Consider the following 55,601-nt stretch of genomic DNA (forward strand, 5'->3'; position numbering starts at 1 on the left):
CCGTCACGCTCATGAGGGAGCACCTCGACGTGTGGGACCCGGGCGAGCACAACGGCACCTTCCGCGGCTACGCGCCGGCGTTCGTCACCGCCACCGCGGCGCTGGACCTGTTCTGGCGCGACGACCAGTTCACCAAGGCCGTCGAAATCAAGGCCGAGTGGCTCGACGGCGAGCTGCGGAAGATCGTCGAGGCCCACCCCGAGCTGGGCCTGTCGACCCGCGGCCAGGGGCTGGCCCGCGGCCTGGTCTTCGAAGAGCCCGAGCTCGCGGGGCAGACGTGCCGCGAGTGCTTCGAGAACGGCCTGCTGATGGAGACTTCGGGCGCCGAGGACGAGGTGGTCAAGTTCCTGCCGCCGCTGAACACGTCCTACGAGGAGTTCGAGCAGGGCGTCGCGATCCTCCGCGACGCGGTCAAGACCATTGCGAAGGAGCACGCATGATCGTCCGTCGTCTCTCCGACCTGGTGGGCACCGAAAACGACGTCGAAGGCAACGACCGGGACCGGGCCAAGGGCACCTGGCGCTCCAGGCGCCTGCTCTTGGCCCGGGACCGGGTCGGGTTCTCAATGCATGACACGGTCCTGTTCGCGGGTACCTCGACGACGATGCAGTACGCGAACCACACCGAGGCCGTCTACGTGATCGAGGGCAGCGGGAAGCTCCACGACCGCGAGACCGGCGACGTCCACGAGCTGTCGCCGGGGACGATGTATCTCCTCAACGGCGGCGAAAAACACACCCTGGTCGCCGAAACCGACGTACGGTGCGTGTGTGTGTTCAATCCACCGGTGACTGGAAGGGAGGTCCACGACGAGAACGGCGTTTACCCATTGTTGACCGAAGACGACTGATGAAGGAGTGAGGAACCATGTCACCCCGCGACAGTTATCCGACGCGGGTCGCCAAGGAGCCGCAGCTTATCTACCGCAACGACGACCCGGCCGTGTGGGGCAAGCCCGACGACGGTCCGCTCGATGCGGAGCAGCTCGACGCTCACGAGGCGAACGGATTCACCGACATCGCCCAGCTTCTCGAGCCCGACGAGCTCGAGGCTGCGCAGGGGGAGCTGCACCGGCTGCTGCAGGACTCCTCCCTTGACGGGGATGAACGGGTGATCCGGGAGAAAGACTCCAAAGAAGTCCGTTCGGTGTTCGAAGTCCACAAGATCTCGGAATACTTCGCCGAGCTGCTCCGCGACGAGCGGATCGCCGGCACGGCCCGACAGATCCTGGGATCGGACGTCTATATCCACCAGAGCCGAGTGAACTACAAACCCGGCTTCGGTGGCAATCCTTTCTACTGGCACTCAGATTTCGAGACCTGGCACGCAGAAGACGGCATGCCCAGGCCGCGCGCGGTCAGCCTCTCGCTGGCGCTGACCGATAACTACCATCACAACGGCTCGCTGATGATCATGCCCGGATCGCACAAGACCTTCGTGTCATGTGTGGGCGAGACTCCAGACGACTACTACAAGTCGTCGCTCAAACAGCAGAAGATCGGGACGCCCGACGAGACCTCCCTGCGTCTGCTCGCCGACAAGCACGGCATCAAACAATTCACCGGCGACGCCGGCTCGGCCATCTGGTTCGACAGCAACTGCATGCACGGTTCGAACGGCAATATCACGCCGTTCCCGCGCTCGAACCTGTTCATCGTGTTCAACAGCGTCGACAACGCGCTGGCCGAGCCCTTCGCCGCGAAGTCGCCGAGACCGGAGTTCCTCGGTTCTCGCGACTGGAAGGTCCTGCGCTAACGCGCCGAGACCCCTACGCCGCGGCCCCGACTCGCAGAGTCGGGGCCGCGGCGTTTTCGGCCGCCGGAGGGCGCATCCGCCCGATACATTGACTCGCTTCGATATTATGGGTGACAATGGGCGTCTCGGCCATCGCGTCGGCGCCGGTGCGCGCCGTAGGCGAGGGAGCGGGTCGGGGGCGGCGCCCGAGCAGTACGGGCGACCGTTCGTTCCGGGCCGGGACGAACCTTCCATACCCCTCGAGAACCCTCGGATTGGAGTCCCCCATGCCCGACCTCGCCGGTCGCAGCACGAAGACCCTCCTGGCCGCCGTCGCCGGACTCCTGTCGTCGCTGTTCATCGCCGCGCCGACCGGAGCCGACCACCCCGAGCCCGAACCCCGCAACTACACCGTTTCCTTCCCCGGCGGGCACCCGTGCACCATCTTCGACATCAGCGGCGACATCCGGTGGGCGGCCACACACCCGCCCGAGCAGTCGACCGTCGCCGTCACCGGCACGCCGGGCGTCAGCGTGATCGATCCGCACCCGGACAACCCCTGCGACTCGAGCCCGGTGCCCGACTTCCAGGTCGAGTACACCTTCTCCGGCTCGGGCGACGAGCTGGGAGAGCACATCGAGCCGGCCGGCTGGGACCACATGGAGCCCTTCGAGTTCACCTTCGCCTCCGACACCGCGATCGACACCGTCGAGATCGCCGCCTGCCTGCCGCCGAGCCCGGAAGGCCCGACCGGCCCCGACCGCTGCGGCGAATCCGAGACGGTCGGCATCGACGACGTCCCCCGCCCTCCGCACTGCGAATACACCTACACCGTCGACCGGTGGGACGGCGGCTTCAACGCCGAGATAGCGGTGACCCCGCTGGTCAGGGACTCCACCGGGTGGAGCATCTACGTCCCCCTCGCCGACGACTTCACGGTCATCACCGCCTGGAACGCCGAATGGAGCGTGGGCGGCCTGTACCTGATGATGGAAGACGCCCACTGGAACGGCGAGATACCGGTCGGCGAGGCCGCGCAGGTCGGCTTCATGGGCACCGGTGAGGCGCCGCCGCCCTCGGAGATAGAGGTCTACATGCACGGCTACACCTGCGCCGACTCGGAGACGGTCTGAGGCGCCGAACCCACTCGAGACCGACGCCGACGGCCCCTCCTCGATCGGTCGGGACGGGCCGGTTGCGGAGAAGGTCCGGAACCGGCCCGGCACGTCCGGATACGCGGGGACGGCGACGGGGTTGCCCGGGCGGCGCTGAAATCCGGGGGTCGGTCGAGGCCTGCGCCACCGGCGCCGACCCGCGAGGCGTCCGGTGACGAACCGATGGCCCCTGTCATCCCCAAGGCGCGCCCAGGACCAGGCAGGATCGCGCTGAGAAGACCGCCCCTTCGCCGTCCGGTCGCCTCAGCGGCCGCGTGGCCGCGATCACGGGAGCCCGTTTGCAGCGGCATGAGCGGATCCGGTACTCTAGGTCCGCGTCGGACGGCGGATTTCCTTCGTCCGAACACCATTGGGGTATGGTGTAATTGGCAACACAGCGGTTTCTGGTACCGTCGTTCTTGGTTCGAGTCCAGGTACCCCAGCCACTGACTTGTGAAGGGCCGCGTACCGCGGCCCTTTTTGTTCTTATAGGCAGTCGAGCTTCGGCGCAGCGCACGTGTAGAAGTCAGCCGTTCGCGTCACCGTCTGTCAGGGCCTGGGCCAGTTTTGTGAAGTATTGCTCGGCAACCTCGGGAGAGTTGAACAAGCATCCCGCGATGTCGCTGTAGCCGTCTCTGAGCATGTCGAGCCATTCCTTGAGGTCCCACAGGTGTTCGCACGCCGGGTGGGTGGTGTCGGGCCGGTCGTCGAAGCTGAGGTAGTGATCGGCAGAGAGCAGTTCGGCCATCCGAGTCGCGGCAGACGTGAAGCGAAGCGCCCCTGAGAGATAGGCGCTGGCGGCTTCGCGAGCCCGAGTGAACACCGCCTCGGGAAGGTCCGATAGATCGACTTCCAACTCCTCGATGACCGACGGTACGAGTTCGCGGACTTCGCATGTCGCGTCGCTTGCCTGTCCAGCCAACTCCCTCAGCGCTTGCGAGTCGAGCCCGCGAGCCAACGCGTGGGCGGCCTCCAACGGCAGGTCAAGATCGGAGTCAAGGTCGTAGAGGTAGTCCTCCAGGGCACGTTTCAGTTGTTCCACCTGACCATTGTTCCGCACGTCCATGCTGGGACCCCAGTGCAAGGCCCTCTCCGGCTCACTCCCGCGGACAGCTCTCCGCCAGCGCCTCGGCGGTCAGCTCGATCGATCGGACCCGGTCGGCGACCCGCTCAGCGTGGTGCGCGGTGATCAGCTCGTCGGCCCCGATCGAGGCGCCGAACTCCTCCAGGAGCGCGCGGACCTCGTCCCCGGTGCCGACGGCGGTGTACTTGGCCATCGCCGACAACTGAGCGCCGTTCGGGGAGGCGAGGAACGCGTCGATCTCGGCGTCGGTGTAGTCCCGCCCGCCCCGGCCCCGCGAGATGAACGCGCGCGCCCGGTTCCGGTAGGCGACCCGCCGCTGCGCTTCGGCCTCGTCGCGATCCTCGGCCGCGAACACGTTGACCCCCGCGATCACGTACGGCTCGGCCAACTGCTCGGACGGCTCGAAGTACTCCCGGTACGCGGCCACCGCCTCGTGCAGGGCGTCGGGCGCGAAGTGGGACGCGAACGCGTACGGCAGGCCGAACCGCGCGGCGAGCCGGGCCCCGAACAGCGACGAGCCCAGCAGATACAGCGGCACCTCGCCCTCGGGCCGCGGCACGGCCCGCACCCCCGCCACCCGGGACTCGCCGCGCAGGTACCCCTGCAATTCCAGCACGTCCTCGGGGAACGAGTCCGCCGACGTCCCGTCCCGCCGGATGGCGCGCATGGTGGCGCGGTCGGTGCCGGGCGCCCGGCCCAGTCCGAGGTCGATCCGTCCGGGGAACAGCGTCTCCAGGGTCCCGAACTGCTCGGCGATCACCAGCGGCGAGTGGTTGGGCAGCATGATCCCTCCCGCTCCGAGCCTGATGGTGTCGGTGTGCTCGGCGACGTGGCCGATGACGAGGCTCGTCGCGCTGGAGGCGATGGACGGCATGTTGTGGTGCTCGGCGTACCAGACCCGCCGGTAGCCGTTTCGCTCGGCAGCACGGGCGAGCTCCACGCTCGCGGCGAAGCTCTCGCGCGCGGGGCGCCCCGGCGCGATCGGTGCCAGATCGAGGATCGACAGGGCCACGGGCATGATCGACTGCCTTTCGGTTCGACTGGAGGGCGCTACCGTTGGGGCCGACTCGCGCCCCGTCGGCATTCCGCTGACGTCCGAAACTATCCCGCTTTCCGAGGCGGCGGCACCATGACGCTCACCACCGGTACTTCCGGGGCCGTCTGGTGTAATGGTCGGGCCGTCCGTCCGCGCAACCGGAGAGCCCCGTCGTGTCCCCGAAACGCCCGCGCCGCCGCAGCCCCTTCTGGCGGAGGAAACTCGATGCCGAACTGGCGGCCGCCGCCCCCTGGGAGGCCCGCCTCGACCTGCGCCGGGAGATCCTGATCGCCCTCGTCGCCATACCGGCGGGCGCCGCGTGCATCGGGCTCCTCATCTGGCACCGGGCCTTCGTCGAGCCCTTGGGGGCGAGCCCGGTCTCGGTGCTGCTCATCCTGCTCACCGCCGCCGTGGCCATCGGATGGTTCTGGTGGTTCGTCCTCCGCGAGCCCGGTCGGCTCTGGAAGACGCTGGCCCTGCTGATCCATCTTCCATTGGCGTTCGCACCGATCAGCGCCATCGACGACACCGAGGCGATGGCCCTCGACGAGCGCGGCGTCACCGAGGAGTGCACGGTGGAGTCGGCCGAGGAATACGTGCCCCGGTCCCGCTGGAACAACGACATGCGCGTGCGCCACGGGATGCGGTGCTCGACCGGAACGCACGACCACGTCACCTCGACCGAGCACCGTCACGACATCGGGACCCGGCTGCAGGTGGTCTACGACCCCGAGGAAATGGTCGAGGCCCGCGTCGGCGAGCCGGAGGAGGCGGACCTCGGCGGGGCGCTGGCGGTCTCGGCCGGAATCCTGCTGCTCGGGCTCGCGGGCCGCATCGCCTACGTCTGGTGGAGGGTCCGCCGCTCCCGGCGGCGCGGGACCGCGCGCGACCGGGGCCGCTAGGCGCTCCGTCCGGAATGCGGAGTTCGGCGGCAATGGGGACGTCCGGCGGAGTTTTCGGCGTATTCGACGGTCGCATCTTGATTGTTCATCCGGGTCGCATTTAAACTGGCGAGTAACATCGAAGGTGGCCGATATCCCCCGGCCTCCCTCGGTGCGCCCCATGTGTCCCCACACCAAGAGGAACAACATGAACGCCAAGAGAATCGTCATGGTCGCCATCGCGGCCGCCGCACTCATGCTCCCCGGAACCCAGGCCGCCTTCGCCGAGGGCCCCGACGCCGCCGCACTCGAGCGCATCGCCGAACTCAACCCCGGCCTCGATCCGCACACCGTCAAAGTCGAACTCAAGCAGACCGCCGCCAGGACCAAGACCGACTACGACGACCTCCTGGCCGAGGTCCTCGCCGAAGCCGAGCGGTCCGCCGCGAGCGCGGACGGGGGCTCCGGGTTCACCACCATGAAGGAGGGCGACGGTACCGTCAGCCTCGGTTCGGCTCAGCGCAAGGGGGACCTGTTCGTCTCACCGTCCTCGACCCTGTTCGTGCAGCACGGCCACATCGGCGTGTACTACTCGACCACCACCATCGTGGAGGCCCCCGGCAACTGCTGCCTCAGCCGGAGCATCTCCGCCGGCACCCGCATGGTCGGGGAGGGCACCGTGAAGCAGTACGTGAGCACCTCGCAGTCCAATCGCGACGCCGCCGCGAACTACGCCCGGGGCAACTTCCTGGGGCGCTCCTACGACAACGCCTTCTGGAACAACCGCAGCAACGGAGACGGCAGCCTGAACTGCTCCGAGCTGGTCTGGCTCGCCTACCTCCGCACCACTTCGATCGATCTCGACCGCAACGGCGGCTGGGGCGTGTACCCCTACGACATCAGGGACAGCGGCCACACCGTCACCTACGCGAGCCTCTAGCACCACCGGCTCTCCCGAAGGGAACCACATGCTCAAGCGGATCACCGCCGCCGCGGCGCTGGTCGTCCTGGCGGCCTGCGACCCGGCCGACGCGACCCTGGACGGGCGTGTGGTTCCCCCGGACGAGCTGTCCCTGGAACAGGCGACCGCGGCGCTGTTCCTCAGCCCCCAGACCGGTTCGGCCACCGACGGGGCCGGGACCGGCTACGTGCTCCTGGCCGGCGCCGACGGCCGCTGGCGCGCGGTCGAACACGCCATGATGGACCAGGGGTCGGTCGTCTGGACCGGCGACGGCCTCTTCTATTCGGACACCGAGTTCGACTACCGGCTCGACCGGGACCTGACCAAGGTCGCCAGCCCCAAGACCAACCTCCAGGACGGCTTCTACGTCCTCGACGACGGCACGATCGTCTCGATCCTCAACGAGGGCTTCACCGACAGCCCTTCGGCCGGTTACCGCAGCCAGGTGGTGGTCACCGGCGACGGCTCCGCGGACTCGCACCGCGTCGAAGGCTGGCACGCCTCGAACGCCCGATGCGGCGACGAGATCTTCGGCATCGGGCCGCAGTCCGGCCCGTACTTCGACGGCACCCGCGACGACCCGGCGATGGTCTCGACCGCGGACCCGACCCTGCAACCGCAGATGCTGACGCGGCTCTACCCGCTGGAGGAGGGCGCCGAGACCCTCGTGGGCCACCGCGCCGCGTTCGACTTCAGTGAGAACCAGCGCGACCTGCCCTGCACCGACCGGACGGTGACGTTCCTGTCCTCCTACGCCGACCGCGAAGGCGACCGGAGCGCCGCCGTCGTCCGGTGGGACGTCGACACCGGCGAGCACACCGAGCGCGAACTCACCGGCGACTTCGACGCCGACGACATCGCTCTGGCACGCTACGACTCGGAGTCGGTGGCCGACGGGAGGCTGCAGTGGCTCCACCGCGACGGGCACCTCATGTCCACCGACGTCGGCACCGGCGTGACCGAGCGCGTCTTCGACACCGGAGCCCGCTCGGTCGGCACCGAGTCCAGCGTCGCGACCTTCACTCAGGACGAGGTCGTCACCGCCACCGTCACCGGCGGTTCGGGCCCGGTCGTCGTGGCGGGCTTCGACCGCGGGACCGGAGCCGAATCCCGGCGGCTCGAACTCGACGGCGTCGCGGGCGAACTCGGGACCGGCATGGTGCTGCGCAGCATCGCCGTCGCTCCCGGCGGGTGAACAGGTCGCCGAAGCGATCGGCGCCGCCCCCCGGCACGGCCGCAATCGGGTCGCCGTGTCGATGGCAGCCCATTCGGCGTGGGCCGGTGGTACGTCGGGAATCGTCAGCGGCTGCGGATGTCGATCCCGGAGTCGTCATGGAATCGGATGCGTACATAAGCGGCCCCGCGGGAGCCCCGATGCACGCTCCCCTCATGGTCGAAATCGGTCGAGGGCACGTCGATGAGCTTGTCGAGCAACACGTACTTTCCGCCCGACCGCCGCAGGGCGCGCGGGTGCGGCCCGGTCTCGTCCGACTCGATGCGGACGGCGGCGAACCCGAACCGCTCATGCGAGAGCACCCAGATGCCGGCCCGTCGCGGGCCGGTGCCGAGCACGCTCGCGGCCCGGCATGCTTTACCTTTCCCGAACGCCACCAGGGGAGGAGGCTCGCCCTCGAACCGCCGGATCTCGTTCCAGTACGGAGCGCCGGAGAGGAGCCCCACCGGGCTGAGGACCTTGATCGCCGACCAGCCCACGGCGGTCGCGGCCTTCCATGCCGGAGCGGGGTGTCCGCGGATCTCGGACCGGTAGTTCCCGCGGCCGGACGGCGCGAACGCCCGCAGGCGCTCGCCGTCCCGGAGCCACTGGCCCGCCACCAGGCTTCGCGCGTCTTCGCGCAGGTCGTATTCGCGGCCCGACATAAGCCGGTCACAGCTCCTCCATCAGTTTGTTCAGCGCGTCGGCTTCCTCCTGGTCGCAGGCGGCGTGGCCGTCGCGGCAGGCGCCGATGCGGATCGCCTGGCCGTCGAGCGCCGCCGCGACCTCGCCGATGGCCTCGCCGAGGCCCTCGCAGGTGGAGGTGTATTTGCCCTCCAGCCCCAGCATGCCGGGCACGCCCCATGCCATTTCGTCGGCGATGGTCTCGGACGCTTGGGATTGGATGGGTTCGGTCTGGCCCTTCAGTCCTTCGAGGGCGGACTGCAATCCGTCCAACTCGTCGAGGTCGACATTGATCGCGCCGGTGCCGCCGCCCGAGCCGCCCGACGACGGACCGGACGAGACCAGGTCGTCTATGGCCGAAGGCGCGTTCCCCGCCAGGCTCAGGCCCGCGCCCACCCCGGCTTTGACCAGGACTCCTTTCCACAGCGCGTAATCCAGGCCGTCGCGGACGCCGAAGATCTGGCCTGGGGTGCTGTGGAACGCGCCCTTGCGGTTGAACACCTGCGTGACCAGCACGCGCCCGATCCTGCCGAAGATGCCCGACGCCTTCTCGAACTTGTTCATCACCCGCAGGAACATCGAGGTCGACTTGTACACCGCGGAAGTGACGTAGGCGGCGAAGGTCGCGCCGAACGTCCAGGGACCGGCGGCCAGCGCGGCCAGCCCTCGGGTGATCAGCCAGGAGACCAGTTCGGCGAGGATCGATTCGATCAGCGCCTTGACGGCTTCGGCCAGCATCTTGCACCAGCCGACCATCTGCTGCACATTGGACGCCTCGTGTCCGGCGGCGGCGATCGCCGCCGCCAGCGCCTCCAACTGCTCGGTCGCCGCGTCGGCGTCGGTGCCCTGCCATTGGTTCAGGTTGCCGCCCACGGCGGAGGCGGTATCCGACGACAGGGACTCGAGCGAGCTCGCCACCTCGCCCCAGGCGGTCTCGGCGCGCTCCATGTCGTCGGGGGAGCCGGAGACCGCCTCGATCGCGTCGTTGAACGGCTCGATCAGTTCCAGGAGGATGCTCAGTCCGGCCGATGACAGCGCGAAGATCGGATCCTTCATCGCGAACAGCGCTTCGGTCCCGAGGCCGGCGATGTCGGCGGGGATCGAAGCGGCCGAGGACAGCCGGTCGTCTCCGGCGATCGAGCCGTAGATGTTCTGGGCCAGACTGGTCCCGGTACTCACCACTGGAATGCTGGACATGGTCGCTCCATCGAGGGTCATCGGCATACCGATGGTGATCATATCCGGACACCGCAACGTTTCCGTTTCAGCGACCCCTCGGGCGGCGGGCGGTCTCGGACCGCAACGGCGACGCCGTCGGGGTTGACTCCTGGCAAAAACATTGGCAAACTTCAATGTATTGAGTGGGAGCGTTTCCCCAACCAGGCGGGCCCACCGATCGATCCGGCGCCGACGCGACCCGACCGATCCCCGTCCGGGCAGTCGCCGAAGCGGCTGGAACCGAAGCAGACCGAAAAGGATACCGACGAATGCAAGTTACGCGAAGGCGCAAGCGAGCGGCGGTCATCGGTGCCGCCGTCGCCGCCCTCGGCGCGAGCGCCCTCACGGTCGTCGCGGCCAACCACGCCGGCGCCGAGCCCGGTTGCGAGGTCGACTACAACGTCGTCAACGACTGGGGCTCGGGCTTCCAGGCGAACATCAGCGTCACCGCCGGCGACCCGATCGACGGCTGGACCATCGAATGGGACTTCACCGGCGCTGTCTCCGGCATGAGCGCCTGGAACGTCTCGGACCAGTCGCTGAACGGCTCGCACTTCACCGGCAGCGACACCGGATGGAACGGCTCCATCGCCTCCGGCGAGACCCGCGAGCTCTTCGGCTTCACCGCCGACGGCACCGCCGGCGACATCACCGACGTCACCATCAACGGCGCTCCCTGCAATGGCGAAGGCGACCCGGACCCGACCGAGCCCGAGCCCACCGATCCGGAACCCACTGACCCGGAACCGACCGAACCGGAACCGACCGACCCCGCCCCCACGGGCACCCCGGTCGAGCAGCACGGCCAACTGCACGTCTGCGGCACCGCCATGTGCAACGAGCACGACGACCAGGTCCAGCTCAAGGGCATCTCCAGCATGTGGCTGCACTGGCAGACCCAGCCCTATGCCCAGAACCCGTCCGCCCTGGAGTGGATGCGCGACAACTGGAACATCGACGTCTTCCGGGCCGCCATGGGCGTGGAGCCGGACGGTGCCTACCTGTCCGACCCGGACTGGTCGCGTCAGCAGGTCGAGACCATCATCCAGAACGCGGTGGACGCCGGCGTCTACGTCATCGTGGACTTCCACGCCCACGAGGCGCACCACCACGAGTCGGCGGCGGTCGACTTCTTCAGCGACCTGGCCGGACGCTACGGCCACCTGCCGAACGTGATCTGGGAGCCCTACAACGAACCCGAGCAGGCCTCCTGGAGCAACGACGTCAAGCCGTACCACGAGTCGGTGCTCTCGGCGATCCGGTCGCAGGACCCCGACAACATCGTGGTGCTCGGCTCGCCGACCTGGTCGCAGGACGTCGACGTCGCCGCCGGCGACCCGGTGTCCGGCACCAACCTCATGTACACGCTGCACTTCTACTCGTGCACCCACGATCAGTTCCTGCGCGACAAGGCCGACACCGCCATCAATGCGGGGCTGGCCCTGTTCGTCACCGAATGGGGCGCCAGCCACGCCGACGGCGGTCTCGACGGCGTCGCCTGCCTCGACGAGGCCCAGGTCTGGATCGACTGGATGAACGCCAACGGCGTCTCCTGGACGGCCTGGAAGCTCGACGTCGGGTCCGACACCACCAACCTGCTGTCCGAGGGTGCGCCCGTCACCGGCGGCTGGGACGACTACCTCCACGGCCACGCGCCATTCGTCGTGGACAACCTGCGGTGACGACCGCGGGTCGGCCGCGGCGCAGCCGCGGCCGACCCGGACGTTCACTTCCCCGGCAGGCTCCCGGCGTACGCCAGACCCCGGTTCACCCAGCGTTCGAGCTCCGAGTGGTCGTCGAGCAGCGCCGCCTCGAGGCGGATCCAGCCTCGCATCGTCCTACCGCGCATCTCCATCTCCTGGGCACCGGGCTCGGTCAGCAGCGCCTCGTATTCGGCCGGATCGACCCGGACCATGACGCCGCCCCCGCTCAGGGCGGCGACGGCCATGTTGTCCCGCACCATCCACGCGAGCCCGCCGAACATCCGCTTCTCGTGCAGCTCGGTTCGGGCGACCACGATGTCGCGCACGCGGTCGGCCAGGTCCTCGTCATACGCCATCGAATGATGGTGGCACGGGGCTCCGACGAATCGGGTCAGCTCAGTGAGAAGAATTTCTCGACGTGCCCGGTGGCCTCGCGGCCGAAGTCGGCGTAGAACGCCTCCCGCTCGGCGCCCTCCAGCGGCTCGCCCACGATCAGGGTGCCCTGCTCGTCGACGGTCTGGGGCTGGGCCTCGGAGCCGAAGAGTACCTCGACGCCGGCCTCGGCGATGCCGCAGAAGTAGGAGACGCCGTCGCGCAACTGCTCCTCGATCGCCTGGTGCATCTTGGGGGACATCGGGTCCTCGGCCGAGGTCCCGGCCAGCCCCAGCCAGAGCATCCGCTTGCCCGCCAGCCGGGGCTGGCTGCGCCCGTATGCGAACCCGTAGCCCCACACCCGGTCGATCCATCCCTTGAGGATGGCCGGAACGCTGAACCAGTAGACCGGGAAGACCGGGACGATCACGTCGGCGGCCAGGAGCCGGTCCTGGTGGGAGCGGGTCAGCTCGGAGTACACCTTGTCGCGGTCGGACCAGTCGGGCTGGTCCTCCACGTTCATGCGGGGGTCGAAGTGCTCGCGGTGGAGATCGAGCACGTCCACCTCGAAGCCGGCCTCCGCGAGACGCGAAGCGACCCGCTCGCCGATGTGTACGGTCAGCGAGTCGGGGCGGTGGTGGGCGACCACGACCAGCGCGGTTCCTGCGGTCTGCATCTTGTCCTCCTTGTCGGGTGGTGCCTCAAGTACACCGCCGATCCGGTGGACGAACTATGGCTGCGAAGCTCGGCCGCATAGGCGATCGTCTACGCTTGGGGCATGGACCCCCTGAGTGAACTCCTCGGCGGCATCCGGGCCGAAGGCGCGGTCATCAGCGAGGCGCTGCTGGAGGCGCCGTGGACCATCCGCTTCGAGGACGAGGCGCCCCTGACCATGCTCACCTTCGCCCGCGGCGGCGCCACGCTGCTCACCGCCGACGGCACCGAGACCGAGGTCTCCGCCGGCCAGACCGCCGTGGTGCGGGGGCCGAAGCCGTTCCTGCTGGCAGACGCCCCCGATTCGGCCGACCGGCCCCACACCGAATACCGCGTGTCCTGCTTCGAGCCCGGTGCGGACGAGCAGTGCGCGGCGTTCGACTTCGGCGAGGGCCGGTGGGGCAACGCCGAGGCCGGCGCCACGGCCGTGTTCGTCGGCGCCTACCGGGCGATCGGGCGCCGCCACGAGCGCCTGCTGCGGGCCCTGCCGCCGACCCTGGTCATCGACGATCCGTCGGAGGTGTGCGGGTGGCTCGAGGAGGCCGTGACCGAGGCCGGCGACCGCAGGCCCGGCTCCCAGGCGCTGGTCGACCGGCTCTTCGACTGGGGCCTGGTCTGCACCATCCGCTCCTGGTTCGACCGGGAGGGGCCCCAGGCCCCGGCCTGGTACCGCGGCTTCGCCGACGAGGTGGTCGGCCCGGCGCTGCGGGCGATCCACGCCGAGCCGTCACGGCCGTGGACCGTCGCGGCCCTGGCCGCGGAGTCCCGCGTGTCGCGGGCGCTGTTCGCCAGGCGGTTCACCGAGGTGATGGGCGAGGCGCCCATGAGCTATCTGACCGTATGGCGCATGGACCTGGCCCAGGAACTGCTCACCGACACCGAGCGGACGATCGCGCAGGTGGCCAAGGCGGTCGGCTACGCCGACGCCTTCGGCTTCAGCGCCGCGTTCAAACGCCGCCTGGGCATGCGCCCCAGCGACTTCCGCGCCGAACTCGCGGGCGCCGCTTAAACGGCGCCCGGGTCGCGGTTCCAGGTCCAGGCGTAGTCGGTGTCCTCGCAGTCGAGCGCCGCCTCGCACAGTTCGAGCGGCCGGAACGTGTCGACCATGACCGCCAGCTCGTCGAAGTACTCGGCGCCGATGCTGCGCTCCGGCGCCCCCGGCTGCGGGCCGTGCGTGAACCCCGACGGGTGCAGCGAGATCGAGCCCTGCTCGATGCCCGAACCGCGCCTGGCCGTGTAGTCCCCGCCGCAGTAGAACATCACCTCGTCGCTGTCGACGTTGTGGTGGTTGTACGGCACCGGGATCGCGTCCGGGTGGTAGTCCACCTTCCGCGGCACGAAGTTGCAGATCACGAAGTTCGGTCCCTGGAACACCTGGTGCGCCGGCGGCGGCTGGTGGATGCGCCCGGTGATCGGCTCGAAGTCGTGGATCGAAAACACCCACGGGTACAGGCAGCCGTCCCAGCCGACGACGTCGAACGGGTGCTGCGCGTAGGTGAACCGAGTCCAGACCGTCGCCGGGCCGCGGCCGCGGTGCTGGACGTACACGTCCACGTCCTCGCCGTCGACCAGCAGCGGTTCGGCCGGCGACCGCAGGTCCCGCTCGCAGTAGGGGGCGTGCTCCAGGAACTGGCCCCGCACCGACAGGTAGCGCTTCGGCGGCGTGATGTGGCCGGTCGACTCGACCACCAGGGTCCGCAGGGGTTCGTCCCCTGTGGGCACGATCCGGTGGATCGTCGACATCGGCACGATCAGGTAGTCGCCCTGGGCGATGTCGATGGCCCCGAACGAGGTCTCGACGTGCGCCGAGCCGTCCTCGACGTAGACGCACTCGTCGCCGACGGCGTTCCGGTACAGCGGCGAGGGCCTGGTCGCGACCGCGTACGAGATCCGGCAGTCGGCGTTCGACAGCAGGTGTTCGCGGCCGAGGACCGCATCGCCGGCGCCGTCGAGCTTGTGGGTGCGCACGTGGCGGGGTTTGAGCGGGTGGTTCGGCACCGGATCGGCCCGCTCGGGCCGGTGCTCGGTGCTGGCGTTGATCGCGGTGGGCCGGTAGCGGTGGTACAGCAGCGAGGAGTCCGAGGAGAACCCCTCCTGGCCCATCAGCTCCTCGGAGTACAGGCCCCCGTCGGGCCCGCGGAACTGCGTGTGTCGCTTGTCGGGGATCTGCCCGACCGATCGGTAGAACGGCACGGCGACTCCTTTGTCGATGAGCGGGACGGCGGTGACCGCCCGCTGCGGGTGGCTCTGCCCTCAGCCTAGCGTTCCTCGTGTGCCTTATCGACATCTCCGGGTGACGGCCGTACGCTCGTGGGCATGTCCGAACCGATGCCCGCGATGCTGCGGGGCCTGATCGACGACGCGGCGGTGTTCCCGCCCGGGAATGCGGCCCTCGAAGACGCCGTCCCGGCCCACCGGGGCCACCGGGACTCCTGGTATTCGGACATGGTCGGGCCGCTGCTGGTGCCGGTCAGCCGCCTGGCCGATCTGGAACCGGGCGGCTCCGGGCTGCGCATCGGGGTCATCGTCGACTGCGAACCCGAGTACGTCCGCGAGGCGCTCGGCGACCTCGACCCGCGGGTGGAGGTCGTCCAGTACGAGTCCCGCGCCGCCCTGCACCACCTGGCCAAGGCCGCCGAGGACTGGGAGGCGCCGGTGTTCGCCGAGCTCCCCTTCGGCGAGGAGCCGCTCGAGGCCGTCGTCGGGACCGGATTCACCCCCAAGTTCCGCACCGGCGGCCCCTCCGAGGAGTTCTTCCCGCCGCCGGGGGTCCTGGCCGGGTCCATCGTCGGCTGCGCGCGCCGCTCCCTGCCGTTCAAACTCACCGCCGGCCTGCACCGGGCCGTGCGCCACCGCGACTCCGAGACCGGCTTCGTCCACCACGGCTTCCTCAACGTGCTCGTCGCCTCGGCCGAGGCCGCCGCCGGCGCCGACACCGACCGGGTCGCCGAGCTGCTCGACTCCACCGACGCCGCCGACCTCGCCGCGCGGTCCCGTGCGATGATCGACCGCCCCAGGCCCCTGTGGGCCGGGTTCGGCTCGTGCAGCGTCGACGAGCCGCTGGAGGATCTGCTGTCGTTCTCGCTGCTGACCGAAGGAGGGGACCGTTGAGCTGGGTCGAGGGAGCCGCCGGAGGGCCGTTCGGGATCCACCACCTGCCCTACGGGGTGTTCTCCACCGCGGCCGACCCGCATCCGCGCCCGGCCGTGCGCATCGGCGACTTCGCGCTGGACCTGCGCGAGCTGGCCGCCGGGCCGTTCCTCCTGCCGTGGATCCGGCCCGCCTTCGGCGCGCTCGACCTGGGCGAGTTCATGGCCGCCGGGCCCGCCGCGTGGCGCGCGGTGCGGCTCCAGTTGACCGAGCTGCTCACCGACGACCACTACGCCGCCGAGTACGAGCACCTGCTCGTCCCGATCGACGAGGTCACTATGCACCGGCCGTTCGCCGTGGCCGACTTCGTCGACTTCTACTCCTCGGAGCACCACGCCACCAACCTCGGCCGCATGCTCCGGCCCGACAGCGAGCCGCTCCTGCCCAACTGGAAGCGCCTCCCGGTCGGCTACCACGGCCGCGCCGGGACCGTCGTCCCCTCCGGCACCCCGATCCACCGGCCCGACGGGCAGAGCAAGGGCCCCGACGGCGCGATCGAGTTCGGCCCCAGCCGCCGCCTCGACATCGAGGCCGAGGTCGGCTTCGTCGTCGGCGTCGGCACCGAGCTGGGCGAGGCGGTCGCCCCCGACCGGTTCACCGACCACGTCTTCGGCCTCGTCCTGCTCAACGACTGGTCGGCCCGCGACCTCCAGGCCTGGGAGTACCAGCCGCTCGGGCCGTTCCTCGGCAAGTCCTTCGCCACCTCGATCGGCCACTGGGTCACGCCCCTGGAGGCCCTGGACCCGGCCCGGACCGACGCGCCCGCACAGGACCCGGCCCCGCACGACTACCTCGCCGAAGCCGACCGGTTCGCCTACGACCTGACCCTGTCGGTCGCGCTCAACGGCACCGAGGTCGCCCGGCCGCCGTTCGCCCAGATGTACTGGACGCCCGCCCAGCAGCTCGCGCACATGACCGTGAACGGCGCGAGCCTGCGCACCGGCGACCTCTACGGCTCGGGGACCGTCTCCGGGCCCGAGAAGTCGCAGTGGGGGAGCTTCCAGGAGCTGTCCTGGGGCGGCAAGGAACCGATCCGGCTGCCGGACGGTTCGGAGCGGACCTTCCTGGAAGCCGGCGACACCGTCGCCATCGGCGCCACCGCGCCCGGACCGGACGGCGAGACGATCGGACTCGGCGAGGTGGCCGGCACCGTCACCGGTTGAGCCCGGCCGCCTCCCGCACCAGCGGCAGCGTCCGCAGCCGGATCTGCTCGTCCAGCGCGACCACCGTCGAGGCCCGCAGCACCCCCTCGCTGGCCAGCACCCGGTCGATCACCCCCTGCAGCTCGGCGTTGGTGCGCGCCACGATCCTGCACAGCAGGTCGCCGGTCCCGGTGACCGTGTGCGCCTCCAGCACCTCCGGGATCAGGCTCAGCCGCCGCGCGACCGCGTCGTGCCCGACCGCCTGCCGCAGTTCCAGGGTCACGAACGCCGTCACCGGGTAGCCGAGCGAGGCCGGATCGACCCGCGGCCCGTAGCCCCGGACGACCCCGCGGGCGGCCAGCTTGTCCAGCCGCGCCTGCACCGTCCCGCGCGCCACGCCGAGCCGGCGCGAGCATTCGAGCACCCCGATCCTGGGTACCTCCTCGAAGAGTGCGATGAGTCGGGCATCGAGTGCATCGATCGGCATTTCGCTGGTCATGTTGACCAGTCTATACCGCAAACGATGCGGCGATCTGCGCAATATGACCACCGACTTGGTGGCGACTTGCCCAATCGATCGGGAGCCTCGATGATCGGTCTCACAACCAGTCGAACGCAAGGAGACGGCCATGGTCGACACCGCAAGCGACGCCCGGCTCGTAGGGGCGGTCGAGCACGACATCAGCGAGGACGACTTCCCCATCACCGGCTGGCACCACGTCAAGTTCTACGTCGGCAACGCCAAACAGGCCGCCCACTACTACTCGACCGCCTTCGGCATGACCTGCTTCGCCTACCGCGGACCCGAGACCGGCCACCGCGAGCACGCCGAGTACGCCCTCAAATCCGGCGGCGCGGTGTTCGTGCTCGCCGGCGGCGTCACCGCCGACTCGGAGGCCGCCAGGCACCACGCCGCGCACGGCGACGGCGTCATCGAAGTCGCCCTCGAGGTGCCGGACGTGGACCGGAACTACCGCTACGCGGTCAAGCAGGGCGCCATCGCCGTCGCCGAGCCGCACGACGTCACCGACGAGCACGGCACCGTCCGCGTCGCGGTCATCGGCACCTACGGCGAGACCCGCAACGTCCTGATCGACCGGTCGGACTACTCCGGCCCCTTCCTGCCCGGCTTCGCCGAGCGCGCCCCGATCGTCGAACCGCCGCAGAAGCGCTTCTTCCAGGCGATCGACCACGTCGTCGGCAACGTCGAACTCGGCCGGATGCACGAATGGGTCCACTACTACGAGAAGGTCATGGGCTTCACCAACATCGTCGAATTCGTCGACGACGCCATCGCCACCGAGTACTCGGCGCTGATGAGCAAGGTCGTCGCCAACGGCAGCCGCAAGGTCAAGTTCCCCATCAACGAACCGGCCGAAGGCAAGAAGAAGTCCCAGATCGACGAGTACCTCGAGTTCTACGGCGGGCCCGGCGTCCAGCACATCGCGCTGGCGACCGGCGACATCCTGAGCGCGGTCGACCGGATGCGCGCGGCGGGCGTGGAGTTCCTCGAAGCGCCCGACACCTACTACGACGACCCCGAGCTGCGCGAGCGGATCGGCACCGTCCGCGTCCCGATCGAGGAGCTCAAGGCCCGCCGCGTCCTGGTCGACCGCGACGAGGACGGGTACATGCTCCAGATCTTCACCAAACCGCAGCAGGACCGGCCCACAATGTTCTACGAGATCATCGAGCGGCACGGTTCGCTCAGCTTCGGCAAGGGCAACTTCAAGGCCCTGTTCGAAGCGCTCGAGAAGGAGCAGGCCAGGCGCGGCAACCTGTGACGGAGGCGGAGACGACGATGCGCGCACCACGCGGCCCGGAGCGGCACTGCCGCAACTGGGCCACCGAAGCGGCCTACCGGATGCTGCAGAACAACCTCGATCCCGAGGTCGCCGAGCGCCCCGAGGACCTGGTCGTTTACGGCGGCACCGGCAAGGCGGCGCGGTCGGGCGCCGACCTCGAGGCGATCCTGACCGCCCTGACCGGCCTCGGCGACGACGAGACGCTGCTGGTGCAGTCGGGTCGCGCGGTCGGCGTCCTGCCCACCCACGAATGGGCGCCGCGGGTGCTGCTGGCCAACTCCAACCTCGTCGGCGACTGGGCGACCTGGCCCGAATTCCGGCGGCTCGAGGCGCTCGGCCTGACCATGTACGGGCAGATGACGGCCGGGTCCTGGATCTACATCGGCACCCAGGGCATCCTCCAGGGCACCTACGAGACCTTCGCCGCCGTCGCCGAGAAGCGGTTCGGCGGCAGCCTCGAAGGGACGCTCACCCTGACCGCCGGCTGCGGCGGCATGGGCGGCGCCCAGCCGCTGGCGGTGACCATGAACGGCGGCGTCTGCCTGATCGTCGACGTCGACCCCGACCACCTGCGCCGCCGGGTCCAGCGGCGCTACCTCGACACCGTCGCCGACGACCTCGACGACGCCCTCGCCCGGGCCGAGGCCGCCAAGGCCGCCGGCGAAGCGAAGTCGATCGGTCTGGTCGGCAACGCCGCCGCCGCGGTCCCCGAGATCCTGGCCCGCGGCACCGAAGTCGACATCGTCACCGACCAGACCTCCGCCCACGACCCGCTCGCCTACGTCCCCGAAGGGGTCGACCACCGCGAAGCCCCGATCTACGCCCGCGAACGCCCCGACGAGTACACCGAGCGCGCCCGCGCCTCCATGGCCGGGCACGTCGAGGCCATGGTCGGATTCGCCGACGCCGGCGCCGAGGTCTTCGACTACGGCAACTCCATCCGCGGCGAGGCCCTCGCCGGCGGCTGCAGGCGCGCCTTCGACTTCCCCGGCTTCGTCCCCGCCTACATCCGCCCCCTGTTCTGCGAAGGCAAGGGGCCCTTCCGGTGGGCCGCGCTATCGGGCGAGGCGGCCGACATCGCCGCCACCGACGAGGCGATCCTCGACCTCTTCGCCGACAACCGCACCCTGACCCGCTGGATCGAGCTGGCGCGAGAGCGGGTCGAATTCCAGGGACTCCCGGCGCGGATCTGCTGGCTCGGACAGGGCGAGCGCGACCGCGCCGGGGCCCGGTTCAACGACATGGTCGCCGACGGGACCCTGAAAGCCCCCATCGCGATCGGCCGCGACCACCTCGACTGCGGCTCGGTGGCCAGCCCCTACCGGGAGACCGAGGGCATGCGCGACGGCTCCGACGCCATAGCCGACTGGCCACTGCTCAACGCCCTGGTCAACACCGCATCCGGGGCGAGCTGGGTGAGCATCCACCAAGGCGGCGGCGTCGGCATGGGACGATCCATCCACGCCGGACAGGTCACAGTGGCCGACGGAACCGGACTGGCAGCGCGGAAGCTCGAACGCGTGCTCGCCAACGATCCGGCGACGGGCGTGCTCCGCCACGTCGACGCCGGTTACGAAGGGGCCGAGCGGGTAGCCGAGCAGCACGGCATTCGGATTCCGACCCGGGAATAGGTTGGGGGCAACATGGACACGTCGACGTTCAAGCGACTGTGGGAAGAACTGCACGACATCGGGCGCACCGAGCAGGGCGGCTACCGGCGGTACGCCTGGAGCGAAGCCGACCTGGCCTGCCGCAACTGGTTCCGTCGCCAGGCCGAGCGGCGCGACATGGAGGTCGAAAGCGACAGGAACGGCAACCTCTACGCCTGGTGGGGCACCTGGCGCACCGGCGAGGCGGTCCTGACCGGCAGCCACTTCGACTCGGTCCCCGACGGCGGCGCCTACGACGGCCCGCTCGGCATCGTCTCGGCGTTCCTGGCCGTCGACGTCCTCCGCGAACAGGGAGCCCGACCGCGCCGCCCGATCGGCATCGCCGCCTTCACCGAAGAAGAAGGCGCCCGATTCGGCGTCCCCTGCCTCGGCACCCGCCTCATGACCGGCGCGATCGACCCCGAACGCGCCCGCCGCCTCGCCGACGCCGACGGCGCCACCCTCGGCCAGGCCATGGAGGAGAACAACGCCGACGCCGGCGTCCTCGGCCCCGACACCGAACGCCTCGCACACCTCGCAGCATTCGTCGAACTCCACATCGAACAAGGCCGCGCCCTCGACGCCGAAACCGCACCGGTGGGCGTGGCCGACGCCATCCGGCCGCACGGCCGCTGGCGGCTCACCTTCACCGGCGAAGGCAACCACGCCGGCACCACACTCCTGCCCGACCGGTGCGACCCCATGCTCACCTTCGCGTTCACCGTCCTGGCCGCCCGCAAGGAAGCCCGCCTCGCCGGCGGGGTCGCCACCGTCGGCCGCGCCGAGATCGACCCCGGCGCCACCAACGCCATTCCCGGCCGCGTGCGCGCCTGGCTCGACGCCCGCGCCCCCGACGAGGCCACCCTCGGCCAGATCCTCACCGGCCTCGAATCCAAAATGCACGAACGCGCCGGCCGGGACGGCACCCTGGCCGCCATCGAAACCGAAACCCAGACCGGCACCGTCGAATTCGACCCCGCACTGCGCGACCGGCTCGCCACCGCCCTCGGCGGCGCCCCGACCCTGCCGACCGGCGCCGGCCACGACGCCGGCGTGCTCGCGGCCCACATCCCCACCGCCATGCTCTTCGTCCGCAACCGCACCGGCGTCTCCCACGCCCCCGCCGAAACGGCCACCGACGACGACTGCGCCGCCGGCGTCGACGCGCTCGCCGCCGCCCTGCGGGAACTCGCATGCTGACCTACTGGGCCGAACACGCCTGGCTCGACCACGGCCCGGCCGAAGCGGTCGCCATCGGCGTCGACGACGGCGTCATCGTCTCGGTCGAAACCGGAACCGAACCGGCGGGCCACCACATCCTCCGCGGCATCACCGTCCCCGGCCTGGCCGACTGCCACTCCCACGCCTTCCACCGCGCCATGCGCGGCCGCACCCACGACCAGCAGGGCGGCACCTTCTGGACCTGGAGAGCGGGCATGTACGCGCTGGCCGACCGCCTCGACCCCGACGCCTACCACCGGCTCGCCCGCGCCGTCTACGCCGAGATGGCCCTGGCCGGCATCACCTGCGTCGGCGAGTTCCACTACCTCCACCACGGCCCCGGCGGACGGCCCTACGACGACCCCAACGCCATGGGCCGGGCACTCATCGCCGCCGCGGCCGACGCTGGCATCCGCATCACCCTGCTCGACGCCCTATACCTCGCCGGCGGATTCGGCCGCCCCCTCGAAGGCGCCCAACGCCGCTTCGGCGACGGCAGCCTCGAGGCCTGGATGAACCGCGTCGACAAGCTCGACGCCCCGCCCCACGCCGTCGCCGGCATCGCCGTCCACTCCGTCCGGGCCGTACCCGACACCGCCATCGAAGCATTCGCCTGCTCCACCGAAGGCCGCCCCGTCCACACCCACCTGTCCGAACAGCGCGCCGAGAACGACGCCTGCCGCGCCCAACACGGATGCAGCCCCACCGAACTGCTCGAACGCTGCGGACTGCTCGGCCCCGACCTCACCGCCGTCCACGCCACCCACCCGGCCAACCAAGACCTCTCGCTGCTGGCGCGCTCCGGCACCACCGTGTGCCTGTGCCCCACCACCGAACGGGACCTCGCCGACGGACTCGGCCCCGCCCGCGCCCTCGCCACCGCCGGAGTGCCGCTGTCGCTCGGCACCGACGGCAACGCCGTCATCGACCTGTTCGAAGAGGCCCGCGCCGTCGAAATGCACGAACGCCTCGTCAGCGAGCGGCGCGGCCGCTTCACCGCCGACGAACTGCTGAACATGATGACCGGCCACGGCGGCCTCGGGTGGCCCGACGCCGGACGCCTCGCCGTCGGCAACCGCGCCGACCTGGTCACCGTCGCCCTCGACACGCCCCGCACCGCCGGGATCGAACCCGGCGGGACCGTCCACGCCGCCACCGCCGCCGACATCACCGACGTCGTCATCGACGGCCGCCGCATCGTCGCCGAAGGCCGCCACACCGCAATCGACGTCGCCGCCGAACTCAACGCCGCCATAGAGGAGCTGTGGAAATGAGCCTCCTGATCGACAACATCGGCGAACTGTTCACCGCCGGCGACGACCACCGCATCCTGCACGACGCCGCCCTGGTGACCTCCGGCGACACCATCGGCTGGGTCGGGCCCCGGACCGCCGCCCCCGCCGCCGACCGACGACTCGACGCCGAAGGCGGCGCCGTCCTCCCCGGATTGGTCGACAGCCACGCCCACCTCGTCTTCGCCGGCGACCGCGCCGAAGAATTCGCCTCCCGCATGGCCGGCCGCCCCTACACCGGCGGCGGCATCCGCACCACCGTCGCCGCCACCCGGGCCGCCGACGAAGAGACCCTCCACCGCACCGCCGCCCGCCTCGCCGCCGAAATGCGCCGCCAAGGCACCACCACCGTCGAAATCAAATCCGGCTACGGCCTCGCCATCGCCGACGAGATCCGCCAACTCCGCGTCGCCGCCGCCTTCACCGACGAGACCACCTTCCTCGGCGCCCACACCGTCCCCCTCGGCTGGGACGCCGACGACTACGTCCGCCTCGTCACCGGCCCCATGCTCGCCGAAGCCGCCCCCCACAGCAAATGGATCGACGTGTTCTGCGAACGCGGCGCCTTCGACGGCGACCAGGCCCGCGCCGTCCTCACCGCCGGCCGGCAGGCCGGACTCGGCCTCCGCATCCACGCCGGCCAACTCACCCGAGGACCCGGCGTCCGCCTGGCAGTCGAACTCGGCGCGGCCTCGGCCGACCACTGCACCCACCTGAGCGAAGCCGACATCGACGCCCTCGCCGACGGCGGCACCGTCGCCACCCTCCTGCCCGGCGCCGACTTCTCGACCGACTCCGCCTACCCGGACGCGCGGAAACTCATCGACGCCGGAGCCACCGTCGCCCTCGCCACCGACTGCAACCCCGGCTCCTCCTACACCAGCAGCATGCCCTTCTGCATCGCCCTGGCCGTGCGCGAAACGGGCATGACCCCCACCGAGGCCGTCACCGCCGCCACCGCCGGCGGCGCCAAAGCCCTGCGCCGCGACGACATCGGCCGCATCGAAACCGGCGCCCGCGCCGACCTGGTCGTACTCGACGCCCCCACCCACCTCCACCTGGCCTACCGGCCGGGCGTGCCCCTCGTCAGCACCGTCGTACAGGCCGGCACCGTCCTCACCCGGGAGCGACCATGAACACCGTCCACATCAAGCCCAGCGGCCTCGACGCCGCCGACGTCGTCGCGGTCGCCCGAGCGGGAGCCGAGGTCGCCATCGACGACGACGCCGTCGAAGCGATGCGCCGCAGCCGCACCATCGTCGACCGGATCGACCGCGACCAGCGGCCCGTCTACGGCGTCTCCACCGGATTCGGCGCCCTCGCCGGCACCTTCATCGCCCCCGAACGCCGCGCCGAACTCCAGCACGCCCTCATCCGCTCCCACGCCGCCGGCGTCGGCGAACCGATGCCCGCAGAAGTCGTACGCGCGATGATGCTGCTGCGCCTGCGCTCGCTCGCGATGGGCCACTCGGGCGTGCGACCCGAGGTCGCCGCCGCGCTGGCGGCCCTGCTGAACGCCCGGATCACCCCGTGGGTGCCGAGATTCGGCTCGCTCGGCGCCTCGGGCGACCTCGCCCCGCTCGCGCACTGCGCCATGGTGCTCCTGGGCGAAGGCTGGATCGTCGCGCCCGACGGCAACCGCGCCGAAGCCGCACCGGCACTGGAAGCGGCCGGGATCGCACCGATCGAACTGTCCTCCAAGGAGGGCCTGTCGCTCATCAACGGCACCGACGGCATGCTCGGCATGCTCGTGCTCGCGCTGGCCGACGCCGGGCACCTGCTCACGATGGCCGACGTGTGCGCCGCGCTGACGATCGAGGCCATGCTCGGCTCCGACCGGCCCTTCCAGGCCGAGCTCCACCGGATCCGCCCCCACCCGGGCCAGGCGGCGAGCGCGGCCAACATCCACCGGCTGCTGCAGGACTCCGAGGTCATGGACTCCCATCGGGGCGACATGCTGCACGCGGTCCAGGACGCCTACTCGATGCGCTGCGCCCCGCAGGTGGCCGGCGCCGCTCGCGACGCCGCCGCGTTCGCCGAGGCCGTCGCCGAGCGCGAGATCCGGTCGGTCGTGGACAACCCGGTGGTGCTGCCGGACGGCCGGGTGGAGTCGACCGGCAACTTCCACGGCGCCCCGCTCGGCTACGCCGCCGACTTCCTCGCCATCGCCGCCGCCGACGTCGGCTCGATCTGCGAGCGCCGCGTGGACCGCCTGCTCGACGTCACCCGCTCCCGGGGCCTGCCGGCGTTCCTCAGCCCGGATCCGGGGGTGAACTCGGGTCTCATGATCGCCCAGTACACCGCCGCCGGCATCGTCGCCGAGAACCGCCGCCTGGCCGCCCCGGCCTCGGTCGACTCGGTGCCGACCTCGGGCATGCAGGAGGACCACGTCTCGATGGGCTGGGCGGCCGGATGCAAGCTCCGCGAGGTCCTCGACAACCTCGGCGACCTGCTGGCGGTGGAGCTGCTGTCGGCGGTGCAGGGCCTCCAGCTCCGGCAGCCGCTGATCCCGTCCCCGGCCGCCAGGGCCGCCATCGGCGCCGTCGGTCCCATCGCGGGCAAGCCCGGCCCGGACCAGTTCATGGCCCCGGTAATGGAGCAGGTGAAGGCCCTGGTGACCGGACCCGGCCTCAAGTCCGACATTGAGGGCGCGACCGGATCGCTCCGCTGACACGGCTCACATGGCCCGGTCACCCTCTACGGGCTCGGGCTCCACCGGCTGAAGTCGTTCACGAGCCCCGACCTGAACCCGCCGAAGTCATCCACGGACCCCGGCCCCCACCCATCGAGGTGGTCTACGGGCCTTGAGCCCCACCCGCCGAACCGGTCCACGAGCCCCGGCCCCCACCCGTCGAGGTGTTCTACGGGCCTTGAGCCCCACCCCGGGGCCGGTTCACGCACCGGCACCACACGGGGGTTCAACGGTCCGGGCCACCCAAAAAGGCTGCGTACGAGCGGCTTCGCCGCCTCGGAAGCATTACGCACGAATTAGCCCGGTAGTGGTCGATGACGGCCCGAACCTGGTCCCGCATCTGGCAGCCGAGTCGGCCCCGGCCGGAGGCCACGACGATGCACAAGGCGGGGCTCGGGCGTCGGTCGCCCGACCGGCCAAGCCGGACCCACAGTGCCGGTCGCAGGGCACGCCGCGCCGGACCGGACTCGGGTCCCCAGTGCCGGTAAGCGTGAACGGGCTTCATCGACCCATATGGCACGAGACCGTGCGTAATGCTTCCGAAAGCGGCGAAGCCGCTCGTACGCAACTCTATTGGGTGGCCCGGACCGTTGAACCCCCGTGTGGCCCGGACCGAATACCGGTTCGGCGCGTGAGGCCCAGGCCCGTAGACCACTCCGGCGGGTTCATCCCGGGGCTCGTGGACGACTTCGGCGGGTGAGTCCCGAGGTCCGTGAGCCGCTCCGGTCGGCGAGTCTTGGGGTTTAGAGCCCCGAGAGCTTCTGGCCGGCGCGGATGACGGCCATGCCCAGGCGGTCGCCGGGGCGGCGGCCGAGGCGCTCGATGGGGCCGGAGACCGAGATCGCGGCCACGACCCGGCCGGTCTTGTCGCGCACCGGCGCGGACACGCTGACCACGCCCGCCTCGCGTTCGGCCACCGACTGCGCGAAGCCGCGGCGGCGCACCTCGGCGAGGGTCTTGGACGAGAAGCGGCACTTGGGCAGCAGCGGCAGGATGCCTTCGGGCGGCTCCCAGGCGAGCAGCACCTGGGCGCCCGATCCGGCCGTCATCGGCAGGGCGGCGCCGACCGGCACGGTGTCGCGCAGGCCCGAGGCGCGTTCGGCGGCGGAGACGCAGATCCGCTCGTCGGCGCGGCGCCGGTAGAGCTGGGTCGACTCCCCGGTCTGGTCGCGCAGCAGGTTCAGCACCGGCTCGGCGGCGCTGAGGAGGACGTCGGCGGTCGAGCCGGCCAGTTCGCCGAGCTTGGGGCCGGGGCGCCAGCGGCCCTCGTGGTCGCGCTGGAGCATCTCGTGGGCTTCGAGGGCTTGGGCGAGGCGGTGGGCGGTGGCCCGGGGCAGGCCGGTCTCGTGCACGAGCTCAGCCAGGCTGGCCCCGTTGGTGCACGCCGTGAGGATGAGCACCGCCTTGTCGAGGACGCCAACTCCGCTGATAGTATTCGTTCTCACGAGCTGAACATTACCTCCCATTATTCGAGAAGTCCAGAGACTGGGAATAACAATGTCACGTACACCACACGCGGTCGAGGGGGCGCACCCGCGGACCTTGGCCGAGAAGGTCTGGGACGCCCATGTAGTACGCACCGGCGGCGAACAGCCCGACCTGCTCTACATCGATCTGCACCTGCTGCACGAGGTCACCAGCCCGCAGGCGTTCGACGGCCTGCGCCAGGCCGGGCGCAAGGTCCGACGCACCGACCTGACGATCGCCACCGAGGACCACAACACGCCCACCGACAACCTGTTCACGATCGCGGACCCGACCAGCCTCAAGCAGATCGAGACGCTGCGCGGCAACTGCGAGGAGTTCGGCGTGCGCATCCACTCCCTGGGCGACGCCGAGCAGGGCGTGGTCCACGTGGTCGGACCGCAACTGGGGCTCACGCAGCCGGGCATGACCGTCGTCTGCGGCGACTCCCACACCTCCACGCACGGCGCCTTCGGCTCGATCGCCTTCGGGATCGGCACCAGCGAGGTCGAGCACGTCCTGGCCACGCAGACGCTCCAGCAGGACCGGCCCAAGACGATGGCCGTGACCGTCAACGGCTCCCTGCCCGCGGGCGTCTCGGCCAAGGATCTGATCCTCAAGATCATCTCCATCACCGGCACCGGCGGCGGCAAGGGCCACATCGTCGAGTACCGCGGCCGGGCGATCGAGGAGCTCTCCATGGAGGGCCGCATGACCGTCTGCAACATGTCGATCGAATGGGGCGCCAAGGCCGGCATGATCGCCCCCGACGAGAAGACCGCCGCGTACGTCAAGGGCCGCGACCACGCGCCGCAGGGCGAGGACTGGGACGCCGCGGTCGAGTACTGGAACGGCCTGCGCACCGACGAAGGCGCCGAGTTCGACCGCGAGATCGTCATCGACGCGGCCGAGCTGAGCCCGTTCGTGACCTGGGGCACCAACCCCGGCCAGGGCGTGGAGCTGTCCGGCGCGGTCCCGGACCCGGAGCGGTTCGAGGACCCGGCCGAGCGCACCGCCGCCGAGAGCGCCCTGGAGTACATGGACCTCGAACCCGGCACGCCGATGCGCGAGGTCGGCGTCGACGTCGTCTTCCTCGGCTCGTGCACCAACGGCCGCATCGAGGACCTCCGGACGGCTGCCGAGGTCATCAAGGGTCGCAAGGTGGCCGACGGCATCGACATGATGGTCGTGCCCGGTTCGGCCAAGGTCCGCGAGCAGGCCATGGCCGAGGGACTCGACAAGGTCTTCGTCGACGCCGGCGCCGACTGGCGCTTCGCCGGCTGCTCGATGTGCCTGGGCATGAACCCCGACCAGCTCACGCCCGGCCAGCGGGCCGCCTCGACCTCGAACCGCAACTTCGAGGGCCGCCAGGGCAAGGGCGGGCGCACCCACCTGGTGAGCCCGGCCGTCGCCGCCGCCACCGCCGTCACCGGCCGCCTGGCGGGCCCGGCCGACCTGTAGGAGAGGAAGCGAGATGGAGCAAGTCACGACGCACACCGGGACCGCGGCCCCGCTGCGCCGATCCAACGTCGACACGGACCAGATCGTCCCGGCCGTCTACCTCAAGCGGGTGACCAAGACCGGTTTCGAGGACACCCTGTTCGCCGAATGGCGCGACGACCCGGACTTCGTCCTCAACCAGGACGCCTACCGGGGCGCCTCGATCCTGATCGCCGGGACCGAGTTCGGCACCGGCTCCTCCCGCGAGCACGCGGTGTGGGCGCTGAAGGACTTCGGCTTCAAAGCGGTCATCGCCCCCCGATACGGCGATATCTTCCGCGGCAACTCCCTCAAGAACGGTCTGTTGACTGTGGAATTGCCGTACGAGGCCGTGGAGTGGCTGTGGGACGCCGTCGAGGCCGATCCTGGCCTGTCGGTGACCGTCGACCTGGCCGGAAAGGAAGTCCGTGCGGGCGACCGGAGCTGGGCTTTCGAGTTCGACGACTTCGCCCGCTGGCGCCTGATGGAGGGCCTCGACGACGTGGCGCTGACGCTGCGGGACGAGGACCGGATCGCGGCCTTCGAATCGGAGCGGGAGGCTTGGCGGCCTAAGACTCTCCCGATACCCGCCTAGCGCGCGACACGCCGATAATCGAATACTTCCGCTCTGGGGCCGGTGGCGACGCCACCGGCCCCAGACGTGTTTCGGCCCGTCCCAAGGGGGTTCCGGGGCGGATTTCAGGCGTCCAATTGAAAAAGTCCTGCGACACAAGGGTTTTTTCCTCGAAACAGTTGCGTCGGCTTTGGAAACGTCATACCGTGCGCTTAACGGCTGGTATAGCTAGACAACCTTATCGGGAGGGAAGGACTCGTGAACAAGGCAGAGTTCGTCGATCGGATAGCCGCTCGCACTGGAGACCGCGCCGCAGCGAAGGAAGTCGTGGACGTGGCTATCGACGAGATACAGCGAGCAGTGGTGAAAGGGGAGAAGGTCTCCTTCGCCGGATTCGGTGTCTTCGAGAAGCGTCAACGCGCCGCGCGCATGGCACGCAACCCCCGCACTGGGGAGGCCGTGCGCGTTAAGAAGACCGTTATCCCCGCGTTCCGCCCTGGTACTGGCTTCAAAGAACTGGTGACCGGAAAGCGGAAGTTGCCGCGGCTGTCGACGGCGCGCAAGAGCGCCGCCAAGAAGGCCGCGGCGAAGAAGACCGCCAAGAAGGCGGCAAAGAAGACCTCGAGGGCGGCCTCCACGCGGAGCCGCTCGGTGGCCACCGCGCCGGCCAAGAAGACCGCTGCCAAGAGGGCCGGCACCAAGAAGGCGACCGCCAAGAAGGCCACGCGCAAGTCGGCGGGCAAGGCCACCGCCAAGAAGACGACGGCGCGCAAGGCGTCGGCCCGCAAGACCGCGGGTCGCCGCACGCGCCGCTGAAAGCCCGCGTCCCGGGCCCGATTCCGGGCCCGCCGGATGCGGGTCGCTTTGCACTCGCACGGGAGACCGAGGGCATTCAGGAGCCACCTGAATGCCCTCATCGATCTCCGTGGGAGTGCGCGCCCTTCCGGATCGTCGGGCACTACGCGTAATCGAGTGATTCCCCCGAGCGCGGATGAGCAGAAGTCGTTGCCGAACTTCTCCTCTGGATCGACGCGGTTCCGAAGTTCTTCGAAGTCACCCATTCGGGGATATTGCGAGCGGACTTCGGCAATTGGGATCGTGAACAATTTCCCCCAATGGGGCCGCACGTCGAACGGAGCGAGCGCCTCCTCCAGCACTCGTATCGCCGGCTCGACCGATTCATAGTCGCGCACCCACGTGAAGTGGAAGGCCACTGTGTCCCGACCGAAGGCCGGACTGAGCCACTGCTCGTCGGCGGCGATCGTGCGCACCTCCGAGATCTGCAGCACCGGGCCCAGGACCTCGGACACCCCCCGCAGCGCCGCGAGCGCCTCGCGGGCGTGCTCGCGCCCGACCAGGTACTCCGACTGCAGCTCGTCGCCGGCGCTGGGAGTGAACTCGAACCGGAAGTGCGGCAGCCGCTCGTGCCAGGGGCCGGTGCGGCCCCGCTGCTCGGTGCAGGCGGCCGGATCGGCCCCGGGGACGGGGTTGCGCGGGCCGTCGGCCAGGACCGCACCGTATCGCCGCGGCGGCGGGAACGGCCGGGTCTGGTCGGACACGCGCTCCTTGGCCCAGAACTGGACCGCGGGGTCGGCCCCCCACGGGGTGAACATGCTGGTGCTGTAGGCGGATCCGGCCAACTCGTCGAAGTGCTCGACCGCGTCGTCGAATCCGAGGCCGTCGTAGACGTACTGGCGCATCTCGAACGCCGGCTGCAGGTCGAGCGTCACCGCCGTCACCGGCCCCAGGGCTCCCAGATGCACCACCGACCCGTCGAAGTCCGACTCGCCCCGGCGGACCGTGCGCAGGCGGCCGTCGGGCCCGATGAACTCCAGCGCCGCCACCGCGGTCCCCAGGCCGCCGTTGGTCTCGCCCGAGCCGTGCGTGCCGGTCGCGAGCGACCCGGCCACGGAGATGTGGGGGAGCGAGGCGAGGTTGTGGAGGGCGAACCCGGCCTCGTGGACGGCCCGGCTGAGCGCCGCGTAGGTGATCCAGCCCGAGGCGCGCACGGTGCCCGCCTCGGCGTCGATCTCGACGACCGGTTCGATCCCGGTCAGCGACAGCAGGACCGCCGGGGTGTCGGCGATGCTGTTGAAGGAGTGGCCCGAGCCCAGCACCCGCAGCCGCGGCGCCGAGGCGACGATCTCCTGGGCGTGCTCGAGCGTGCCGGGTCGTTCGAACCGTTCGGGGGAGAAGGCGATGTTCCCGGCCCAGTTGGTCAGTGAGACTGGTGGGGTCGACGGCACGGTTACCTCCTGGTATGCGATTGCCCTACCACCTTACGGCTCCGCGGCGGCGCAACCGTACCGCGGTCAGAGGCGTTCGAGCCCGATCAGGCGCGGACCGGAGAACGCCAGGACCCAGCCCTCGCCCGAGCGGGTCGACACGTCGGCGACCGCCAGCTCGTCCTCGTCGGCCAGGATGGCCACGGAGTCGCTGATGACCTCCGGACCGGCGCAGACGATCGCGCAGCCGCCGTCCGCGGCCAGCTCGCGCAGCCGCGTACTGGAGCGCTCCGGGTTGCGGCCGTGGGCGTCGGTGTCGAACACCGAGTCGCCGTTCATCGGGCACCGCACCGCCCGCGACACCGGTTCCAGAGTCTGCACGCTGGCCCTGCCGGTGGCGCTCAGCGCCCGCTCGGGCTGGTAGAGCGCCGCCAGGCCCGCCAGGCGCACCGCCTGGTCGCGCCCGCGAGCACTCAGCGGCCGGGCCACCGCCGGGCCGTCGAAGGCGGGATCGACCTCGGCCGGGGACACCAGCAGCACGGTGGAGGTGGCCATCGGAATGGCCGAGAACGCCTTGAGCGCCTGCTGGTCGCGCGGCCGGGCCAGCAGATCGCGCGCCCGCTCCAGCGGCAGCCAGCGCCGCTCGCCGATCTCCTCGTCGGCGGTGAAGTCCGCCTCCGGCTTCTCGGTGCGCATGGACCAGAAGTCCACGGTCTTGTGCACGTCGCCGTCGGGGTTGGGCAGCACGTAGGCGGCGCGGCACAGCCACAACTGCGGGATGACCGGCACTCCGGTCTCCTCCTCGACCTCGCGGCAGGCCGCGGTGAGCGGATGCTCGCCGGGGTCGAGCTTGCCCTTGGGCAGCGACCAGTTGCCGACCTTGGGCCGCCACACGGCGACCACCTCGAGGCGTCCCTTCTCACCGCTGCGCCACAGCACGCCACCCGCCGCGGCCACCCGCTTCCGTGTCCCGCTCACGCCTAATACGGTACTGGGACGCACCCACTTTCGGGTACCACCACGCGCTCAGCGGTGCATGGTGGGAATGCGGACCGCCACCACCTCGCCGGCGTCGTCGGTGTCGAGCTCGACGCGCTGTCCGGGGCGGAGAAAGCGCAGGCCGGAGGCGGCGAAGGCCGCCGCATCGAAGGCGACGCGGCGGCCGGTGTCGAGGACGGCCTCGCCGGAGGCGTCCTCGTTGAAGCTTGCGACGGTTCCCTGCAACGGTTCACCTGTGCGTGTCGCGGGCGCGGTCAGCGCCGGAGCTGCCGTTTGTCGGATCCGCCGGTGAGGGCGTTCTTGGCTTTCCAGCCCAGGAAGACCAGGCCGCCGACGACGCCGACGACGAGGGCGATCTTGATGAGGGCGGCCAGTCCCGAGAAGATCCAGCCGATGACGGTTGCCGCCAGCCAGATCGCCACGATCGCGCCGCCGAACAGGGCCGCGAGCCATCCGAGGAGACGCCAGTTCATTTCATTCACTCCGAGTCGGGTTGTGGTCGTGCCGCCAGTGCGGTCGGGTGGGTCGATGTCATTTTGACTCTATGATGACATCATAGTTGCTCCGGCGCAAGCCGCCGATACGGCCGCCGCCGTATCGACGGCTGCCGGTACCTGCCGGTTGACGCCTCGTATCGTTCGAGCCGGTACCCAGGGACCGGCCCCGCGGGCCGGTTCCCGTGTCCCGTCCCGGGCGGGGCGGGCTATAGAGTGCTCTCCACAGACGATCCCATAGACAGAGTCAAAGTACGGCTCGCAAGCTTCGCCGAAGGGAGCGACCAGGTGACCGAGGAGACGGTGGACGCCAAGTACACCTTCTGCCGATCCGGCGGCGACCGGCTCGGCTGGGTGCGGATCCCCGGCGCCATCGTCAAATTCTTCCTCCTGCTGCTGACCAAACGCGAATGGCGCGGCATGCGCCACGTCCCGCTCCAGGGCCCGGCGATCTTCGTGTGGAACCACTACTCCGACTTCGACCCCCTCCCGGTGTGCCACTACGTCTACAACGCCGGGCGCCACCCGCGCTTCCTGCTCAAACACTCCCTGATCAGGATCCCCGTGGCCGGCCCGATCATCCACGCCACCGGCCAGATCCCGGTATACCGCGGCCGCCGCGACGCCGCCGACTCCCTGCGCGAGGCCATCGCGGTGCTCGAGAACGGCGGCAGCGTCATCATCGCCCCCGAAGGCAGCGTCACCAAGGAACCCGACCGCTGGCCGATGCGCGGCAAGACCGGCGTCGCCCGCCTCGCGCTCGAAACCGGCGCCCCGGTCGTCCCCATCGCCCAGTGGGGCTCGCTCCAGATCCACGACCGCCATCGCAAGCCCAAGTTCCGGATCGGCCGCCGCAAACTCGTCACCGTCGCAGCCCGCCCGCCGGTCGACCTCGACCGGTGGCGCGAGGCCGAGATCAACCGCGACAACCTCGTCGCCGTCAGCGACCACATCATGAACGCACTGCGGGACGGCGTCGCCGAGCTGCGCGGACGGGAAGCCCCGCCCCTGTTCGACCTCCGGAGCCGACAGCAACCACGCGAAGAAAGCGAGCCGACAGATTGAAAGCCGCGGTCATGGGAGCCGGATCCTGGGGGACCGTGTTCGCCAAGATCCTCGCCGACGCCGGAACGCCCGTGACGCTCTGGTCCAGGCGCGAAAGCGTCGCGGACGCCGTGCGCGATCGGCACCGCAACCCCGACTACTTCCCCGACATCGAGCTGCCCGAGCGCGCCACGGCCACCGCCGACGCCGCCGAGGCCCTGCGCGGGGCCGGCCTGGTGGTCCTGTCCATCCCCAGCCAGACCCTGCGCGACAACCTCGCGGCCTGGTCGGACCTGATCGAACCCGACGCGACCCTGCTGAGCCTGATGAAGGGCATCGAACTGGGCACCACCTCGCGCATGACCGAGGTCGTCGGCGAGGTCGCCGATGCCGCCGCCGAGCGCATCGCGGTCCTGTCCGGCCCCAACCTGGCCCGCGAGATCGCCGAGGAGCAGCCGACCGCCTCGGTCGTCGCCTGCACCGACCACGACCGCGCCGTCGCCGTCCAGCACGCCATCACCACCGCCTACTTCCGCCCCTACACCAACACCGACGTCGCCGGCGTCGAACTCGGCGGCGCGGTCAAGAACGTCATCGCGCTCGCCTACGGCATGGCCGCCGGCATGGGCTTGGGCGACAACACCAGGGCCACGATCATCACCCGCGGCCTGGCCGAGACCACCAGGCTGGGGCTGCGCCTCGGCGCGGACCCGGCCACCTTCGCCGGACTCGCCGGGCTCGGCGACCTGGTCGCGACCTGCTCCTCCCCGCTGTCGCGCAACCACACCTTCGGCGAGCACCTCGGCCTCGGAGCCACGCTCGAGGAGGCGGCCCGGGCGACCCGGCAGACCGCCGAGGGGGTCAAGAGCTGCCGGTCCATCACCGACCTGGCCCGGAAGGTCGGCGTCGAGATGCCGATATGCGACGCGGTCGTGCGCGTCTGCCACGAGGGACTCGACCCGCGGGCCGCGGTCGCGGAGCTGATGGGCCGCGAGACCAAACCCGAAACCGAAACTCTGAGGTCCAACCATGACTAAGCCCACCGTCGCCGTGTTCTTCGGCGGACGCAGCGTCGAACAGCCCGTCTCGTGCGCCTCCGGCTCCGGCGTGGCCGGGGCCCTCCGCCGGCTCGGCTTCGCGGTCACCGCCATCGGGATCACCCGCACCGGAGACTGGGTGCAGCTCCCGGCCGACTCCGCCTTCGCCATCGAGGACGCCGACGCCCTGCCCGAGATCACCGCCGACTCCGGCAAGCCGGTCGCCGTCGAGCTCGGGCCCGGCTCCCAACCGGTCGCCGAGGTCGCCTTCCCCGTCCTCCACGGACCCAACGGCGAGGACGGCACCATCCAGGGCCTGTTCGAGATGGCCGCGATGCCGTACGTCGGCTCCGGGGTGCTGTCCAGCTCGCTGTGCATGGACAAGGAGTACGCCAAGCGCCTGCTGGAGGCCGAGGGCGTCCCGCAGGGCGGCTACGCCGTGCTCAAGCCCGGCGACGAGCCCGACGAGGCCGCGCTCATCGAACGCCTGGGCCTGCCGATCTTCGTCAAGCCCGCCCGCGCCGGCTCCAGCCTCGGTATCTCCAAGGTCGACTCCGGTGCCGGACTGGCCGAGGCGGTCGCCGCCGCCCGCGAGGTCGACCCCAAGGTCGTCCTCGAGGCCGGCTTCGAGAACGTCCGCGAGATCGAGATGGGCGTCCTGGCCACCCTCGACGGCGGCCTCGAGGTCACCCATCCGCTCGAGGTGCTCGCCAAGGGCGAGGACGGCTGGTTCGACTTCGACGCCAAATACCTCGACAACCCCGAGCCGTTCGACCTGCGACCCGACTTCCCCGACGGCGTGGTCGAGCGCGCCCGGGCGCTGGCCCGGCGGGTCTTCCGACTGCTGGACTGCCGCGATCTGGCCCGCATCGACTGCTTCCTGGCCGACGACGGCACGGTCTACCTCAACGAGGTCAACACCATGCCGGGCATGACCCCGATGAGCGGGGTGCCCCAGGCCTTCGCCGCCGCCGGGCTCTCCTACGAGGAGCTCGTAGAGCGCCTGGTCACTCTCGCGGCGGCCCGCGCTCGACGCTCCTGACCTCGACACGTACCATTGCGTGGTTGACACCCGGGCACCTCGGGTGCCGGCACGCTGTACACCCGTGTGCGCGCCCTCCGAGTGCGGCACACTCTCGCGTCTCTGTCCGGCAGAGGCGACTTGTGCCTCGTACGGGGCCTGACGATGATTTAACGGAGATTGCATTGCAAGCGAAGGCGAAAGTCAAGCTTTCCCGATCCCTCGGCGTCCCGCTGACGCCGAAGGCGGCCAAGTACATGGAGCGCCGTCCGTACCCTCCGGGGCAGCACGGCCGCGGCCGCAAGAAGGAATCGGACTACAAGAACCAGCTCATGGAGAAGCAGCGCCTGCGCGCGCAGTACAACCTCAGTGAGCGGCAGTTGCGCAACACCTACGAGGAGGCCGTGCGCCGTTCCGGCAAGACCGGTGAGGTCCTGGTCGGTCTGCTCGAGTCCCGCCTCGACGCCTTCGTGCTGCGGGCCGGGTTCGCGCGCACCATCTACCAGTCGCGCCAGTTCGTCAACCACGGCCACCTCACGGTCAACGGCCGCAAGGTCGACATCCCGTCGTACCGGCTCAAGCCCGGCGACTTCGTGCAGGTGAAGAAGAAGTCCCGCTCGATGACGCCGTTCCAGTTGGCCGCGGCCGGCGCCTGGGCCTCGGAGCAGACCCCGGGCTACGTCGAGACCCACCTCGAGGGGCTCACCGCGCGGTTCCTCGCGGTGCCCGAGCGCAGGCAGGTCCCGGTGATCTGCGACGAGCAGCTCATCGTCGAGTACTACTCGAAGTAGCGCCCTCGCGGCGACGCTTGCGAGCCGTACATGAGCGCTGCGCGCCCGAGTGCCGCCCGTCACGGCAGGCTGCCTGGTAGGCGGCCCTCGGGCGCGAGTAGACTCGTGCAGTGGTGCAGACCCCTGCCCGGATCGCTGAGCGCTCCGGCCGCCGGAGGCGGCCGCAACGGGCTGCATTCTCTCGCCCGCCCGCCCCGCGGGCAGGCACATGCCAGTCACTCCGCACCCGGTACGGGTGCGCTGTGTAGGACCGAGTTGTCACGGTAGCGGAGGACATGCCGAAAAAAGACGGTGCCATCGAGATTGAAGGCAAGGTCGTAGAGCCCCTCCCGAACGCCATGTTCCGGGTGGAGCTCACCAACGGCCACAAGGTACTCGCACATATCAGCGGCAAGATGCGCCAGAACTACATCAGGATCCTCCCCGAGGACCGCGTTGTGGTGGAGCTCTCGCCGTACGACCTGTCGCGCGGTCGGATTGTCTACCGCTATCGCTGACCTGACGACTACAGCTAAGTAGGACTCGTGAAAGTCAAACCGAGCGTCAAGAAGATCTGCAAGAACTGCCGCGTGATCCGCAGGCACGGACGGGTGATGGTCATCTGCTCCGACCCGCGCCACAAGCAGCGTCAGGGCTAGATCTCTACGCCAGAAGAAGCAAGGCCCCGGTAGGGGCAACCACTGCCAGTGACCGCCGAGGTCACAACCCCCGGCTCGGAGGCCGGGGCCCGTACCGCCGCAGAGCCGATCCACGGCTCGCAGGCTCCGCCGAGGCGGCGCGGGACGGCAGCGGTCAGACCTCCGACAACGCTAGGAGTAGCGCCTAGATGGCACGCCTGGTCGGAGTGGATCTCCCGCGCGACAAGCGCCTGGAGATCGCACTCACCTACATCTACGGGATCGGCCGCACGCGGTCGCTCGAGACCCTCGCGGGCACCGGCCTGGACCGCGACAAGAAGGTCAAGGACCTCACCGACGAAGAAACGGTGCAGCTCCGCGACTTCATCGAGGACAACTACCAGGTCGAGGGCGACCTGCGCCGCGAGGTGCAGGCCGACATCCGCCGCAAGATCGAAATCGGTTGCTACCAGGGACTGCGCCACCGCTTCGGTCTCCCGGTCCACGGTCAGCGCACCAAGACCAACGCCCGCACCCGCAAGGGCCCGAAGAAGACCGTCGCGGGCAAGAAGAAGGCACGTTAGGAGCGCATAAATGCCACCGAAGACTCGCGGCGGAACCAAGAGCCCGCGCGCCAAGAAGAAGAACGTGCCCCACGGGCACGCCCACATCCGGAGCACCTTCAACAACACCATCGTGTCGATCACCGACCCGACCGGTGCGGTCGTCTCCTGGTCCTCCTCGGGCCAGGTGGGCTTCAAGGGTTCCCGAAAGTCGACCCCCTACGCCGCGCAGATGGCCGCCGAGGCCGCCGCGCGCAAGGCCATGGACAACGGCATGCGCAAGGTCGACGTCTACGTCAAGGGTCCCGGCTCCGGCCGCGAGACCGCGATCCGCTCCCTCCAGGCCGTCGGCCTCGAGGTCGGCTCGATCAACGACGTGACCCCGCAGCCGCACAACGGCTGCCGCCCGCCGAAGCGCCGCCGCGTCTAGCCGGGTCCCAACCGTCCGTCGCCGCGGCCTGCCGGCCCGGCGGCACGAATCCATCGTCAGCGGCGTCATATAGCGGGCGCCCCGAACCGAAGGAAACACCGAAGTGCTTATCACTCAGCGGCCCACGCTCACCGAGCAGCAGATCAGCCCGACCCGCTCGAAGTTCACCATCGAACCGCTCGAGCCGGGCTTCGGCTACACGCTCGGCAACTCCCTGCGGCGCACCCTGCTGTCGTCCATCCCGGGCGCGGCGGTCACGTCGATCAAGATCGACGGGGTGCTCCACGAGTTCTCCACCATCCCCGGCGTGAAGGAAGACGTCGTGGAACTGGTGCTGAACGTCAAGGGCGTCTGCGTCTCCTCGGAGAACGACGAGCCGGCCACCATGTACCTGCGCAAGGAAGGACCCGGCGACGTGCTCGCCGGCGACATCCAGCCGCCCGCCGGCGTGCAGGTCCACAACCCCGAGCTCAAGCTCGCGACCCTCAACTCGAAGGGCCGCCTGGACATGGAGTTCGTGGTCGAGCGCGGGCGAGGGTACGTGTCGGCCCCGCAGAACAAGTCCGAGACCAACGAGATCGGCCGGATCCCGGTCGACTCGATCTACTCGCCGGTGCTCAAGGTCGCCTACTCGGTCGACGCCACCCGCGTCGAGCAGCGGACCGACTTCGACAAGCTGACCGTCGACGTCGAGACCAAGGCCTCGACCTCGCCGCGCACCACGCTGGCCTCGGCCGGCTCGACGCTGGTCGAGCTGTTCGGGCTCTACCGCGAGCTCGACACCGAGGCCGAGGGCATCGACGTCGGTCCGAGCCCCGCCGACCAGCAGTTGGCCGCCGATCTGGCGCTCCCGATCGAGGACCTGGACATGACCGTCCGGTCGTACAACTGCCTCAAGCGGGAGGGCGTCAACACCGTCGGAGAGCTCATCAACCGGACCGAGGCCGACCTGCTCGACATCCGCAACTTCGGGCAGAAGTCGATCGACGAGGTCAAGATGAAGCTCGCCGGCATGGGCCTGAGCCTGAAGGACTCTCCGGGCACCTTCGACCCCTCCGAGGCCGCGGTGGCCTACGGGTCCGAGTCGCCCGCCGAGGCCGATGAGTACGAAGACGACGGTGAGGACCTCCGCGAGACCGAGCAGCTCTAGCTGCCCGAACCAGTGGCGGTCGGTTCCGTGAAACGGCCGGCCGCGCCAACACCAGAGGAGCAAGACAATGCCCAAGCCTTCCAAGGGCCCGCGCCTGGGCGGTTCCCCGGCACACGAGAAGCTGATGCTGGCCAACCTCGCGGCCTCGCTGTTCGAGCACGGCAGCATCACCACCACGCTGACGAAGGCTCGTCGGCTGCGTCCCTACGCCGAACGCCTGATCTCGTACGGCAAGAAGGGCAGCCTGCACCACCGCCGCCTGGCGCTGGCCAAGCTGCGCAACAAGGACGTCACGCACGACCTGTTCGAGCAGGTCGCCCCCCGCTTCGCCCAGCGCGACGGCGGCTACACCCGGATCATCAAGGCCGGGAACCGCAAGGGCGACAACGCGCCGATGGCGATCATCGAGCTGGTCGACTAGCGAAACGCGGGAACCGCGCGCAAAGCACCGCCTTGCGCGCGGTTTTCTCATTCCTATAGGAAACAGGATATATCCTATAGGATTCTGGGTGGGAGACGAGATGGACAGGACCAGGCTGCGGCTCGGCATCGCCTACGACGGGGCCGACTTCTCCGGCTGGGCGCTCCAACCGGGGCGCCGGACCGTCGCCGCCGAGGTCATCCGCGGCCTCGAGATCCTCTTCGGCGAGATCGAGCAGTTCACCGTCGCCGGACGCACCGACGCCGGCGTCCACGCCACCGGGCAGACCGTCCACGTCGACGTGCCCACCGCCGCCTGGGAGACCCACGCCGAGAAACTGCTCTGGCGGCTGCGCGGCATCCTTCCACCGGACGTGCGCGTGACCGCCGCCGAAGCGGTCGACCCCTCGTTCAACGCCCGCTTCGCCGCCAGGTGGCGCCGCTACACCTACCGCGTGTCCGACGCCGCATGGGGCGTCGATCCGCTGCGCCGCCGAGACACCCTCCCCTGGCCGAGACCGCTCGACGTCCCGCTCATGCACGAGGCCTGCCAGGTCCTGCTCGGCGAGCACGACTTCGCCGGATTCTGCAAACGGCGCGAGGGCGCGACCACCATCCGCGAGCTGCAGCAGTACGAATGGGTGCGCGACGACGAAGGAGTGGCGGTCGCGACCGTCCGCGCCGACGCCTTCTGCCACTCGATGGTGCGCAGCCTCGTCGGCGCCGCGCTGGCGGTGGGGGACGGCCGCCGCGACCGGGCGTGGATGGCCTCGCTCCTCGAACTGACCGAGCGCGCGAACGACGTCCACGTGGTCGGCCCCGAGGGGCTCACCCTCGCCGAAGTGTCCTATGCCGACGACCCGGAACTGTGGCGGGCCCGCGTCGACCAGACCCGCCGCGTGCGGAGCCGCTGAACCGCCCCGCCCGGTAGCGGGACGGCCACGGATCCGCGTTGTTTCCGCAACACTCCATCACAGTACGGGCACAACGGGAACCAATACTGGCAAAGCAGAAGTCCCATGGAGGTAATCCCACTACCGCCAAGTACGAAGGGAACCTCCATGGAACGCCTGCTGAAGGCCACGATACTAACCGGGGTGCTGCTGGCACCGCTCGCCGCCTGCGGCGGCGGCGACGGCGGCGGCGACGCGGAGGGAGCCGCCGCCGACCACGCGCAGCCGGAGGTCGCCGAGGACGAGAACGCCGCCAACGAACCGGTCGACCCCGGAGACGACCCACAGTCGACCTTCGCGGTCGACATCGACACCGCCTCCTACGACTTCGCGCGCCGGTCGATCAACGACGGCGACCTGCCGCCCCAGGACATGGTCCGCCCCGAGGAGTTCGTCAACTACTTCGACCAGGACTACTCCGAACCCGACGGCAGCGGCTTCTCGGTGTCGGTGGACGGCGCGGAACTGCCCGAGTGGTACTCGGCCGGAGACGCCGACCACGTCATGCGGGTGGGCCTCCAGACCCGCACCGAATCCGACGCCGCGCGCCGGGACGTGAACCTCACGTTCGTGATCGACGTGTCAGGCTCGATGTCCGGCGACCGCATCCAGATCGTCCAGGACTCCCTCCACATGCTCGTCGACGAGCTGCGCCCCACCGACGCGGTCGCCATCGTCACCTACCAGAGCGACTCGGCGGTCCTCAAGGACATGACCCAGGTCGGCGACGGCGAGGAGCTGCACGCCGCCGTCGACGACCTGCACGCCGGCGGCAGCACCAATATGCACGCGGGCCTGGTCGACGGCTACGAGATCGCCGCCGGTGCCTACGAACAGGACAACGACAACCGCGTCATCCTGCTCTCGGACGGCCAGGCGAACGTCGGCCTCACCGAGCACGACGACATCCTGGAGGACCTCGACGACCCCATCGCCGAGGGCGTCACGCTCCTGACCGTCGGCGTCGGCGACTCCTACAACCAGCGCACGCTGGAGCAGTTGGCCGACAACGGCGACGGATGGGCCGTCTACTTCGCCACCGCGACCGAGGCCGAACGGGTCTTCTCCGAGCGGCTCACCTCGACGCTCGGCGTGGCCGCCCGCGACGCCAAGATCCAGGTGACCTTCGCGGAGGCCACCGTCGCCGAATACCGGCTCATCGGCTTCGAGAACCGCGCGCTCGAAGACGACGAGTTCGAGGACGACAGCGTAGACGGCGGCGAGGTCGGCCCCGGCCACAGCGTGACCGCGCTTTACGCGCTCACGCTCACCGGCGACGCGGGCGACCTGGCCACGGCCGAGGTCCGCTGGCTCGACCCGGACACCGAGGAGCCGGACACGGCCGAGTCCGCGATCGGCACCGGCGACCTGACAAGCGTCGCCGACGCCGCACCGGCGCTGGGAGTCGACCTCACCGCCGCGGCCTTCGCGGAGGTGCTGCGCGGCAGCGCCGACGGATTCGACTGCGAAACGCTCCTGCCGGTGGCCGACGACTTCGCCTCGCGCACCGAGGACCCGGACGTCGGGGAGCTGGCCGAGCTCATCGCGCTCGCCTCCGACCTCGGGGCCTGACCGGGATCCCGTCCAGTGCCGCCGGTTCCCTCAGCGGGGACCGGCGGCTCACCGCCTCCGGCGGACGATGAACAGCGCCTCGAGAAGGACGCGACTCCGGGCGCGCGAGAAGAGGTCCTGCGCGGCCGGCTCCGAGATCGGCAGCGTGCGGAAACCCCGGTCGCCCACGATGAACGACCGGAGCACGAAGAGGTTCAGCGCGGCGACCGCGAGGAACGGCAAGCCGAGCAGACCGACCCAGCCGTACCGGAGCAGATCGTTGTCCCCGGTGGCCGATGGCGGCGATTAGGGACGTCAGGCCGACCGCCCAGAATGGAAGACCCAGCCGGGTGGACCAGACGGCCCGGCGGTATTGGGGCTGCGCGAGGACCTCGCGCTCGGCGGCGGTGTCGCCGAAACGGGGGCGGGGCATGGATCTCCTCGGGGCGGTCGTTCAGTCCGGCCGGGACCGTACCAGGAGGCGTCAGGGTTTCCAGGGCAAACGCCGACCGGATGCGCGTGCGCGAAGTGGGCCCGGCGCTTTGCGCCGGGCCCACTTCCTACTTCCTATACGGGGTCAGATGCTGATCGACCAGTGGTTCAAGGTTCCGGTCGAGCCGCCGTAGTAGGTGTCGGTCACCCGCAGCGTCCAGGTGCCGGACCCGTGCTCGCCGGAGAGGTCGACGCCGTAGGTGGTGTCGACGTCGTCCCCGGAGTCGAAGCTCGAGGTCTTCAGCGTGCGGACCGTGCCGTCCGGCGCGACCAGGGCGATGGCGATGTCGCCGCGGTAGGGGTGGGCGATGTCGACCGAGACCCGGCTGTCGCTGGAGGCGCTGCGGGAGCAGGACAGCGAGACGCCGGTGGTCAGCGTCCGGCCCTCGGTGATGGTGGCGGGCCCGTCATAGGAGCCCGAGCAGTCGCCCGATCCGCCTCCGGTGCCGCAGTACGAGCCCAGGTGCGACTGGAGCGAGCTGTGCTCGGCCGAGTCGACGCTGAGGTCGTAGAGATGCTTCACGTGGATCCAGGCCTTGACGTAGTCGCAGCGCACCGACGTGTTCGACGGCATCCACTCGGCAGGGTCGTCGGAGCCCTTGGAGCTGTTGGACGATCGGCTCGCGATCCACAGTTGCGGCGAGTCGATGTCGTTGGCGAAGGCCTGCCGCTGGGAGGTGCTCCAGGCCCAGGCGCCCGAACCCCAGGCTTCGTGGAGGGCCACCACGTGGTCGATGGTGGCGTTCGAGACCGAGCTGGTCCAGGTGCCGTCGAAATCGGACTGCCACGTGCCGGAGTCGGGCTGGCAGTCCGAGCCGGTCTCGACGTTCGAGCCGTCGCGCGACAGGACGTACTGGCGGGCGGTGCAGCCGCCGCCGACGCCGGACCAGTGCGGGAACAGGCTGCGGTCGTAGCTGGAGTTGTGGGACTCCGGGGCGACGGTGAGGCCGTCGAGTTCGGCCTGCGCGGTCGAAGCCGACGGGATGCCCGGTGGCCGGACCGCTTCGGCGGGGGAGGTGTAGACGGTGAGGGCCGCGGTCAGGGCGATGACCGATGCCGCGGCCAATGCGAGGGCGCGACGCGCCGAATGCCGTGGGATGCGCATTGTTCGTACTCCTGCGGGGGATTGCGGCGGATGCGGAGGGAAAACCACATGAGCGACGTATCGGTGACAGTCACTCGAATCGAGCGAATCATGGGATGATTGATCCGGTCAAGGCCCGGGTCGAGTGTTCACGCGTCATACATGCACGAATCACCGTCGATCGACCGAATCGCAACCCGACGTCCGGCAGGGGTTGGGCCTCGACCTCCACCCGCCGAAGTGATCCACTGTCCGGGCCGGTCACCTGCCGATGGTCCACGGGCCCCGTGGATCACCTCGACGGGTGCGGCCGGGGCTGCGCGGCTACTCCACCTCGCGCCTCGGGCTGAGCCGGTCGACCAGCCATACGTCGACCAGGTCGTTGACCACCGTCAAGACCGGCTCGTCGGCATCCTCGAGCGCTTCGCCGTCGGTGCGCCCGATGACCGCGTACATCAGGAAGTGGCCGTAGGCGTTGTAGCCCAGCATGGTCTTGGCGTGACCGAGCTCGGCGCCGTCGCCTTCCGTGCGCATGGCGGCGAAGCCGCCTTCGAGGCCGTCCTCGATCGACTCGCGGAGCGCCTCGGCCTCCTCGGCGTCGCCGAGATTGAGCACGCCGGCGGTGGCGGCGTACTCCCCGTCCGGGCCGACCACGGTCGCCCGCACCGCCTGCGTGCAGTCGGCGTCGGACAGCAGCTCGGCCAGCGCGTCGAGAGCGGCCTCGGCGCAGTCCTCCAGTTCGTCGGTCGCGAGGACCTGGTAGGCGCCCGCGGCCCCGTCGGGCGTGATCGAGTCGTCCTCGAACAGTTCGGAGGCCGTCAGCGGCTCGGGGTCGGTCTCGCGCTGCTCGACCGGATCGACCACCTCCGGGGCGGATTCCGGGTCCTCCTCGGCGGACGCCTGCGGTTCGTCGGTCTCCGGCGACGGCGGCACGGCGACCGGGGCGCCGTCGCCTTCGCGCAGCACGATGTAGGCGCCCGCACTGCAGGCGGCCACGACCGCGAGGCCGGTGACGACCGCGAGCGCGATCATCCACCAGCGGGTGCGGCGGCGCGCCCGGTAGGCGGCGCGGCGGAGGGGCCGGGAGGCCTGTATCCGCTCCAGTTGCGTCTCCAGGTCGTCTTCGCCGGCCTGCCGGGACAGGTCGTCGGGGCCGGGTCGCTTCGCCGTGGTGGTGTCGTACGCGCGGTCGATGCGACTCGCCCAGTCGGGTTCCTCGCCCGCTCGGCGTTGCCGGTGCTGCGGGACACCGAAGGGGGACGGGCCGTGTGCCATAGCCGGAGCATAGCGGCTGAGGCCGCCGAAACCGTGGATCCCACTTCCGAGGAAGTGTCGCGTCGCGTCGAATCGGCCTGCTATGAAACCACAGTGACTCCGGACCACCATTGCATCGCGAGTGCATGGCCGAGTTCACGGGCGATGCGGGCGGGACGGGGCCCGGCGGCGGGTGACAATGGTCGGCATGTCGGAAGGCCCAGTCGAGCAGCCAGAGCATTATTTCAGTGAGCGGCCCGCCGTCGGCGACCGCGAGCGCGTCGTCGAGTTCGAACTCGACGGTGTCGGGTACGAGTTGACCGCCTCCACCGGCGTCTTCTCCGGGACGCGACTCGACCCGGGGACGAGCGTGCTCCTCCGCAAGGTGGTGCCGCCGGACGCCGCCGGTGTCTTCCTGGACCTGGGCTGCGGATACGGGCCGATCAGCGCCGTGCTGGCGCGGCGGCCGGACGCCGAGGTGTGGGCGGTGGACGTCAATCGGCGTGCGCTGGAGCTGACGCGGCGGAACACCGACCGGTCCCCGGGTACGGTCCACGTCGCGACGCCCCGGGAGGTCCCCGAGGCGGTGCGGTTCGACGAGATCTGGTCGAACCCGCCGATCAAGGTGGGCAAGGCCGCCCTGCACGAGCTGCTGGCGACCTGGTTGCCGCGCCTGACCGACGACGGCGTGGCCTGGCTGGTCGTGTCCAAACACCTGGGTGCCGACTCGCTGTCGCGGTGGCTCGCCGACCGCGATTGGTCGGTGGAGAAGCACGCCAGCGCCAAGGGTTTCCGCATCCTGCGCGTCTCCCGGACCTAGGACCGCTTCGCGCACAGTCGGTGTCCGGATGTTGACATCGGTGTTGCCATCGCCGCGAGTAGTGAACTAGGGTGGACCCCGTAAGCGACCCACCCACGGGAGCCCGATGCATCGGGCTGAGAGGGGACTCGGTAGTCCCGACCGTCGAACCTGATCCAGATCATGCTGGCGCAGGGAGAAGGAGATATGAACGCTGCATCGCTACCCAGGCTCCACGTCATCACCGACACTCGCGACGGGGCCGATCCGATCGCCGTCGCCGCGGCCGCCCTCGAAGCCGGGGCCCGTCTGATCCAGGTCCGCCCGGAGGACCACTACAGCGACCGCGCCGCCTTCGACCTCGCCGCCTCGCTGGCCGAGCGCTGCGATGAGCACGGGGCACGGTGCCTGGTCAATGACCGGGTCCACATCGCACAGGCGGTGGGCGCCGACGGCGTCCACCTCGGCGACGACGACCTCCCGGTCGACATCGTCCGGCGCCTCCTGCCCGCCGCGGTTATCGGCGGCACCTGCCGCGAACCCGAGGCCGCGCGCGCCGCCCGCCGCGCCGGCGCCGATTACCTCGGCGTCGGGCCGGTCTACGACACCGGCACCAAGAACGGGCTGCCGCCGGCCATCGGCCTTGACGGGCTCGCCGCGGTCTGCGCGGCGGTCGAGCTCCCGGTCATCGCCATCGGCGGCATCGACGCCGAGCGCGCCGGGGAGTGCCGTTCCGCCGGCGCCCACGGCGTCGCCGTGGTCGGCGCGATCTCGGGCGCCGACAATCCCAAACGCGCCACCGCCGAGCTGCTCGAGGCCGTCGGTGAGGACGTGGCGCAGTCCGGTTCGAGCCGTGGCGGGCGACGGGCGGGCGAGCGGTTATGCGCCTTGCCGTGATCGGAGCCGGGTCGATCGGGCTCGCCGTCGCTTGGCGGGCCGCCCGGCGCGGCGCCGAGGTCACCGTCTTCGATCCCGACCCCGGATCGGGCGCCTCCCGGGTCGCCGCCGGGATGATCGCCGCGGTCACCGAGGCCGAGTTCGGCGAGGAGGACATGATCCCGTTCATGGCCGAATCGGCCGAGGCCTGGCCGTCTTTCGCCGCCGAGCTCGAGGAGGCTTCGGGCATCGCGGTCGGCCATCGGGACGCACCGACGCTCATGGTCGGCCTGGAGGACGGCGATCGGGCCGAGATCGACCGCCAGTCCGGCCTCTACCGTTCGACCGGCCGCGAGGTGCGGGCACTGCCGGGGCGGGAATCCCGGAAGGTCGAACCACTGCTCAGCCACCGCACTCGCGGCGGCGTGCTGGTCCCCGGCGACCACGCGGTCGATCCGCGGGCCGTCCACGAGGCGCTCCTGGCCGCCGCCGAGCGGGCCGGGGCGGCGTTCCGCGCCGAACGCGTCACCGACCCCGCCGACGTCGACGCCGACCGGGTGGTGCTCGCGGCCGGTTGCGGCTGCGCCGACTTCGGGCTACCGATCCGGCCGGTCCGCGGGGCCGTCCTGCGGCTGCGCGCGGGCACCGGCCGGCCTGCGCCGCGGACGGTGGTCCGCGGCCGCGTCGCGGGGCATCCGCTCTACATCGTCTCCCGCGATTCGGGCGAGGTGGTCGTCGGCTCCACCAGCGACGAACGCGGACTCGACCCCACCACCGGCACCGCCGGGGCCGCCCACGACCTGCTGCGGCGCTCCATCGATCTGGTGCCCGAGATCGCCGAGTACCACCTCGAGGAGGTCTCGGTCGGATTCCGCCCCACCGCGCCCGACAACCTCCCGCTGCTGGGGCACCTCGATGCGCGCACCATCGCCGCCACCGGCCACTACCGGCACGGCATCGCGCTGATCCCGGCCACCGCCGCATACGTCGCCGACCTCGTCTTCGGCGCCGACACCGCCGTCCGCAAGGCTTTCGATCCGCTGCGATTCGAGGAGGGCCCGTGAAGATCGAACTCAACGGCCGCACCCGCGAGGGCGTCGAGAGCGTCGCCGACGCCGTCCGCGAGGAGCTCGGCAGGGCCGACCCCGCCGGTCTCGGCCGCGGCACCGCGGTCGCGGTGAACGGCGAGGTCGTCCCGCGTTCCGAATGGGACCGGACGCTCGCCGACGGCGACGCCGTCGAAGTCCTCACCGCCACGCAAGGAGGCTAGTCATGGAAAAGCTCCGGATCGCGGACAAGACGTTCGGCTCGCGGCTGATCCTCGGCACCGGCGGCGCCGCCAACCTGTCGCACCTGACCGACGCCATCACCGAATCGGGCACCGAACTGGTCACCGTCGCGCTCCGCCGGGTCGACCCCGCCGCCCCGGGCTCGCTCATCGAGGTCATCGAGCGCTGCGGCGTCGACGTCCTGCCGAACACCGCCGGCTGCTTCACCGCCGAGCAGGCCGTCCGCACCGCCCGCCTCGCCCGCGAGGCCTTCGGCACCGACTGGGTCAAACTCGAGGTCATCGGCGACGAGGACTCGCTCCTGCCGGACCCGGTAGAGCTGCTGGAGGCGGCCGAGACCCTGGTGGGCGAGGGATTCACCGTCCTGCCCTACACCAACGACGACCCGATCCTGGCCCGGCGCCTCGAAGAGGCCGGATGCGCCGCGGTCATGCCCCTGGCCGCTCCGATCGGCACCGGCCTGGGCGTCCGCAACCCGCACAACCTCGCCCTCATCTGCGAGCAGGCGAACGTGCCGGTCATCTGCGACGCCGGCATCGGGACCGCCTCCGACGCCGCCCAGGCGATGGAGCTCGGCTGCGCGGCCGTCCTGCTCGCCACCGCCGTGACCCGCGCGGCCGACCCCGCGCTCATGGCCGTCGCCATGCGCGACGCGGTCAGCGCCGGCCGCGCCGCCCGCCTCGCCGGGCGGATACCGATGCGGCACCTGGCGCGGGCCTCCACCGCCTTCGAAGGGATGCCGACGCTATGAGGACCCCACCGGTCGCGCTCACCATCGCCGGATCCGACTCCGGCGGCGGCGCCGGGATCCAAGCCGACCTGCACACCTTCGCCGCCCACCGCGTCCACGGCACCAGCGTCGTCACCGCCCTCACCGCGCAGAACACCCGCGGGGTGACCGCCGCCCACGCCTCCCCGGCCGACCTCGTCCGAGCCCAGTTGGACGCCGTCCTCGACGACTTCAAGGTCGCCGCCGCCAAGACCGGCATGCTCGGCAGCGACGAGATCCTCGAGCTCGTCGCCGAATACGGCACCGCCGACCGGCTGCCGGACCTGGTGGTCGACCCGGTGATGGTCGCGGCCTCCGGCGACTCCCTGTTCTCGGGCGACCCGGCCGTCTACCTCGGCCGGCTCGGCCCGCTCGCCACCGTCCTGACCCCCAACCTCCCCGAGGCCGAGCAGCTCCTCGGCCGCCGGATCGACGGCCCCGACGACATGCGCGAGGCCGCCCGCGCGCTCGCCGCCTACGGCCCGCGCGCCGTCATGGTCAAAGGCGGACATGCCGAGGACGCCGAACGCAGCCTCGACGTGCTCTGGAGCGAGGGCCGGATGATCGATCTGGACGCGCCGCGGGTGGCCACGAAGAACGGCCACGGCACCGGCTGCACCCTCGCCGCGGCGATCGCGGCCCGGATCACGCTCGGCCACCCGCTGCCGCAGGCGGTCGAGGGCGCCAAAACGTACGTCACCGAGGCCCTGGAAGCGTCGGCCGAATGGAGGCTGGGCGCCGGACCTGGGCCGGTCCACCATCACCACGGGCGCGGCAGCGCCACCCGATGAGAACACCGAGGAGACCCCATGCCCGCACGTAAGAAGGTCTACACCGAAGGGCCGCGTCCTGATATCCGCGTTCCGTTCACCGAGGTCGAACTCGGCGGCGACGAGCCGCCGGTGCGGCTCTACGACACCTCCGGGCCGGGGTCGGACCCCGAGGTCGGTCTGCCGGAGCTCCGCCGGGAGTGGATCGCCGAGCGAGGCGGCGGCAAGTGCAACACCCAGATCCACTACGCCCGCCGGGGGATCGTCACCCCCGAGATGGAGTTCATCGCCGTCCGGGAGGGGCTCGACGCCGAGTTCGTCCGTGACGAGGTCGCCGCCGGCCGGGCCATCATCCCCGCCAACGTCAACCACCCCGAGACCGAGCCGATGATCATCGGCAAGAACTTCCTCACCAAGATCAACGCCAACATCGGCACCTCGGCGGTCTCCGACTCCATCGCCGCCGAGGTCGAGAAGCTCACCTGGGCCACCAAGTGGGGCGCCGACACGGTCATGGACCTCTCCACCGGCAAGCACATCCACGAGACCCGCGAGCACATCGTCCGCAACTCCGCGGTCCCGATCGGCACGGTGCCGCTCTACCAGGCCCTGGAGAAGGTCGACAGCGACCCGGTCAAGCTCACCTGGGAGATCTACCGCGAGACCATCCTCGAACAGGCCGAGCAGGGCGTCGACTACATGACCGTCCACGCCGGGGTGCTGCTGCCGTACGTGCCGCTGGCCGCCGACCGGGTGACCGGGATCGTCTCCCGGGGCGGCTCGATCATGGCCGCCTGGTGCCTGGCCCACCACGAGGAGAGCTTCCTCTACACCCGCTTCCGCGAGCTCTGCGAGATCTTCGCCGAGTACGACATCGCCTTCTCCCTGGGCGACGGCCTGCGGCCCGGCTCCATCGCCGACGCCAACGACGAGGCCCAGTTCGCCGAGCTGCGCACCCTCGGCGAACTCACGAACCTCGCCTGGGAGTACGACGTGCAGGTGATGGTCGAGGGCCCCGGCCACGTCCCGATGCACAAGATCAAGGAGAACGTCGACCTCCAGCAGGAGATCTGCGGCGAGGCCCCGTTCTACACCCTCGGGCCGCTCGCCACCGACGTCGCCCCCGCCTACGACCACATCACCTCGGCGATCGGCGCGGCCATGATCGGCTGGTTCGGCACCGCGATGCTCTGCTACGTCACCCCCAAGGAGCACCTGGGGCTGCCCAACCGCGACGACGTCAAAGAGGGCGTCATCGCCTACAAGATCGCCGCCCACGCCGCCGACCTGGCCAAGGGCCACCCGCAGGCGCAGGCCTGGGACGACGCGCTGTCCAAGGCCAGGTTCGAGTTCCGCTGGGAGGACCAGTTCAACCTCGCGCTCGACCCCGACCGGGCCCGCGAGTACCACGACGAGACCCTCCCGGCCGAGCCGGCCAAGACCGCCCACTTCTGCTCGATGTGCGGCCCGAAGTTCTGCTCGATGAAGATCAGCCACGACCTGAAGGAGTACGCGCAGCAGGGTATGCGGGAGAAGAGCGAGGAGTTCGTCGAATCCGGCGGCAAGGTGTACCTGCCGGTCGTCGACGCCCCGTAGACCAGCGCGGGCGCACGTGTATCCGAGGTCACGGTGGCCGCCGTCGAGGGGCCGCCGATGACCTCGTAAACTAGGTAGCCGTTGTTCGAGTGCCGTCGTCACGAGGCGCTGTCCAACGAATCCCGCCGAGCCGGACCGGTCCGCGGCGCGCAAGAGCGGCCGAGGCCGATCGGCAGGCCCGGTGGGATTCAGGCGGTCCCGCGAACGTCTCCGCGGGGTTCGTTCCACACCGACAACGAAAGCTAGGTAATCCTGTGCGCACGTACAGCCCGAAGCCGGACGACATCGACCGGCAGTGGCTCGTGATCGACGCGACCGACGTGGTGTTGGGTCGGCTCGCGACGCACGCAGCCCAACTGCTCCGGGGCAAGCACAAGCCCATGTTCGCTCCGAACACCGACACCGGCGACTACGTCATCGTGGTCAACGCCGAAAAGGTCGTCCTAACCCGCAACAAGCTGCAGAACAAGAAGGCCTACCGCCACTCCGGCTATCCGGGCGGCCTCAAGGAGCAGACCTACGCGGACCTGATGGAGAAGGCCCCGCACAAGGTCGTCGAGAAGGCCGTCCGCGGCATGCTGCCGAAGACCAAGCTCGGCCGCTCCATGATCAAGAAGCTGAAGGTGTACACCGGCCCCGGCCACCCGCACGCCGCCCAGCAGCCGCAGCCGTACGAGATCACGAAGGTCGCGCAGTAGGCGCGGGCGAAGGAGATTTGACAACCGTGAGCGAAGAGAACCAGGTCCCCGAGGCCGCCGAAACCGACGAGGCCGCCGCGGCTCCCGAGGCCCCCGCCGAAGCGCCCGCCGCCGAGGTCCCCGCGGACGTGGCCGCGGCCCCGCCCGTGCCGACCATCCCGGCCGTGCCCGCCGACCGGCCGATCCAGACCGTCGGCCGCCGCAAGCGCGCCATCGCCCGCGTCCGCCTGGTCCCGGGCAGCGGCAAGTACCTCATCAACGGCAAGACCATCGATGACTACTTCCCGAGCAAGGTCCACCAGCAGACCGTGGCCGAGCCGTTCGTGACCGTCGAGGCCGGCGACAGCTTCGACGTGCTGGTCAACATCTCCGGCGGCGGCCCCACCGGTCAGGCCGGCGCGCTGCGCCTGGCCATCGCCAGGGCCTTGGCCGAGGTCGACCCGAACATGCGCCCGGCGCTGAAGTCCGCCGGTTTCCTCACCCGCGACGCGCGCGAGAAGGAAAGCAAGAAGTACGGCCTCAAGAAGGCCCGCAAGGCGCCGCAGTACTCCAAGCGCTAGCGTCGCGTTCCCCGTCCGCGGGGGAACACGCTAGTCTGCAATTGCGACGGGGCTGCCGAGGACAACCTCGGCGGCCCCGATTCTTCTGTCGCCACAAAGCCAGCGAACCTAGAGGTAGCAGACCGTGACACGACTGTTCGGCACCGACGGCGTCCGAGGACGGGCCAACGACGACCTCACCCCGGAGCTGGCGCTCCGGCTCAATACGGCGGCCGCCCGCGTGCTCGGCGCCGGATCCGGCGACCGCCCGACCGTCGTGATCGGCCGCGACCCGCGCGCCTCCGGCGAGATGCTCCAGGCCGCCTCCGCCGCCGGCCTCGCCGCCGCCGGAGCCGAGGTCGTCGACCTGGGAGTCCTGCCCACCCCGGCGGTCGCGCACCTGACCGCCGCGACCGGCGCCGCCTTCGGCGTCATGATCTCCGCCTCCCACAACCCCATGCCCGACAACGGCATCAAGTTCTTCGCCGCCGGCGGCCGGAAGCTCCCCGACGAGATCGAGGACGCGATCGAGCGGGCCATGGACGAGCCCGCGCCCCTGCCGCAGGGCTCGGGCATCGGCCGCATCCGCAGCGGCGAGAACGCCGTCGAGACCTACATCGACCACCTGGTGGCCGCCTGCCCCAACTCGCTGGACGGCCTCAGGATCGTCATCGACCCCGCCAACGGCGCCGCCACCCACGCCGCGCCCGAGGCGCTGCGCCGCGCCGGAGCCGAGGTCATGGCGATCAACGCCGCCCCCGACGGGCTCAACATCAACCAGGACTGCGGCTCGACCCACATCGACGGGCTGCGCGAGGCCGTGGTCGCCCACCGCGCCGACGCCGGCATCGCCCTCGACGGCGACGCCGACCGGTGCCTCGCGGTCGACGCCGAAGGCAGGATCGTCGACGGCGACGCGATCATGGCGATCCTGGCGCTGGCCCTGCGCGAGTCCGGCGAGCTGGCGGGGGAGACCCTCGTCACCACGGTGATGAGCAACCTGGGCCTCCATCAGGCGATGGCCGCCGCCGGCATCCACCTCGAGACCACCAAGGTCGGCGACCGCTACGTCCTGGAGAGGCTGGCCGAGGGCGGGTTCTCCCTCGGCGGCGAGCAGTCCGGGCACATCGTCATGTCCGACCACGCCACCACCGGCGACGGGACCCTGACCGCCCTGATGCTGCTGGCGCGCGTGGCCGCGACCGGGCGCGACCTGGCCGAGCTGGCCTCGGTGTTCACCGCGGCTCCGCAGGTGCTCATCAACGTCCGCGTCCCCGACAAGACCGTGATCGAGGCCGAGGTGGTGCGCTCGACGGTGGCCGAATGGCAGCGCAAGCTCGGTTCCGAAGGGCGTGTCCTCCTGCGGCCATCGGGCACCGAACCGCTGGTCAGGGTCATGGTCGAGGCCGCGGAGGAACCGGTGGCCCGGTCGGTCGCCGCCGAGCTGGCCGCGGTGGTGGAGAACGCCCTCGTGCCCTGATCCCGTGCGGCGCGACGGGTGGCGCTATCCTTGAGCGGGCCGCCGAGCGGCGGCCCGCGACGGCCCATGGTGCTGTGCTCACGGCACCACGCGGCCGGTGGCCCATGGTGTAAGCGGCAACACTACTGATTTTGGTTCAGTCATTCCAGGTTCGAGTCCTGGTGGGCCAGCCAGTGATTCGAATACGAACCACGGGGCCGCTCGTAGTCTAAGTTCGGCTCGTGCGGTACTCCGGAAGCCTGACCGGAAGCGTGCAAATGTAAATGTCGCTCCCTGAAATGTAAAGTCGGGCGGTTAACATTTACGGACGCTCATGCCACGTGCGGTGGGCCGGCGGGTAAGCCAGGTGAACAAGGCCCGGCGGATCTGTTCGTCACCCGCCTCGGGATAGCGGCGGCGCAGTGTCTGTTCGTGCATGCGCAGGCCGGTCTCATGCAGGTCGAGGGCGATCCGGAATTTTTCCGCCGGTGTCGGCGATTCGGTCGCGCGCCGACCGTCTACCGCATCTCGCCGATGAGGGCCTCGAAGCCCGTCTCCGCAGCTCCGATGAGCGGCCCCTCCGAACCCAGCGCGGGGGTGCGCAGCCGCAGCCGCGCCCGCAACTGCGGCAGGGTCGCCTCGGCCAGGCTCGACCGGACCGCGGCCGCCGAAGACAGGTAGAGCTCCCGAAGCCAGCCGCCGAAGAGGACCTCGTCGGGGGTTGCGGCGGTCACCACCGACCCGAGCGCCCGCCCCAGGAGCCCGCCCGACCGGTGCACGACCTCGCGCGCGGCCGTGTCGCCCATCCAGGCTGCCGTCGTGGTCGCCTCGATCGTCGCCGACTGCTCGAACGTGCCCATCTCGGCCTCCAGGCATCCGTGCAGGCCGCACCGGCACTTCTGGCCGCCGGGATTGACCACGACATGGCCGAGCATGATCGAGCTGCCCCGGCGCGGCCGCCCGTCGGCGATCATCCCGGCGGTCACGCCCCGCCCGCCGTGCAGGTACAGCAGATTCGGCGAGCGGTGCGCGTCACCGCGCGACCGTTCGCCCACCGCGGCGGCGGTGGCGAGGTCGGCCACCCGCCACGATCGCCCGGTCGCCCGTTCCAGGTCCGTGCGGAAGTCGCGGTCGACCCAGCCCAGCTCGGTCGACTGCGCCACCACTCCGGCGTCCACCAGGCCCGGCACCGCGGCCACCGTCTCGGCGGCCGGAGTGTCGGCCAGCAGCCGCGCCGCGAGCTCGGCGGCCTCCGGCCCGTCCGCGCCCGGCTCCAGCGGCACCTCGGCGCGCGCCAGGAGCGTCCCCCCGAGACCCACCAGCGCCAGCCGCACCCGGTCGGCCCGCACCTCGACCGCCGCCACCGTCTCCGCCTCCGGTACGCATTCGACCAGCGTCGACGGCCGGCCGGCGGCGCCGGTCGACCTCCCCGTCGTCTCCTGGATGTGGCCCGACTCGG

Annotated in this window: 57 protein-coding genes, 2 tRNA genes, 3 pseudogenes and 1 riboswitch (2 of these 63 only partly in view); of the genes and pseudogenes, 44 read left to right on the forward strand and 18 right to left on the reverse strand. The window is 70.4% G+C overall.

All coding sequences use genetic code 11. The annotated features are described in order from the left end of the window. From ectB to CUT39_RS11140, 5 genes are all read left to right on the forward strand, one after another. Positions 1-440 carry the 3' portion of a diaminobutyrate--2-oxoglutarate transaminase gene (gene ectB, locus CUT39_RS11120; protein ID WP_100446517.1) on the forward strand. Its footprint begins 820 nt before the window's first position, so only the last 440 of its 1,260 coding nucleotides appear in the window; its start codon lies beyond the left edge, outside the window; it ends in the stop codon at positions 438-440. After that, positions 437-850 (forward strand): ectoine synthase, encoded by a 414-nt coding sequence (locus CUT39_RS11125; protein WP_100446519.1) that lies wholly within the window; start codon positions 437-439, stop codon positions 848-850. The genes ectB and CUT39_RS11125 overlap by 4 nt, the downstream gene beginning before the upstream one ends. Before the next feature lie 17 nt (positions 851-867). Beyond that, positions 868-1,755 (forward strand): ectoine hydroxylase, encoded by an 888-nt coding sequence (gene thpD / locus CUT39_RS11130; protein ID WP_100446521.1) that lies wholly within the window; start codon positions 868-870, stop codon positions 1,753-1,755. A 266-nt stretch (positions 1,756-2,021) separates the two neighbouring features. Further along, a complete protein-coding gene (locus CUT39_RS11135) occupies positions 2,022-2,867 on the forward strand; it encodes a cellulose binding domain-containing protein (protein WP_157930621.1) in 846 nt (281 codons plus the stop codon). Between the two features lie 392 nt (positions 2,868-3,259). Continuing rightward, a tRNA-Gln gene (locus CUT39_RS11140) sits at positions 3,260-3,334 on the forward strand. 80 nt (positions 3,335-3,414) lie between these two features. On the opposite strand, the gene CUT39_RS11145 is transcribed toward CUT39_RS11140, so the two are convergent. Beyond that, positions 3,415-3,930: a hypothetical protein gene (locus CUT39_RS11145; RefSeq protein WP_157930622.1), complete on the reverse strand. Its 516-nt coding sequence runs from the start codon at positions 3,928-3,930 to the stop codon at positions 3,415-3,417. 55 nt (positions 3,931-3,985) lie between these two features. Then, entirely contained in the window at positions 3,986-4,990 is a 1,005-nt protein-coding gene (locus CUT39_RS11150) for an LLM class flavin-dependent oxidoreductase (RefSeq protein ID WP_100446527.1), read from the reverse strand. 191 nt (positions 4,991-5,181) lie between these two features. On the opposite strand from CUT39_RS11150, the gene CUT39_RS11155 reads away from it, so the two are divergent. The 3 genes from CUT39_RS11155 to CUT39_RS11165 all read left to right on the forward strand — a co-directional run bounded on the left by CUT39_RS11155 (position 5,182) and on the right by CUT39_RS11165 (position 8,045). Continuing rightward, positions 5,182-5,910, forward strand: a complete 729-nt coding sequence (locus CUT39_RS11155; protein WP_100446529.1) for a hypothetical protein — start codon at positions 5,182-5,184, stop codon at positions 5,908-5,910. A 187-nt stretch (positions 5,911-6,097) separates the two neighbouring features. Continuing rightward, a complete protein-coding gene (locus tag CUT39_RS11160; protein ID WP_100446531.1) occupies positions 6,098-6,829 on the forward strand; it encodes a hypothetical protein in 732 nt (243 codons plus the stop codon). A gap of 28 nt (positions 6,830-6,857) precedes the next feature. After that, on the forward strand, positions 6,858-8,045 hold the full coding sequence (locus tag CUT39_RS11165) for a hypothetical protein (RefSeq protein WP_100446533.1): 1,188 nt from the start codon (positions 6,858-6,860) through the stop codon (positions 8,043-8,045). Between the two features lie 104 nt (positions 8,046-8,149). Here CUT39_RS11165 and CUT39_RS11170 read toward each other — a convergent pair whose 3' ends face one another. Both CUT39_RS11170 and CUT39_RS11175 read right to left on the reverse strand, forming a co-directional pair. Continuing rightward, positions 8,150-8,728: a hypothetical protein gene (locus CUT39_RS11170; protein ID WP_100446535.1), complete on the reverse strand. Its 579-nt coding sequence runs from the start codon at positions 8,726-8,728 to the stop codon at positions 8,150-8,152. A 7-nt stretch (positions 8,729-8,735) separates the two neighbouring features. After that, entirely contained in the window at positions 8,736-9,944 is a 1,209-nt protein-coding gene (locus tag CUT39_RS11175) for a hypothetical protein (RefSeq protein ID WP_157930623.1), read from the reverse strand. Positions 9,945-10,234: 290 nt separating this feature from the next. Here CUT39_RS11175 and CUT39_RS11180 point away from each other — a divergent pair, with 290 nt between their 5' ends. Beyond that, positions 10,235-11,647 (forward strand): cellulase family glycosylhydrolase, encoded by a 1,413-nt coding sequence (locus CUT39_RS11180; protein ID WP_100446539.1) that lies wholly within the window; start codon positions 10,235-10,237, stop codon positions 11,645-11,647. Between the two features lie 44 nt (positions 11,648-11,691). On the opposite strand, the gene CUT39_RS11185 is transcribed toward CUT39_RS11180, so the two are convergent. Continuing rightward, complete coding sequence (locus CUT39_RS11185) at positions 11,692-12,024, reverse strand: TfoX/Sxy family protein (protein ID WP_100446541.1); 333 nt, start codon at positions 12,022-12,024, stop codon at positions 11,692-11,694. A 35-nt stretch (positions 12,025-12,059) separates the two neighbouring features. Next, on the reverse strand, positions 12,060-12,716 hold the full coding sequence (locus tag CUT39_RS11190) for an NAD(P)H oxidoreductase (RefSeq protein WP_100446543.1): 657 nt from the start codon (positions 12,714-12,716) through the stop codon (positions 12,060-12,062). A gap of 102 nt (positions 12,717-12,818) precedes the next feature. Here CUT39_RS11190 and CUT39_RS11195 point away from each other — a divergent pair, with 102 nt between their 5' ends. Then, positions 12,819-13,763, forward strand: a complete 945-nt coding sequence (locus CUT39_RS11195; protein ID WP_100446545.1) for an AraC family transcriptional regulator — start codon at positions 12,819-12,821, stop codon at positions 13,761-13,763. Here the strand turns inward: CUT39_RS11195 and CUT39_RS11200 are convergent. Next, a complete protein-coding gene (locus CUT39_RS11200; protein ID WP_100446547.1) occupies positions 13,760-14,947 on the reverse strand; it encodes a homogentisate 1,2-dioxygenase in 1,188 nt (395 codons plus the stop codon). The two genes, CUT39_RS11195 and CUT39_RS11200, sit on opposite strands and share 4 nt — an antisense overlap. A 123-nt stretch (positions 14,948-15,070) precedes the next feature. On the opposite strand from CUT39_RS11200, the gene CUT39_RS11205 reads away from it, so the two are divergent. Together CUT39_RS11205 and fahA are read left to right on the forward strand one after the other, a co-directional pair. Next, on the forward strand, positions 15,071-15,865 hold the full coding sequence (locus CUT39_RS11205) for a hypothetical protein (protein WP_100446549.1): 795 nt from the start codon (positions 15,071-15,073) through the stop codon (positions 15,863-15,865). Next, the gene (gene fahA, locus CUT39_RS11210; RefSeq protein WP_100446551.1) at positions 15,862-17,067 is read left to right on the forward strand and encodes a fumarylacetoacetase; all 1,206 of its coding nucleotides are present in this window, start codon (positions 15,862-15,864) and stop codon (positions 17,065-17,067) included. The genes CUT39_RS11205 and fahA overlap by 4 nt, the downstream gene beginning before the upstream one ends. Here the strand turns inward: fahA and CUT39_RS11215 are convergent. Continuing rightward, complete coding sequence (locus CUT39_RS11215; RefSeq protein ID WP_100446553.1) at positions 17,057-17,545, reverse strand: Lrp/AsnC family transcriptional regulator; 489 nt, start codon at positions 17,543-17,545, stop codon at positions 17,057-17,059. The two genes, fahA and CUT39_RS11215, sit on opposite strands and share 11 nt — an antisense overlap. 130 nt (positions 17,546-17,675) lie before the next feature. Here CUT39_RS11215 and hppD point away from each other — a divergent pair, with 130 nt between their 5' ends. Genes hppD through hutH form a run of 6 tightly spaced genes read left to right on the forward strand, consistent with a single transcriptional unit; the run spans position 17,676 to position 25,684 of the window. Continuing rightward, positions 17,676-18,830 (forward strand): 4-hydroxyphenylpyruvate dioxygenase, encoded by a 1,155-nt coding sequence (hppD, locus tag CUT39_RS11220; RefSeq protein WP_100446555.1) that lies wholly within the window; start codon positions 17,676-17,678, stop codon positions 18,828-18,830. Between the two features lie 17 nt (positions 18,831-18,847). Next, positions 18,848-20,482, forward strand: coding sequence for a urocanate hydratase (gene hutU / locus CUT39_RS11225; RefSeq protein WP_114149498.1), 1,635 nt, complete (start codon positions 18,848-18,850; stop codon positions 20,480-20,482). Between the two features lie 12 nt (positions 20,483-20,494). Further along, positions 20,495-21,700 (forward strand): allantoate amidohydrolase, encoded by a 1,206-nt coding sequence (locus CUT39_RS11230; protein WP_100446557.1) that lies wholly within the window; start codon positions 20,495-20,497, stop codon positions 21,698-21,700. Continuing rightward, positions 21,694-22,995, forward strand: a complete 1,302-nt coding sequence (locus CUT39_RS11235) for a formimidoylglutamate deiminase (RefSeq protein ID WP_100446559.1) — start codon at positions 21,694-21,696, stop codon at positions 22,993-22,995. The genes CUT39_RS11230 and CUT39_RS11235 overlap by 7 nt, the downstream gene beginning before the upstream one ends. Further along, positions 22,992-24,149 (forward strand): imidazolonepropionase, encoded by a 1,158-nt coding sequence (gene hutI / locus CUT39_RS11240; protein ID WP_100446561.1) that lies wholly within the window; start codon positions 22,992-22,994, stop codon positions 24,147-24,149. The genes CUT39_RS11235 and hutI overlap by 4 nt, the downstream gene beginning before the upstream one ends. Beyond that, on the forward strand, positions 24,146-25,684 hold the full coding sequence (gene hutH / locus CUT39_RS11245) for a histidine ammonia-lyase (protein WP_100446563.1): 1,539 nt from the start codon (positions 24,146-24,148) through the stop codon (positions 25,682-25,684). Before hutI ends, hutH begins: the two co-directional genes overlap by 4 nt. Before the next feature lie 764 nt (positions 25,685-26,448). Here the strand turns inward: hutH and CUT39_RS11250 are convergent. After that, the gene (locus CUT39_RS11250; protein WP_100447082.1) at positions 26,449-27,135 is read right to left on the reverse strand and encodes an IclR family transcriptional regulator; all 687 of its coding nucleotides are present in this window, start codon (positions 27,133-27,135) and stop codon (positions 26,449-26,451) included. Between the two features lie 67 nt (positions 27,136-27,202). On the opposite strand from CUT39_RS11250, the gene leuC reads away from it, so the two are divergent. From leuC to CUT39_RS21480, 3 genes are all read left to right on the forward strand, one after another. After that, a complete protein-coding gene (leuC, locus tag CUT39_RS11255; RefSeq protein ID WP_100446565.1) occupies positions 27,203-28,630 on the forward strand; it encodes a 3-isopropylmalate dehydratase large subunit in 1,428 nt (475 codons plus the stop codon). A gap of 13 nt (positions 28,631-28,643) precedes the next feature. Beyond that, positions 28,644-29,243 (forward strand): 3-isopropylmalate dehydratase small subunit, encoded by a 600-nt coding sequence (leuD, locus tag CUT39_RS11260; protein ID WP_100446567.1) that lies wholly within the window; start codon positions 28,644-28,646, stop codon positions 29,241-29,243. Positions 29,244-29,480: 237 nt separating this feature from the next. Further along, the gene (locus CUT39_RS21480; protein WP_100447084.1) at positions 29,481-30,038 is read left to right on the forward strand and encodes an HU family DNA-binding protein; all 558 of its coding nucleotides are present in this window, start codon (positions 29,481-29,483) and stop codon (positions 30,036-30,038) included. A 164-nt stretch (positions 30,039-30,202) separates the two neighbouring features. On the opposite strand, the pseudogene CUT39_RS11270 reads toward CUT39_RS21480, so the two are convergent. From CUT39_RS11270 to CUT39_RS11285, 4 genes and pseudogenes are all read right to left on the reverse strand, one after another. After that, a pseudogene (locus CUT39_RS11270) lies at positions 30,203-31,468 on the reverse strand (D-arabinono-1,4-lactone oxidase); the annotation flags it as partial. Positions 31,469-31,534: 66 nt separating this feature from the next. Next, positions 31,535-32,425 (reverse strand): NUDIX domain-containing protein, encoded by an 891-nt coding sequence (locus CUT39_RS11275; RefSeq protein ID WP_198587064.1) that lies wholly within the window; start codon positions 32,423-32,425, stop codon positions 31,535-31,537. 48 nt (positions 32,426-32,473) lie between these two features. Then, positions 32,474-32,671 carry a cold-shock protein gene (locus tag CUT39_RS11280; RefSeq protein WP_100446571.1) on the reverse strand — a complete coding sequence of 66 codons (198 nt, stop codon included), beginning with the start codon at positions 32,669-32,671 and terminating at the stop codon, positions 32,474-32,476. A gap of 29 nt (positions 32,672-32,700) precedes the next feature. After that, the gene (locus CUT39_RS11285) at positions 32,701-32,919 is read right to left on the reverse strand and encodes a hypothetical protein (protein WP_100446573.1); all 219 of its coding nucleotides are present in this window, start codon (positions 32,917-32,919) and stop codon (positions 32,701-32,703) included. A gap of 309 nt (positions 32,920-33,228) precedes the next feature. On the opposite strand from CUT39_RS11285, the gene CUT39_RS11290 reads away from it, so the two are divergent. The 12 genes and pseudogenes from CUT39_RS11290 (at position 33,229) to CUT39_RS11345 (ending at position 42,538) form a co-directional block, all read left to right on the forward strand. Further along, complete coding sequence (locus CUT39_RS11290; RefSeq protein ID WP_198587065.1) at positions 33,229-34,005, forward strand: lysophospholipid acyltransferase family protein; 777 nt, start codon at positions 33,229-33,231, stop codon at positions 34,003-34,005. Positions 34,006-34,016: 11 nt separating this feature from the next. After that, positions 34,017-35,021 carry an NAD(P)H-dependent glycerol-3-phosphate dehydrogenase gene (locus CUT39_RS11295; protein ID WP_100446575.1) on the forward strand — a complete coding sequence of 335 codons (1,005 nt, stop codon included), beginning with the start codon at positions 34,017-34,019 and terminating at the stop codon, positions 35,019-35,021. Continuing rightward, the gene (locus CUT39_RS11300) at positions 35,014-36,063 is read left to right on the forward strand and encodes a D-alanine--D-alanine ligase family protein (protein ID WP_100446577.1); all 1,050 of its coding nucleotides are present in this window, start codon (positions 35,014-35,016) and stop codon (positions 36,061-36,063) included. The genes CUT39_RS11295 and CUT39_RS11300 overlap by 8 nt, the downstream gene beginning before the upstream one ends. Positions 36,064-36,221: 158 nt before the next feature. Then, a complete protein-coding gene (gene rpsD, locus CUT39_RS11305; protein WP_100447088.1) occupies positions 36,222-36,833 on the forward strand; it encodes a 30S ribosomal protein S4 in 612 nt (203 codons plus the stop codon). A gap of 275 nt (positions 36,834-37,108) precedes the next feature. Continuing rightward, positions 37,109-37,330: a translation initiation factor IF-1 gene (gene infA / locus CUT39_RS11310; RefSeq protein WP_100446579.1), complete on the forward strand. Its 222-nt coding sequence runs from the start codon at positions 37,109-37,111 to the stop codon at positions 37,328-37,330. Positions 37,331-37,357: 27 nt separating this feature from the next. Then, a complete protein-coding gene (gene rpmJ, locus CUT39_RS11315; RefSeq protein ID WP_026404072.1) occupies positions 37,358-37,471 on the forward strand; it encodes a 50S ribosomal protein L36 in 114 nt (37 codons plus the stop codon). A 188-nt stretch (positions 37,472-37,659) separates the two neighbouring features. Continuing rightward, positions 37,660-38,034 carry a 30S ribosomal protein S13 gene (rpsM, locus tag CUT39_RS11320; RefSeq protein ID WP_100446581.1) on the forward strand — a complete coding sequence of 125 codons (375 nt, stop codon included), beginning with the start codon at positions 37,660-37,662 and terminating at the stop codon, positions 38,032-38,034. A 10-nt stretch (positions 38,035-38,044) separates the two neighbouring features. Then, positions 38,045-38,443 (forward strand): 30S ribosomal protein S11, encoded by a 399-nt coding sequence (gene rpsK, locus CUT39_RS11325; RefSeq protein WP_100446583.1) that lies wholly within the window; start codon positions 38,045-38,047, stop codon positions 38,441-38,443. A 103-nt stretch (positions 38,444-38,546) separates the two neighbouring features. Then, positions 38,547-39,593: a DNA-directed RNA polymerase subunit alpha gene (locus tag CUT39_RS11330; protein ID WP_100446585.1), complete on the forward strand. Its 1,047-nt coding sequence runs from the start codon at positions 38,547-38,549 to the stop codon at positions 39,591-39,593. 67 nt (positions 39,594-39,660) lie between these two features. Next, positions 39,661-40,008: pseudogene (rplQ, locus tag CUT39_RS11335) on the forward strand (50S ribosomal protein L17); the annotation flags it as partial. Positions 40,009-40,114: 106 nt separating this feature from the next. Beyond that, on the forward strand, positions 40,115-40,927 hold the full coding sequence (truA, locus tag CUT39_RS11340) for a tRNA pseudouridine(38-40) synthase TruA (protein WP_100447090.1): 813 nt from the start codon (positions 40,115-40,117) through the stop codon (positions 40,925-40,927). 147 nt (positions 40,928-41,074) lie between these two features. Further along, positions 41,075-42,538 carry a vWA domain-containing protein gene (locus tag CUT39_RS11345; RefSeq protein ID WP_198587066.1) on the forward strand — a complete coding sequence of 488 codons (1,464 nt, stop codon included), beginning with the start codon at positions 41,075-41,077 and terminating at the stop codon, positions 42,536-42,538. Positions 42,539-42,586: 48 nt separating this feature from the next. Here the strand turns inward: CUT39_RS11345 and CUT39_RS20295 are convergent, their stop codons facing one another. The 3 genes from CUT39_RS20295 to CUT39_RS11355 all read right to left on the reverse strand — a co-directional run bounded on the left by CUT39_RS20295 (position 42,587) and on the right by CUT39_RS11355 (position 45,368). Next, positions 42,587-42,760, reverse strand: a complete 174-nt coding sequence (locus tag CUT39_RS20295; RefSeq protein ID WP_157930624.1) for a hypothetical protein — start codon at positions 42,758-42,760, stop codon at positions 42,587-42,589. A gap of 334 nt (positions 42,761-43,094) precedes the next feature. Continuing rightward, the gene (locus tag CUT39_RS11350; protein WP_100446591.1) at positions 43,095-44,114 is read right to left on the reverse strand and encodes a proprotein convertase P-domain-containing protein; all 1,020 of its coding nucleotides are present in this window, start codon (positions 44,112-44,114) and stop codon (positions 43,095-43,097) included. Between the two features lie 303 nt (positions 44,115-44,417). Continuing rightward, positions 44,418-45,368 (reverse strand): hypothetical protein, encoded by a 951-nt coding sequence (locus CUT39_RS11355; RefSeq protein WP_100446593.1) that lies wholly within the window; start codon positions 45,366-45,368, stop codon positions 44,418-44,420. Between the two features lie 187 nt (positions 45,369-45,555). Here CUT39_RS11355 and CUT39_RS11360 point away from each other — a divergent pair, with 187 nt between their 5' ends. The 11 genes from CUT39_RS11360 (at position 45,556) to CUT39_RS11410 (ending at position 54,336) form a co-directional block, all read left to right on the forward strand. Next, positions 45,556-46,167: a class I SAM-dependent methyltransferase gene (locus CUT39_RS11360; RefSeq protein WP_100447092.1), complete on the forward strand. Its 612-nt coding sequence runs from the start codon at positions 45,556-45,558 to the stop codon at positions 46,165-46,167. Positions 46,168-46,252: 85 nt separating this feature from the next. Then, a riboswitch (TPP riboswitch) is annotated at positions 46,253-46,363 on the forward strand. Further along, complete coding sequence (gene thiE, locus CUT39_RS11365) at positions 46,354-47,043, forward strand: thiamine phosphate synthase (protein WP_100446595.1); 690 nt, start codon at positions 46,354-46,356, stop codon at positions 47,041-47,043. Its footprint overlaps the riboswitch before it by 10 nt. Further along, entirely contained in the window at positions 47,040-48,086 is a 1,047-nt protein-coding gene (thiO, locus tag CUT39_RS11370) for a glycine oxidase ThiO (RefSeq protein ID WP_198587067.1), read from the forward strand. The genes thiE and thiO overlap by 4 nt, the downstream gene beginning before the upstream one ends. After that, entirely contained in the window at positions 48,083-48,292 is a 210-nt protein-coding gene (gene thiS / locus CUT39_RS11375) for a sulfur carrier protein ThiS (RefSeq protein WP_157930625.1), read from the forward strand. Before thiO ends, thiS begins: the two co-directional genes overlap by 4 nt. A 2-nt stretch (positions 48,293-48,294) precedes the next feature. Next, the gene (locus tag CUT39_RS11380) at positions 48,295-49,062 is read left to right on the forward strand and encodes a thiazole synthase (protein WP_100446599.1); all 768 of its coding nucleotides are present in this window, start codon (positions 48,295-48,297) and stop codon (positions 49,060-49,062) included. Further along, positions 49,059-49,871 (forward strand): bifunctional hydroxymethylpyrimidine kinase/phosphomethylpyrimidine kinase, encoded by an 813-nt coding sequence (gene thiD, locus CUT39_RS11385; protein ID WP_100446601.1) that lies wholly within the window; start codon positions 49,059-49,061, stop codon positions 49,869-49,871. Before CUT39_RS11380 ends, thiD begins: the two co-directional genes overlap by 4 nt. A gap of 18 nt (positions 49,872-49,889) precedes the next feature. Beyond that, positions 49,890-51,446 (forward strand): phosphomethylpyrimidine synthase ThiC, encoded by a 1,557-nt coding sequence (thiC, locus tag CUT39_RS11390; RefSeq protein WP_100446603.1) that lies wholly within the window; start codon positions 49,890-49,892, stop codon positions 51,444-51,446. A 254-nt stretch (positions 51,447-51,700) separates the two neighbouring features. After that, the gene (gene rplM, locus CUT39_RS11395; RefSeq protein ID WP_100446605.1) at positions 51,701-52,144 is read left to right on the forward strand and encodes a 50S ribosomal protein L13; all 444 of its coding nucleotides are present in this window, start codon (positions 51,701-51,703) and stop codon (positions 52,142-52,144) included. A 17-nt stretch (positions 52,145-52,161) separates the two neighbouring features. After that, entirely contained in the window at positions 52,162-52,704 is a 543-nt protein-coding gene (gene rpsI, locus CUT39_RS11400; protein WP_408611137.1) for a 30S ribosomal protein S9, read from the forward strand. Between the two features lie 124 nt (positions 52,705-52,828). Further along, positions 52,829-54,163, forward strand: coding sequence for a phosphoglucosamine mutase (glmM, locus tag CUT39_RS11405; RefSeq protein ID WP_100446609.1), 1,335 nt, complete (start codon positions 52,829-52,831; stop codon positions 54,161-54,163). A gap of 98 nt (positions 54,164-54,261) precedes the next feature. Beyond that, a tRNA-Gln gene (locus tag CUT39_RS11410) sits at positions 54,262-54,336 on the forward strand. Between the two features lie 121 nt (positions 54,337-54,457). On the opposite strand, the pseudogene CUT39_RS21795 reads toward CUT39_RS11410, so the two are convergent. Together CUT39_RS21795 and CUT39_RS11415 are read right to left on the reverse strand one after the other, a co-directional pair. Continuing rightward, a pseudogene (locus tag CUT39_RS21795) lies at positions 54,458-54,622 on the reverse strand (hypothetical protein); the annotation flags it as partial. Positions 54,623-54,660: 38 nt separating this feature from the next. Further along, on the reverse strand, positions 54,661-55,601 hold the 3' portion of the coding sequence (locus tag CUT39_RS11415) for an ROK family protein (protein ID WP_100446611.1). It continues 151 nt past the right edge of the window; only the last 941 of its 1,092 coding nucleotides appear in the window; the start codon falls outside the window, past its right edge; the stop codon is at positions 54,661-54,663.

This window comes from Glycomyces xiaoerkulensis (genome assembly GCF_002798405.1).
In the GTDB taxonomy this organism is placed as follows: domain Bacteria; phylum Actinomycetota; class Actinomycetes; order Mycobacteriales; family Micromonosporaceae; genus Glycomyces; species Glycomyces xiaoerkulensis.

Excerpts from the sequence above, each read along its gene's own strand:
- CUT39_RS11300 (WP_100446577.1), top strand. The coding sequence starts at position 35,014 with ATGACTAAGCCCACCGTCGCCGTGTTCTTCGGCGGACGCAGCGTCGAA.
- rpsM (WP_100446581.1), top strand. The coding sequence starts at position 37,660 with ATGGCACGCCTGGTCGGAGTGGATCTCCCGCGCGACAAGCGCCTGGAG.
- CUT39_RS11360 (WP_100447092.1), top strand. The coding sequence starts at position 45,556 with ATGTCGGAAGGCCCAGTCGAGCAGCCAGAGCATTATTTCAGTGAGCGG.
- CUT39_RS11165 (WP_100446533.1), top strand. The coding sequence starts at position 6,858 with ATGCTCAAGCGGATCACCGCCGCCGCGGCGCTGGTCGTCCTGGCGGCC.
- rpsK (WP_100446583.1), top strand. The coding sequence starts at position 38,045 with ATGCCACCGAAGACTCGCGGCGGAACCAAGAGCCCGCGCGCCAAGAAG.
- CUT39_RS11175 (WP_157930623.1), bottom strand. The coding sequence starts at position 9,944 with ATGTCCAGCATTCCAGTGGTGAGTACCGGGACCAGTCTGGCCCAGAAC.
- CUT39_RS11345 (WP_198587066.1), top strand. The coding sequence starts at position 41,075 with ATGGAACGCCTGCTGAAGGCCACGATACTAACCGGGGTGCTGCTGGCA.
- hppD (WP_100446555.1), top strand. The coding sequence starts at position 17,676 with ATGGTCGACACCGCAAGCGACGCCCGGCTCGTAGGGGCGGTCGAGCAC.
- CUT39_RS11185 (WP_100446541.1), bottom strand. The coding sequence starts at position 12,024 with ATGGCGTATGACGAGGACCTGGCCGACCGCGTGCGCGACATCGTGGTC.
- thiE (WP_100446595.1), top strand. The coding sequence starts at position 46,354 with ATGAACGCTGCATCGCTACCCAGGCTCCACGTCATCACCGACACTCGC.
- leuC (WP_100446565.1), top strand. The coding sequence starts at position 27,203 with ATGTCACGTACACCACACGCGGTCGAGGGGGCGCACCCGCGGACCTTG.
- hutU (WP_114149498.1), top strand. The coding sequence starts at position 18,848 with ATGCGCGCACCACGCGGCCCGGAGCGGCACTGCCGCAACTGGGCCACC.
- CUT39_RS11295 (WP_100446575.1), top strand. The coding sequence starts at position 34,017 with ATGGGAGCCGGATCCTGGGGGACCGTGTTCGCCAAGATCCTCGCCGAC.
- CUT39_RS11125 (WP_100446519.1), top strand. The coding sequence starts at position 437 with ATGATCGTCCGTCGTCTCTCCGACCTGGTGGGCACCGAAAACGACGTC.
- CUT39_RS11160 (WP_100446531.1), top strand. The coding sequence starts at position 6,098 with ATGAACGCCAAGAGAATCGTCATGGTCGCCATCGCGGCCGCCGCACTC.
- CUT39_RS11355 (WP_100446593.1), bottom strand. The coding sequence starts at position 45,368 with ATGGCACACGGCCCGTCCCCCTTCGGTGTCCCGCAGCACCGGCAACGC.
- CUT39_RS11205 (WP_100446549.1), top strand. The coding sequence starts at position 15,071 with ATGTCCGAACCGATGCCCGCGATGCTGCGGGGCCTGATCGACGACGCG.
- CUT39_RS11215 (WP_100446553.1), bottom strand. The coding sequence starts at position 17,545 with ATGACCAGCGAAATGCCGATCGATGCACTCGATGCCCGACTCATCGCA.
- infA (WP_100446579.1), top strand. The coding sequence starts at position 37,109 with ATGCCGAAAAAAGACGGTGCCATCGAGATTGAAGGCAAGGTCGTAGAG.
- thiC (WP_100446603.1), top strand. The coding sequence starts at position 49,890 with ATGCCCGCACGTAAGAAGGTCTACACCGAAGGGCCGCGTCCTGATATC.
- CUT39_RS11170 (WP_100446535.1), bottom strand. The coding sequence starts at position 8,728 with ATGTCGGGCCGCGAATACGACCTGCGCGAAGACGCGCGAAGCCTGGTG.
- CUT39_RS11180 (WP_100446539.1), top strand. The coding sequence starts at position 10,235 with ATGCAAGTTACGCGAAGGCGCAAGCGAGCGGCGGTCATCGGTGCCGCC.
- thpD (WP_100446521.1), top strand. The coding sequence starts at position 868 with ATGTCACCCCGCGACAGTTATCCGACGCGGGTCGCCAAGGAGCCGCAG.
- CUT39_RS11235 (WP_100446559.1), top strand. The coding sequence starts at position 21,694 with ATGCTGACCTACTGGGCCGAACACGCCTGGCTCGACCACGGCCCGGCC.
- truA (WP_100447090.1), top strand. The coding sequence starts at position 40,115 with ATGGACAGGACCAGGCTGCGGCTCGGCATCGCCTACGACGGGGCCGAC.
- CUT39_RS11285 (WP_100446573.1), bottom strand. The coding sequence starts at position 32,919 with ATGAACTGGCGTCTCCTCGGATGGCTCGCGGCCCTGTTCGGCGGCGCG.
- CUT39_RS11195 (WP_100446545.1), top strand. The coding sequence starts at position 12,819 with ATGGACCCCCTGAGTGAACTCCTCGGCGGCATCCGGGCCGAAGGCGCG.
- CUT39_RS11135 (WP_157930621.1), top strand. The coding sequence starts at position 2,022 with ATGCCCGACCTCGCCGGTCGCAGCACGAAGACCCTCCTGGCCGCCGTC.
- thiD (WP_100446601.1), top strand. The coding sequence starts at position 49,059 with ATGAGGACCCCACCGGTCGCGCTCACCATCGCCGGATCCGACTCCGGC.
- hutI (WP_100446561.1), top strand. The coding sequence starts at position 22,992 with ATGAGCCTCCTGATCGACAACATCGGCGAACTGTTCACCGCCGGCGAC.
- CUT39_RS11230 (WP_100446557.1), top strand. The coding sequence starts at position 20,495 with ATGGACACGTCGACGTTCAAGCGACTGTGGGAAGAACTGCACGACATC.
- CUT39_RS11380 (WP_100446599.1), top strand. The coding sequence starts at position 48,295 with ATGGAAAAGCTCCGGATCGCGGACAAGACGTTCGGCTCGCGGCTGATC.
- CUT39_RS11150 (WP_100446527.1), bottom strand. The coding sequence starts at position 4,990 with ATGCCCGTGGCCCTGTCGATCCTCGATCTGGCACCGATCGCGCCGGGG.
- hutH (WP_100446563.1), top strand. The coding sequence starts at position 24,146 with ATGAACACCGTCCACATCAAGCCCAGCGGCCTCGACGCCGCCGACGTC.
- CUT39_RS11350 (WP_100446591.1), bottom strand. The coding sequence starts at position 44,114 with ATGCGCATCCCACGGCATTCGGCGCGTCGCGCCCTCGCATTGGCCGCG.
- CUT39_RS11190 (WP_100446543.1), bottom strand. The coding sequence starts at position 12,716 with ATGCAGACCGCAGGAACCGCGCTGGTCGTGGTCGCCCACCACCGCCCC.
- leuD (WP_100446567.1), top strand. The coding sequence starts at position 28,644 with ATGGAGCAAGTCACGACGCACACCGGGACCGCGGCCCCGCTGCGCCGA.